The following is a 57,671-nucleotide window of genomic DNA, read 5'->3' on the forward strand; positions in this document are numbered from 1 at the left end:
TTATTAATATTAGGATATGGATTGATGGCGTTGATCACGTTGTTGTCATTAACCAATATTTTCCAAAGCATATCGACTTCTATGCGTATGCGAAGAAAAGAGTTCGCAGCTTATCAGTCGATAGGAATGTCTCGGAAAGATCTGAAAAGGATGTTATCCATAGAGGCAGGTTTTTATGGGATTATCGGGTGTGTGATTGGAATACCGATAAGTTTTCTTGGATTATTAGGCGTGTATGATACCTATCACGAAGTTTTTTATAATATTACATGGAAAATACCGTGGGATATGGTGCCGATACAGATTGTAGTTGCAGTGTTATTGCTGATCGTACCCGTGAGATATGCAATGTCACAATTGAAACATCTGAATATTATCGAATCTATTCGTAACGATAACCAGTAAGGGAGGCGCGAAGATGGAAGTATTGAGAACGGAAGATCTTACAAGAGAATATGGCTTTGGAGATAATAAGGTTGTTGCACTTAACCATGTTTCCTTTTCGGTGGAAGAAGGAGAGTTTGTCACGATTTTAGGTCCGTCGGGTTCAGGAAAGTCAACGCTTCTTCATCTCCTGGGAGGTGTTGACAAACCGACATCCGGCAAGGTATATATTGGCGGACAGTCCATTTATGAAATGAAAGAACGTGAGCTGACTGCTTTTCGAAGGAGAGAGATTGGTCAGATTTATCAATTTTATAATCTGATTCCGGTACTGAACGTGGAAGAGAATATATGTCTGCCGATGCTCCTGGATCACAGACAGGCAGAACGAAAAGATTTGGATGAATTACTGGATTTACTCGGCCTCACAGAGCGTGTGAATCATCTTCCGAGCGAATTGTCCGGCGGTCAACAGCAGCGAGTTGCAATTGGAAGAGCACTGATCAGTAAACCGAAATTGATTTTGGCAGATGAGCCTACAGGAAATCTGGACCAGAAGAACAGCCGCGAGATTATCAAGCTTTTTCGCGAACTGAATGAAAAATATGGACAGACGATTCTCTTGATTACCCATGATGAGAAGATCGCAGAACATGCAGAGAGGATTCTTGTGATTGAAGATGGACGAATAGTAAAGGATAGTCGGAGGTGAGAAACTTGCTTTTAGAAAAGAAAAAATGCCGTATTTATGCGGCGCACGGCGTTTCGCAAACGCCTATGAGGTAATTAAAGTGAGGAGTAATGGAAAATGAAAAAAGAGTGGAAAGTTACGATTCTTGTAATATTAGTGGAAGTGTTGTTTGTCTGGATTTGTTATACAGCACCAGGAACCGGAAGACGAAGTCCACTGCTTTTAGAAGAAAAAGGCAGAGTAACAGATATTGATTTAAGTAAGCAACAAATAACTGTTCAACTTGAAAGTCTAAATAGTTATTATGATGGGTTAAAAGTACAGCCATATGATAGTGATAAAGTTGTTTTAAATTGTAGATGGATGGAAAAAAGTGCTTCAACTTTAAAAGAAATAAAGCTAAATGATGAAGTGATATATATGCATTACGATAATAAGCCCAATAGAGTTGAAAAATTAGAACTTTTATATGAAGAGAAAGCAGTTGTAACAGGTGTATTTTTATATCGTAATGAAATTAAAGTAAAACTTAAACAGAATAATTCTATATGTAATTTCTATGAAAAAGAAGAAGTGTCATTGGATTGTAGTCATTTATATCAAGGAAATGATGTACTGGATTCGTTAGAAATATCTGATGAAATTATATTTTCTCATTTTTACGATGAGCCATATGAAATAAAAAGCATAAAACGGGAGGATTAAGTTCTATGAAAAAATCATCATTTTAATAGTAAGCATAATTATTATTTTTGGTGGATATCGATACTATAAGGCAAAGAATTCTAATGTATCATTTAATTATGGAATTCATCCGTTTGAGGAAAATGCAGTTGTTGAAGAGATTAATTCGGATAACCGGGAGATTACAGTATTTATAAAAGATAGCGATACTTACCTGGAATCTGAAAAAAATCCATATGAAGATAAAGAGATTAAATTAAATTGCAGTAAGATGGAGAAAGAGAAATTGGAACAACTGGAAATATTTGATGAAATAGTATTTACACATGTGCATGATGATCCATATACTGTGCTAGAGGTTAAAAAATTGTAAGAAATAGTGGATGCGCTTTTCAATAAATGGGGGAATCTAATAATGAAGAAAGCGGTATGTGTAATATTAGGATTAATTATTGTATTTGGTGCACGCCCATTATATGGGTTAGTAAATAATGAAGTAAGTTTTAATACAGGAATGTACTTATATGAAGAGACAGCAGTTGTTAAAGATATTGATTTGAATAACGAGAAAATTACCGTGTCTATAGAAAACAGTGATACTTACTGGAGAGCCGATTCAGATCCATATGAAGATAAAGATATTTGTTTGGATTGCAGTAAGGTGAAGGAAGCAGTATTGGAACAATTGGAAATATCCGATGAAATAGTATTTACACATATATATGTTGAACCATATATCGCAGCAGAAATAAAAAAATAAAGCAGACCTGCCGCACTCTTTACGAATGCGGCAGGTCTTTTGTCGTTCGGTTCATAATCGTAATAACGAATGCATATGTCCCTTACAGAAAGTATATTACATATCAATCAGAAACGAGCTCGGTCCTATTCAGAACTATTTAGCGATTATGGTCGACCTGATCCATGTACTGGATAAGACGCATTACCTGACTGGTATAGCCCCATTCATTGTCATAGAAACAGATCACCTTGAAAAAGTGGGAATTCACCTGAATGCCCTGTCGTGCGTCGAAGATGGAAGCATGAGAATCTCCGATGAAATCAGAAGATACTACTTCATCATCCACATAATCCAGAATACCGGACAAATATGTCATAGAGGCTTTCTGAACTTTTTTGCAGATTTCTTCGTAAGATGCCGATTTCTTCAAAGCTACGTTTAAGTCAACAACAGATACATCTGAAGTAGGTACGCGATAAGAGATGCCACTCATTTTGTCCTTCAATGAAGGAATTACGAGGGAGATTGCTTTAGCTGCTCCGGTGGTAGATGGGATTAGATTGCCAAATGCAGAACGGCCGGTTCTCCAGTCCTTCTGAGAACGGCTGTCAACAACCTTCTGCTTAGCAGTAGCTGCGTGGATCGTGGACATGAGTCCGTATTCAATACCGTAATTGTCTTCTAGAATCTTGCAGATCGGTGCCAGACAGTTCGTCGTGCAGGATGCATTGGAAACTACGGGCATATCACTGTTGTATTCGGTATGGTTTACACCCATGATAAAAGTAGGTGTCTCTTCATCTTTTGCAGGAGCAGATATAATAACCTTTTTAGCCCCGCCTTGCAGATGATCCATAGCTTTCTGCGTTGTGCAGTAGGCGCCGGTTGCATCAATGATATATTCAGCACCACAGCTGTCCCATGGGATCAGAGAAGCGTCCGATTCAGAAAATACAGGAATCTTCTGACCATTGATGATCAGACCCTGCTCATATGTGTCAAGCTCCCCCTGGAAACGTCCGAAGGTTGAATCATAGCGGACCATATATTTCATGTAGTCCAGATCAGCATTACGCACGTTGATCCCACAAAGTTTAAAAGTATCTGGTTGACTGATGGCAATACGGAGAGCGACGCGTCCGATGCGTCCAAATCCGTTGATGCCAATTGAAATTGCCATTTTACAATTACCTCCTATAAGTCATATTAAATGCATAGAGCACCCACAGATATCCTGGGTGCGGTTATTCTGACCGAGCAATGTAACTGGCTTTTTCTGATTTGATGTAATTTACTGTCAGTGTAACATGGAATAATGAAAAATACTATATATGGAAGAGTAATTAAAATATTAACGAAAATGCATACAAGATAACTGACTGATTGAAAACTTTGTGAAGAAATGTTATGATTTTAAGCGGAAATATCCATATAGGAGGCAATTATGAGAGAGGAACGTTTTAAGATGGAGCGCCCGGGGTTGGTAGAAGAAGGACAGGAAGTTGTGATCAGCGAACGAAGTCCGAGCACCGGGAGATATACTTATCTGGTAGAACCATCTATTGCCATGTCGGGAATATACCGCACAGCGGAGCGGATCCGGGACAGGAAAGGCGTCATCAGGAAGATTGAGGAGACTGACCGGGGATTTTATCTGATTGTTGAGATAGAGCAGTAATAAGAGAGCTTTTGCAGGGAGAATATACTTGCAAAAGTTCTCTTTTTTATAATTTGTGATTTGATAAAAAATGCACAAGTTAATTGATAATAATTCAAACAAACTATAAATAGCGACGAAAAAATAGAAAATTAATGAGAAAAATTATAGATATTAGACAATTTGTGTGCTAATATAATAAATAACTTGTGTGAAAATCGATAAATTCAAATGGAGGTAAAGCTATGCTTTCAAAAAAATCTGCAGTTCCGTTTAGAGGAACGAAGGAGCAGGAAGAAGAACTGCTTAAGGTGATCGAAGAATTGAAAGATGAAAAAGGCGCTTTGATGCCGATTATGCAGAGAGCGCAGGACATCTATGGATATCTGCCGATCGAGGTCCAGAAAATTATCTCAGACCAGACGGGAATCCCGTTGGAGAAGATTTATGGAGTGGCAACATTTTATGCACAGTTTAATCTGAGTCCGAAGGGACGATATCAGATATCTGTCTGTCTTGGCACGGCATGCTATGTAAAGGGATCCGGCGATATTTATAACAAGCTGATGGAAAAGCTTGGTATCGTGGGCGGAGAGTGTACGCCGGACGGAAGATTTTCGCTGGATGCGTGCCGTTGTATCGGGGCCTGTGGACTGGCACCGGTCATGACGATCAATGAAGAAGTATACGGACGCCTGAAGGTGGAGGATATAGATGATATCCTTGCGAAATACGAGTAGTGGTTAACTTGATTAGAAGTGGAGGGACAGAATGAAATCTCTGGAAGAATTACGGGTAATTAGAGAGCGTATGCAGGGAACAGTGGCATACCGCTCAGAACACGAATCTCTGGAAGAGGCTGTAGCTTCTGAGCACGGCAAGTACCGCACTCATGTGCTGGTATGCGGAGGAACAGGATGTACATCATCCGGCAGCCAGAAGATCAGAGAACGTCTGGATGAAGAGATCCGGAAGAACGGACTGGAAGAGGAAGTATGTGTGATCAAGACAGGTTGTTTTGGTCTGTGTGCGCTGGGACCGATCATGATTGTGTATCCGGAGGGCGCGTTTTATTCTATGGTCAAGGAAGAAGACATTCCTGAGATTGTAGAAGAGCATCTGGCAAAGGGCAATGTAGTGAAGAGACTGCTCTATGATGAGACGGTGAAGGGAGAAGATGTACTTCCGCTGCAGGAGACGAATTTCTATAAGAAGCAGCACCGTGTGGCACTGCGTAACTGTGGCGTGATCAGTCCGGAGAATATTGACGAATACATAGGTACAAGAGGATATGAGGCGTTAGGTAAGGTGCTGACCGAGATGACACCTGCAGAAGTTATTCAGGTGATGCTTGACAGCGGACTCAGAGGAAGAGGCGGTGCAGGTTTCCCAACCGGTATGAAATGGAAATTCGCGGCAGCGAATGAAGCAGATCAGAAATATGTCTGTTGTAACGCCGATGAGGGTGACCCGGGTGCATTTATGGACAGATCCGTACTGGAAGGTGATCCGCACGTTGTACTGGAAGCCATGGCGATCGCAGGCTATGCCATTGGGGCGTCACAGGGATATATCTACGTGCGTGCAGAGTATCCAATCGCAGTAGAACGTCTGAATATTGCGATTAAGCAGGCAAGAGAATACGGACTGCTTGGCGAAGATATATTTGGATCGGGATTTGATTTTGATATTGAGCTTCGTCTGGGAGCAGGAGCATTTGTCTGCGGAGAAGAGACCGCACTGATGACTTCGATCGAGGGTAACCGAGGAGAACCGAGACCGCGTCCGCCATTCCCGGCATTAAAGGGACTGTTCCAGAAGCCGACAATTCTGAATAACGTAGAGACACTGGCGAATATCCCACAGATTATCCTGAACGGTCCGGAATGGTTTGCATCGATGGGAACAGAAAAGTCCAAAGGAACCAAGGTATTTGCTCTGGGAGGCAAGGTCAATAATACCGGTCTGGTAGAGATTCCGATGGGAACGACTCTGCGGGAGATTGTAGAAGAGATCGGCGGAGGCATTCCGAAGGGCAAGAAGTTCAAGGCTGCGCAGACCGGAGGTCCGTCCGGCGGATGTATTCCGACAGAGAATTTTGATGTACCGATCGACTATGATAACCTGATCGCGATCGGTTCCATGATGGGTTCCGGTGGTCTGATTGTTATGGATGAAGATACCTGTATGGTAGATATTGCCAAATTCTTCCTCGAATTTACTGTGGATGAATCCTGTGGCAAATGTGCACCGTGCCGTATTGGTACCAGACGTATGCTGGAGATCTTAGAGAAGATTACCAAGGGACAGGGAACGATGGAAGATCTGGACCGTCTGGAAGAACTGGCAGCGCATCTGAAGTCGAATTCACTGTGTGCGCTTGGTCAGACAGCACCGAATCCGGTACTCTCTACCCTGCGTTACTTTAAAGATGAATACATTGCCCATATTGTGGATAAGAAATGTCCGGCAGGTGTTTGTAAGGATCTGCTGCAGTACAAGATCAATGCGGACAAATGTAAGGGTTGTACGCTTTGTGCACGTATCTGTCCGAATGGTGCGATCAGCGGTAAAGTAAAAGAACCACATGCGATCAATCCGGAGAAATGTTTGAAATGTGGTGCATGTATGGAAAAATGTCGCTTCGGTGCGATTTATAAGGAATAAGGGAGGATAGAGAATATGGAAACGGTTAATCTTACAATCAATGGACTGAAAGTATCTGCACCGGCCGGCTCTACGATCCTTGAGGCAGCACATGCAGCCGGAATCAGAATTCCTACTCTCTGCTATTTGAAGGAGATCAATGAGATCGGTGCATGTCGTATGTGTGTAGTAGAAGTAAAAGGAGCCCGTAATCTGGTAGCTGCCTGTGTACATCCGGTCAGTGAAGGGATGGAAGTGTATACGAATACACCGAAGCTGATTTCATCCAGAAAGAAGACACTGCAGCTCTTGTTGTCGAACCATGATAAGAAATGTCTGTCCTGTGTGCGCAGCGGTAACTGTGAATTACAGCAGCTCTGCAGGGAATATGGCGTGGATGATGAGAATTATTTTGCAGGTGAGAGTAATCACTATGAGTTGGATGATTCCGCAGCGCATATGATCCGTGACAATAACAAATGTATCTTGTGCCGCAGATGCGTGGCTGTCTGTGAGAAAGTTCAGGGAGTCGGCGTGATCGGAACCAATAACCGTGGATTTGCGACCTTTATCGGTTCTGCATTTGACATGGGACTTGGAGAGACCAGTTGTGTATCCTGTGGACAGTGTATCGCAGTCTGTCCGACCGGTGCATTATATGAAAAAGATTATACAGATAAGATTATAGAAGCAATCGCTGATCCGGAGAAATACGTGGTCGTTCAGACTGCACCATCTGTCAGAGCCGCGCTTGGCGAAGAATTCGGTTATCCGATGGGAACGGATGTGGAAGGCAAGATGGTAGCAGCGCTCAGAAGAATCGGATTTGACCGTGTATTTGATACGGACTGGGCAGCAGACCTGACGATTATGGAAGAGGCACATGAGCTTCTGGAACGTGTACAGAATGGTGGAAAGCTTCCGCTGATCACATCCTGCTCGCCTGGATGGATCAAATACTGCGAGCACTATTTCCCGGATATGACAGAGAATCTGTCCAGCTGCAAATCACCGCAGCAGATGTTTGGTGCGATGGTGAAGACTTACTTTGCCGAGAAGCAGGGTATCGATCCGAAGAATATCGTATCGGTCAGCGTGATGCCATGTACGGCCAAGAAGTTCGAGATCGGAAGAGATCATCAGAATGCAGCCGGAGTACCGGATGTGGATATTGCCATCACTACCAGGGAACTGGCACGATTGATCCGTCGTTGTGGTATTGAATTTACTGCACTTCCGGATGAAGGCTTTGATGATCCGATGGGTGAGTCTACGGGAGCGGCAGTAATCTTTGGAGCGACCGGCGGTGTTATGGAAGCAGCTCTTCGTACTGCGGTGGAGACATTGACGGGAGAAGAACTTGCTAATCTGGAATTTACAGATGTGCGTGGCACAAAGGGCATCAAAGAGGCTGAATATCAGGTGGCAGGCATGGATATTCGTGTGGCAGTTGCTTCGGGACTTGGCAATGCAAGAGAACTTCTGGAGCAGGTAAAATCTGGTGAGAAACAGTATCACTTTATCGAGATCATGGGATGTCCGGGCGGATGTGTCAACGGAGGCGGCCAGCCGCAGGTATCCGGTGATGTGCGTAATTTCACTGATGTACGTGGTATTCGTGCAAGCGTACTGTATCGCAATGATCAGGCGAAGGTAATCCGTAAATCGCATGAGAATCCGGCAATCAAGAAACTGTATGAAGAGTATCTGGGAGAACCGGGAAGCAAGAAAGCACATGAGACATTGCATACAACCTATGTAAAACGCACAGTTAATTAAGGATAGTCCATAATATTTTAGAAGGGTGGAAATGCATTGCATTTCTGCCCTTTCTTCTATACAATAAAAGCAGAATATCTTTGATGTCTGACATCAATGAGGGAGGCTGTAATGGGAAACTATCAATATTATTTATTCGATCTGGATGGTACGCTGACGGATTCAGGAGAAGGAATTATGAATTCAATCCGTCATGCTTTGCATAAATTTGGAATTACAGAGTATGAGGAAACGACACTGCGTAAGTTTATCGGACCACCGCTTGCAGAGTGCTTTCAGAAGTATTTTGATCTGTCACCGGAGGAAGCACGCAAGGGAATCGATTATTACCGGGAATATTATACTGATGGGGGAATGTTTGAAAATGAGGTCTATCATGGCGTAAAAGAGCTGTTAGAGGGTTTGAATGCGAAAGGAAAGACATTGATTGTTGCTACGTCAAAGCCTGAGTTATTTGCGGAGCAGATTCTGGAACATTTTGATCTGGCGAAGTATTTTGCCTGTATTGCCGGAGCGTCTATGGACGAGACCAGAGTGCATAAAGATGATGTGATTGCTTATGCATTGCAGAAGTATAAAGGAATTGATCATAAAAAAGCGGTGATGATCGGCGATCGTTCGCATGATATTATGGGCGGTAAAGCGAATGGCATGGATACGATCGGAGTGCTTTATGGATTTGGAAACCGGGAAGAATTAGAAGAAGCCGGAGCTGATATTATTGTGGAGACACCAGAAGAAATATTGAGATATTAAGGTATGTGAGGAGGGCTTTGCATGAAGGTCATTGATTTTAAGGATGCCAAATGCAGACATTGTTACAAATGTGTCCGTTATTGTGAGGTAAAGGCAATTTCAGTACAGAATGAACAGGCGCATATTATGGAGGATCACTGTATTCACTGTGGACAGTGCCTGGAAGTCTGTCCGCAGAATGCCAAGACATTTGCCAGCGATATGGAACGGGTGAAGGGATATCTTCAGAGAGGTGTGCGTACGGTGCTTTCACTTGCACCGTCATATCTCAGTGTACTTGACTTTGATCAGCCCGGACAGGTGGTAGATGCACTTATGAGGCTTGGGTTTGATGAAGTGCGGGAAACAGCAGAAGGTGCAGCATTAGTCACAGAAGAGTATCAAAAGCTACTTAAAAGTGGACAGATGACGAACATCATCTCTACTTGTTGTCCAAGTATTAATGATTTGATCGAGAAATATTATCCAACATTAGTCCCGATGATGGCTCCTGTTGTATCTCCGATGATTGCACATGGACGTCTGATTAAGCAGATGTATGGACCAGATGTGAAAGTCGTCTTTCTGGGACCTTGTATTGCTAAAAAAGCAGAAGCAGTTGGAGATGAGCGGGTAGAGGGAGCAATTAATGCCATTTTGACATTTGAAGAGATTATCCGTTGGTGGAGAGAAGAAGGTATCAGGGTAGAGGAATGCGAAGACAAGCCGATGGGTAATCCGGATCCGGGGGTGAACCGGTTGTATCCAATAGGCGGAGGTGTGATTACATCCGTACTGACAGGAGGACTGGAAGATCATTATGAGAAATTTCATGCAGAGGGAATTAAGACATGTATGGAATTACTGGATGAACTGATACGTGGAGAGGTAAAAGGCGGATTTTTTGAACTAAATGTATGTAAAGGTGGATGTGTAAAAGGACCGGCTGCTGAACGATGGAAACGTTCTATGCTAAAAGCAAGGCTGGATCTGGAACATCAGGTGAAATATACGGAAGAAGCTGTGCATATAGAACATGAGCCAATTCTTCTGGATAAGGTATTTGAAGATCGTTACATCCAGGATGATCAGCCAACAGAACGAGAGCTTACAGAAGTGCTTCGCGCTATGGGAAAATATGCAAGACAGGATGAACTGAATTGCGGAGCGTGTGGATATGCTACCTGCAGAGCCAAAGCAGAAGCTGTATATCAGGGAAAGGCAGAGATCAGCATGTGTCTGCCACACGCAGTGGCACAGGCTGAGTCTATGTCAAATCTGGTAATGGATGCAACACCGAACATGGTCTTGATTGTCGATCGGGATATGCATATAAGGGAATGCAATAAAAGAATGCTGGATAAGCTGGGAATTTCCCGAGAAGAGGCACTGGAGCGATATATTTTTGAATTTATTGAGGTTGAAGATATTGAACAGGTGCTGGAAGATAAAAAATCCATTTTAAGGAAACGAATTCAGTTAGAAACACTTGATGTTATTGCTAAAGAAACGATTGTGTATATAGAGTCGGTGGATTCGGCATTGGTTGTCTATCAGGATGTGAGCAAAGAGGAAAAGGCGAGAGAACAGCACATGAATCTGAAGATGGAGACGATTGATATCGCGCAGAAGGTCATTGATAAGCAGATGATGGTAGCACAGGAAATTGCCGGACTGCTGGGAGAGACTACAGCAGAGACCAAAGTGACGCTTTCTAAGTTGAGAGATTCGATTCTGGATGACGGAGAGGATTAAGATGAGTGTAAGTGTAGATATTTGCTGGAAAAGTTTTAACAAGAATCGTGAAGAATTGTGTGGAGATAAAGTCGAAGTACTGAAAACAGAAGATTCCAGTATTATTATTCTTGCAGATGGTATGGGAAGTGGAGTAAAAGCGAATATTCTTGCAACACTGACATCAAAGATTTTGGGCACGATGTTTCGGGAGGGCGCAGAGATTGATGCATGTGTTGAGACGATTGCCCGTACACTGCCTATCTGTAAAGAACGGGAAGTAGCATATGCGACATTCAGTATCTTGCAGATTTTTCGAGATGGAGAAGCCTATCTGGTAGAATATGATAATCCAAAATGCGTGTTTATACGCAACAAAGAAATAATAAACTATCCTTATCAGGAGCGAGTCATTGAAGGAAAGAAGATTCGTGAGTATCGATTTCATGTAGAACTCAATGATTGTTTTGTACTGATGAGTGATGGGGCAATCTGGGCCGGCGAAGAAGAAACTATGAACTATAACTGGGAGTGGGATGATATGGCAGCTTATACGCTAAAATGTACGAACGAGACATTGTCGGCAGCAAGACTGGCAGCTATGCTCAGCCAGGTGTGTTACGACCTGTATGGACAGAAGCCGGGAGATGATACAACCGTTGCAGTAACCAGAGTTATCCGCAGACAGGTGGTCAATATCTTCACAGGTCCACCGTCCAGAAAGGAAGATGATGAGCGGGTTGTACATGATTTTATGAAGCAGGAAGGCAAGAAAGTTATTTGTGGCGGTACCAGTGCCAATGTGGCATCTCGTGTATTAAAACGGGAGATCGTAACGCTGGTCAAGCATGCAGATCCAAAGATTCCGCCAATGGCAACAATGGAAGGTCTGGATCTGGTAACGGAAGGCGTATTGACCATCGGAAGTGCGCTGGATCTCCTGCACCGCTATGAAAATGATGATTTTGATGAAGCATTTTTTGATGCACTGGATGCAGAGAACGGTGCAGCCAAACTTGCAAGGCTGTTGATCGAAGAGTGTACGGATCTGAATCTTTTTGTAGGAAGAGCACTGAATCCTGCACACCAGAATTCTAATCTGCCATTCGATCTCAGCGTGCGTATGAATCTGGTAGAACAGCTGAAGGATTGTGCAGAGCGGATGGGTAAACATGTGACAGTGAAGTATTATTAGACTGTATTGAAAAAGAATTATTAAAAGTAGTAAAATGGCAGGTGATATTATGAAGGTCGAAGAAGTTATAAGTGAGGTTGCAAAACTTTGCAGAAACTTTCATGCTAAAGAAGTGATTTTATATGGATCAAGAGCAAAAGGGACTGCGAGAGAGCGAAGTGATATAGATATCGCGGTCACGGGAGTAAAGAATTTTGATATACTTGAGGAAAAGATAGAAGAATTGCCGACATTGTATAGTGTTGATTTGTTGAATATGGATACTTGTAGAAATGATTTGTTAAAGGAGGATATCAGACAGTATGGACGAGAAATTTAACAGACGTTTTGTGTCTTTTACTAAATCCCTGGATGCATTGGCAGAAGCCAGGGAAAGAGACCTTTCAGACTCTTTTGTGCTGAGCGGGACCAGTGCTAAATTCAGTATAACATTTGATCTGGCATGGAAAGTAATGAAAGATATATTAATACATTGATTTATTCTATGATTTCAAAAATGTGGTAAATGAATTAATGTTATAAAATAGAGGGAATGAGTATGATAGCTTTTGGTTATGAAAAAGATAATGATGAAGAAAAACTGATGAAATTGAGTGAAACTACGTTACAATGCAACAACGAAGAACTGGATAGAATTATAGATTTTCTAAATCGGATTAAGAATACAAATTATGAAGCAGGAGATCATTATCACTACAGAGATTTTAATAAGAAGTGGACTTCAGAAGAATCGGATTTTATTATTTTTTTGGAAGAAGATGTAGAAAGTTCGAGATAAACATATTTAATAGTAGATATGTTATATTTGACATTTTACTCTGACTTTGCTAAAATACTCACCTGTGAACAAAAATTCTAAGAACTTAATATGATAGAGCGTTGATTTTCAATGCTACGGTTGGACATCCATAATCCATAATTCGGGTTATGGATGTTTTGATGTATGGTGGAATAATATTGACAGTGGAAAATCGGAAAGGAGAAGTATGGAGAACGAATTATTTGAACAGACATCAGTGCCGAAAGCTTATATGAAGCTTGCGTTTCCCGTGGTAATGAGTATGATGGTTTCGCTGGTTTATAATATGGTGGATACATATTTTATCGCATTGACAGGAGTGCAGGAACTGGTGGCGGGAGTGTCGTTGGCGGCACCGATATTTACGATGATGATTGCGTTTGGAGATATCTTTGGACTTGGTGGAAGTTCGGTAATCTCCCGGCTGTTTGGACAGAAGAGAAATATGGATGCGAAGAGAGTCAGTGCATTCTGTGTCTGGGGATCGATTGTATTTGGCATCTGTGTGACGATCATACTGTTATTGTTCCGGCCGCAGATTCTTCGGGTATTGGGAGCAAATGATGTGACAATGCAGTATGCCAGTGGATATTATACATGGATTGCGATAGGAGCAGTGTTTATCATATTTGGACTTGTGCCGACCAATATTCTCCGCACGGAAGGACTGGCTGCACAGGCAATGCTTGGTTCTATTATCGGTTCTATCGTGAATATTATTCTTGATCCGGTATTTATCTTTGGATTGAAACAAGGGGCGGCAGGAGCTGCAATCGCAACGGTGCTTGGCAATATGGCAGCGGATCTTTATTATATGTATGCGATGATGAAAAAGGCAAACCGTTTGTCAGTGGCAATTACGGAGACCAGAATTTCCGGGCATATGATAGGTAACATTCTGTTAATTGGCATTCCGGCATCAATCACAAATCTCATGCAGAGCTTTATGGTCATGCTGACGAATCATTTCCTGCTGGAGTACGGAACGGACAAAGTCGCAGCCATGGGAATTGCATTAAAAGCCAATATGCTCACGGCTCTGATACTGGTCGGATTTGCATTTGGCGGTCAGCCGCTTGTAGGATATAATTATGGCGCAAAAAACGAAAAAAGATTAAAAGAAATATTAAAGTTTGCATATTTGTTTGAGATGGGAACCGGACTTGGATTTGCAGTACTTGTCAGTATCTTTGCACCTACAGTTATCCGAGTATTTATGAATGATCCGGGGATTGTAAATAATGGAGCTATGATGCTTCGGTATCAGCAGTTCGGTATGATGTTCATGGCAGTAACGCTGGTATCAACCTGTGTCTGCCAGTCTGTGGGAAATGCGTCGGGAGCACTTGTGCTGTCGATCAGCAGACAGGGCGTAGTTTATGCCATGACGATTGTTGTTCTGTCCAAAATATTTGGATATACAGGAGTGCTGGCGGCACAGGCATGTGCAGATGTGCTGACGGCGGTGATGGCCGGACTTATTATCAGGCATATCTTTTTCCGACATAAAGATCATAACGTATAATACAAAAATCATGCCTGTCACAGCAGAGAAGCTGGCAGGCATGATTGAAGATGCGATCGCAGGCAGGCTGGATTAATTAGCGTTCGACTTTTACTTTTTTTAATTCTACGCAGGATTTGTTATAGGTCAGTGCCAGGATTATCTGAGTGATTCCGACTACGAGGATTGCCAGGACACCTGTGTGGAAGAACAGATGTGACAGCATGGTGAGAAGAAGCAGGAAACTAAGACATTTACTTGTAAATGAAAATGCTTTATACGCGCTCTGGTAAATGACTTCTTTTTCAGCTTCGTCACAGCTTTCCAACCATTGCTGCTGGAATTTCATAGAAGATACATCCCCTTTCTTTTCTGGATGTGTCTTCTGCAGCAGCTTTATATAGCGCGCCTGCATAATACCGTCATAGAAGACGCAGATTAAAAATGTGAGGCAGGCACCGAGTGCGATGCTGTGGTGCAGATAATCCATAGAATAACCAAATGCTAATAGTACGATGCCGCCTATATATGACAGCAGGTTGCTGGTCATCAGCATGGCACCGGTCTTTTCTTCTTTATAATCTAATTCGTCAAATTCTTCGTCATCAGCATCCGCGAGACTGTTGCAGATGTTCTTTAATCTGGAATAATAGATCTCCTGCAATATAATTGAAAGTACAGTGATCAGAAGCAGTCCCGGAAAGATCATATTCTGAATACCCGAGATTAATTTCTGCGCAGCCTGATTGAACGAATTCCCATTGTTAATCGAGAGCAATACAGCTGCTGAAGCACCCAATATAGCACCGACGATGGCACCGGCAGCCATTTTTAATGTCAGTTTGCTAAGACTGGTTGTTTTTAGGTTATCTTTATTTTTCATGGTTTTCATCCTCCTCATATTCAAATATATCTTCAACTTTTACATTACAGATCATTGCAAGCTTTAATGCCAGTGTTACAGAGGGCGAGTAGTCTCCGCGTTCGATTAGACTGATGGTCTGTCTGGATACTCCGGCAAGTTTTCCAAGCTCTGTCTGGTTCATGCCTAATTTGGATCTGTGTTCTTTTAAGCGGTTCAGTAACGGCAATCTAAGATCCTCCTTTATGATAAAATGACAATTTTATTTGTCAAAAATAGGATAGCATTGACAACTATCTTTGTCAATATGTTTTGACAACTTTTCTTGTCATTATAAACTATGCATATTATTTGATATGTGTGAAAACTATGTTATACTTATCAAAACAATACTTTGAAATCAAGGAGGTGCAGCCATGAGGTTTGAGGATGAGAAGGATTATATCATGCGTATGATCAAAGAAATGGTCAGTGTGCTGTTTTCTATTTTGCTCGGCAAGCAATATGTATCCGTGGATGAAGAGAGGAAGAATGGATATGAAGTGTCGGGGACAGATTTGAATGATCTGCTGGATATGATCGACAATGGACAGATTAATGAGGCGGAGAATCTCATGCTGGATGACATTGATTACAGTGATAAAAAGGAACTGGCGGCAGCGTTGCTATTCTATCAATATCTCTCTGAAAAGAAGAAAGATTTTCTGTGGGATCATGATTATTCGGACGAAGAAATCCTGGATGGTGCGAAACAGATATTGCAAAAAGCGGGATATGGGAATATCGTAAAGATTATGGAATAGAATTATATATGATTGAGAGGCAGTATGATGAACGAAAGAAATTACAGTAAAGTACCAGTATTTGAGAATGGAATGGCGCAGCCGGTATTTCCATTTACGGATGGGAAGACAGGTGCAGATTATAATCCGGAGACTTCGAGTATTGTGAGATATGCGGTATATGTGGAGTCTGATTATGATATGGACGGAGATGGAAAGCGAGACCTGGTCAAAGCAGTTGTACAGGTTCCAAGAAGTGCGGTGGAGGGAAATTACAAAGCTGCAACATTATTTGAAGCCCGTCCGTACTGTGCAGGTGTGAATGAAGATGGATATCCTCATATGAAAGAAGTGGCAGAAAAGGAATACCGCTATTTTGATTTTGCAGACCTTGAGCGAGAGGTTCCGGCACGTGTTCCAACTGGAAGTATCAGTGCGATGGAGCTTGCCCTTCAAGCTGATCCGTCAGACTGGTATTATCCGGATAAAGGTAATAACGATAGCATGGTCTATAGCAATCTGGACACTTTTAATTATTACCTTGTTCGTGGCTTTGCAGTTGTGCTGTGTGGTGGATTTGGTACGCTTGGCTCAGATGGATTCAACTATGTGGGATCCGATTATGAGAGAGATGCATTCAAATTCGTAGTAGAATGGCTGCATGGAGACCGCGTGGCATATGCGGACCGTGAGGGAACGATCCAGACGAAAGCAGACTGGTCGAATGGCAATGTTGCAATGACCGGAAGATCTTATGCGGGAACTATGCCATTTGCGGTGGCAACAACAGGAGTAGAAGGCTTGAAGACGATCATTCCAATCGCAGGAATTGCAGACTGGTATTCCCAGCAGAATATGCAGGGAGCACAGCGTTACTGGCCGAAAGAAGTATTGAATAGTTTTCTCGCTTACTACTGTTCCAGCCGTTATCATGACGAATCATTATCTGAAAAACAGTTGGATGATATGGCAGCATTTCACCATGAACTTAGTCTTCGGCAGTTAAAGTGTGGATTTGACTACGATGAGGAATTCTGGGGAAGCGGTAATTACTGCCTGAATGCAGATAAGATCCGATGCACCGCATTGATCGTGCATGGACTGAATGATGAAAATGTGTCTACCAAGCAGTTTGAAATGATGTACAAGTCCTTTGAAAAGGCAGGTCGGAATGTGAAGCTGTTACTGCATCAGGGTGCGCATATTACACCGACCATGTCAAACAGGGAATATGGAATCCTGGTGGATGGACAATTTTATGATGACATTGTTAACAAATGGATTTCTTATTATCTGTATGATGTGGATAATCATGCAGAGGATATGCCGGCAGTATTGGTACAGACGAATTACGATCAGAAGAAATGGGAGACGGCAGAGTCCTGGGAGACGGCATATGCCATGAATCTTGCATGTGAAGAGACGGGAACGACTGTCATCGATACAGATTGGGAAGCAGCAGGTGTCAGTGCCGAGAACTTTGATGAGCGGATGGCACTGCAGTCTGGTAATATGAACAGACGATATATGACTTCTGCTTTTGAGGAGGCAGTAACCATACAGGGAACCGTGTGCGTGAAGCTTAAAGCGGCATTAAAAGACGGCGACGCAGAGCATGACTTCCATCCGGAGAATAGAAATGATGTGGATACATTGACCATGAAGCTTGGCGATTCCAGCATTTCCGGAAAGATGGACGATGTGGAGGTTGCATTGCTGCTCTGTGATGTATGTGATGAGAAGTTTGACAGCATCCAGAGTGTGGATCCGGAAAGAAATACAATTCCGGTAGAAAAAGTGAAAGCAGGTGGCGTGATTAACGGCGGAGATCTTCCGGCATTTGATGAAGTTGAATTTGCTACCGTACATAAGAACTACCGTGTGATTACCCGTGCATTTGCAGATCTCTGCAATCCGGAAGCCGGTTATGATCCGGTAACGGCAACGAACAGTATCGAGCTGAAAAAGGGCGAATATCATGACTATCACATTTATATGAATGCGACCAGATACACAGTCGAGCCAGGACACAGACTTGCGCTTGTAATTGCAACCGAAGATCCGGTGAATTGTCTGATCCATAAGACCTATGCGGTTGAGATAGAGAATGCTTCAGTAGAAGCGAAAGTACCGGTGACAAAGGATACAGATGATAGGCTGATCAAAGCAGACGAATAAAGAGAAAGATAAGGGCGTGTAAAAATGAAGAATCATTTTTACACGCCTTTTTATTACGGTTATCTCAACTGTGCAATTGTCTCGAAGAATGCCGGATAAGACACATCCACACACTGGCTGTCTCCGATCACGGTATCCCCTTCAGCAACCAGTCCTGCAATGGCAAATGCCATAGCGATTCGGTGGTCCAGATGACTGTTGATATGTGCACCCTTTAACGCACCGGTACCTTCGATGATCATGCCATCATCAGTCGGAGTGACGTTGCCACCCATTGCCCGGAGGTTTTGGGCTACGGTGTCGATACGGTTGGTCTCTTTGACTTTCAACTCAGCAGCATCCCGGATGATGGTAGTGCCTTCGGCAAAGGCAGCCATGATGGCGATCATTGGGATTTCATCGATCAGTGTCGGGATGATGCTTCCTTCTACGACGGTTGCCTTGAGCGGTGAATAACGCACGAGAAGGTCAGCGGTCGGTTCGCCGCCGGCAGAAGTCTCGTTTAGATAAGTAATATCAGCCCCCATAGCTTCGCAGACCTTTAAGATACCGGCGCGGGTAGGATTGATACCTACATTTTTGACCAGGATCTCGGAATCCGGTACCAGAAGTCCGGCTGCGATAAAGTATGCGGCGGATGAAATGTCACCCGGAACCTGGATCTTCTGCGCATAAAGCTCTTCGCATGGGGTGATGGATGCAGTGGCAGTTCCGTCTGCGTGTGTCTCGGATGCAATATTGGCACCGAAGCCTGTTAACATCAGCTCTGTGTGATTACGCGACAGTACCGGTTCTGTGACAGCGGTTATGCCATCTGTGTATAATCCAGCCAACAGGATCGCGGATTTGACCTGCGCAGAAGCAACTTTGGAATGATAATGGATACTGTGAAGAGTGCCCGGTTCGATGCGGAGCGGTGCACAGTTATTTCCATTGATACTTGTAATCTTTGCCCCCATGGAATTCAGCGGATCCATGATACGTGCCATCGGTCTGGAATTTAAGGAGTCATCACCAGAAAGGATGCTGGTGAAATCCTGTCCTGCCAGAATACCGGAGATCAGTCGGGTGGTCGTACCGCTGTTGCCGGTGTTCAGTGTGGAATCCGGTGCAGACAGACCGTGCAGACCTTTGCCGTGTACAAGGATCCGTTCCGGTGTATTCTCAATCTCGATGCCCATTTTGCGGAAACAGCTGATCGTTGACAGACAGTCTGCTCCCTGCAAGAAATTCGTAATCTCTGTGGTGCCTTTGGCAAGTGCTCCGAACATCACAGAACGGTGGGAGATGGATTTGTCTCCCGGTAGGATAACGCTCCCTTTTAATCCGGTTGAAGGAGCAGTAATCGTTGCTTCTTTCATAGTATGCTATCCTTTCTGCTGAGTATATATGATCTGTGCCTTAACGTACGTATACCACATAACGGTGCTTCTGAAGCAGTGCGGCTGCCCGTGAAGAGGAATCCTCATCGTAGAATTCGATGCGAAGTACGCCTTCTTCAAACTCCCTGTTATGGATGATTCCGATATTTTTAATACTGATATTGTTGGATGCAAGGATGGTTGCGATCGTAGCGATTCCACCGGCTTCATCAATAATATCACAGTATACGGCAAATACTTTTTTAATCGGACCGGATGAGCGGTTCGGAATCGAATTGCGGTAATTTCTGGAGCTGTCAAACCACTGGTAAATGCCCTGCTCGTCTTCGTCTTCTATTATAGAAGCAATCTGTTTCAGCTCATCCATATATGCGTCCAGGATATTGAGAATATTGTCTTTGTTCTTCAGGCAGATATGCTGCCACATAGTCGGTGAGGAAGAAGCGATGCGAGTGATGTCCTTGAATCCTCCAGCGGCCAGCAGCTTCATCAGTTCGTCTTTCGTGTCTGCCTGCTTCACGTAGTTGACCAGAGAGGATGCGATGATATGTGGAAGGTGACTGATCGTACCTGTTACATAGTCATGCGTCTCGCAGTCCAGCTCAATTGGCAGTGCTTTCAGACTTTCAATGAGAGTAGTGTATGCATCCACTTTTTCACGGCTGACTTCTTTTGTCGGAGTCAGCACAAAGTAAGCATTCTCCAGTAACATTGCCTTGGAATTTGGGTAGCCGCTTTTTTCGGAGCCAGCCATCGGGTGTCCACCGATAAAGTTCGCATCCATGCCAAGGCGGTGTACTTCTTTGTGAATGCCGGTTTTCACGCTTCCTACATCAGTAAGAATCGTATCTTTATCAAGAAATGGCTTCACCTGAGGCAGGTAAGCATTATTATAAGAGACAGGTGCACACAGGAAAATGTATCCGCAATTCCGAAAATTCTCATCAATGGTAGTCGCGGCTACATCAATCAGAGATTCCTGAGTAGCCAGTGCCAGAGTCTCCTTATTCTTGTCAAATGCAACAATCTGATAATCCGGATAGTACTGGCGTATTGCCTTTGCGAGTGAGCCTCCGATCAGGCCAAGTCCGATAAATCCAATCTTTTTCTTCATATGTCATACCTCCGAATTCGTCACGATAATGACATTTTACTACCGTAGAACTTTTTTTGTCAATGATTTTACGCTTTAAAGCGAAAAAGTATAATTGATTGTAAAAATTGTATATAAGTGTTGAAAATATCTGAAAATTTTAGTACAATATAACCATACTCAATCGAGTGTAAGATTTTACAAATTAAGGAGGCAGCGAAATATGAAGGTTTACAGAACAGACGAGATCAGGAACGTGGTCCTGTTGGGACACGGAGGCAGTGGAAAAACCAGTCTAGTTGAGGCCATGGCTTATGTATCAGGCGCTACGAATCGTATGGGTAAAGTTTCAGACAGCAATACGATCAGCGATTTTGATAAAGAGGAACAGAAACGCGGATTTTCAATTGGTACAACACTTGTTCCGATTGAATGGGAGAAAGCAAAGATTAACGTATTGGATACGCCGGGATATTTCGACTTCGTAGGTGAAGTAGAAGAAGCAGTCAGTGCAGCAGATGCAGCAGTTATCGTAGTATCTGGTAAAGCCGGTGTAGAAGTTGGAACAGAGAAGGCATGGGAACTCTGCGATAAGTATAATCTGCCTCGTATGATCTATGTAACTGAGATGGATGTGGATGACGCCAGCTTCCGTCAGATTGTAGAAGATCTTACCGAAAAGTATGGAAAAGTGATCGCACCGCATTTTTCACCGATTCGTGAGAATGAAAAGCTGGTGGGATATGTCAATATCATCAAGAATGCAGGAAGAAGATACACCGGTATCAGCCAGAGAGAAGAGTGTGAGATTCCGGATTACTGCATGGAATACGTAGAGAAGTATCGTGAGAAGCTACTTGAGTCTGTAGCAGAGACAAGTGATGAATTTATGGAGAGATATTTCGCAGGAGAAGAATTCTCTGTTGAAGAAATTCGTGCAGCCATGCGTACAGAAGTTATGGAAGGTACAATCGTACCGGTGGCTATGGGATCTAATATTCAGGCGCAGGGTGTTGCGAATCTCCTGTCTGATATCGTAAGATTCTTCCCGAGTCCGGATTACAGAGAGTGTATCGGTGTGAATCGCACGACCAACGAGATGTTTGAAGGTCATTATAACTTCGCTTCTCCAAAGACAGCGTATGTGTTTAAGACAATGGTAGATCCGTTTATCGGTAAATATTCTTTCATAAAAGTATGCTCTGGTGTGTTAAAGGGCGATGATGTCATGTACAATGCATCTTCAGAGACGGAAGAGAAGCTTGGTAAGATCTATACCATGTGTGGTAATAAGCCGATGGAAGTCAGCGAGATGTTTGCAGGAGATATTGGTGCCATTGCCAAGCTGTCTCCGAATACGAAGACCGGTGATACACTTTCGACCAAGAATAATCAGATACTCTATGGCAAGACGGATTACTCTAAGCCTTATACATATATGAAGTATGTATGCAAGAACAAAGGCGATGAGGATAAGGTATCTCAGGCTCTGCAGAAGATGATGGCAGAGGATGTAACTGTAAAGGTAGTGAACGACAGCGAGAATCGTCAGACACTACTGTATGGTATGGGAGACCAGCATCTGGAAGTACTTGCAAGCAAGCTGGCTGCCAGATACAAATGTGAGATCACACTGGAGACACCAAAGGTTGCATTCCGTGAGACTATTAAGAAGAAATCTGACGTAGATACCAAGTATAAGAAACAGTCCGGAGGACATGGACAGTATGGACATGTTAAGATGCGTTTTGAGCCATCCGGAGATCTGGAGACACCATATGTGTTCGAAGAAGAAGTAGTTGGCGGAGCAGTTCCGAAGAATTACTTCCCGGCAGTAGAGAAAGGACTTCAGGAATCTGTTCTGAAGGGACCTCTTGCAGGATATCCGGTAGTTGGAGTAAAGGCTGTTCTTTATGATGGATCTTATCATCCGGTAGACTCATCTGAGATGGCATTCAAGACTGCTACGATTCAGGCGTTCAAGAAAGGCGTGATGGAAGCAGGTCCGGTACTTCTGGAGCCAATCGCGTCTGTTAAGGTTACCGTACCGGATGATTATACCGGTGATGTTATGGGAGATCTGAATAAGCGCCGCGGTCGTGTACTTGGCATGAATCCGGTTGGAAGCGGCAAGACCGTGATTGAGGCAGATGTGCCGATGACAGGTCTGTTTGGATATTGTACCGTACTTCGTTCTATGACAGGCGGAAGAGGAACTTACGAATACGAATTTGCACGCTACGAACAGGCTCCGTCTGATGTGCAGGAAGCTGAGATCGCAAAACGCGCAGAGGAATAGTTGGAATAAATATGATAAGGGATATGCTCTTTTGAGGGCATATCCTTTTTAAATGCCGGTCTTCATGTTATAATGTGTTCATTGCAAAGAGAAAGGAAATTATCTATATGAAGAAATCAAGAAAAACAGCGATAGTAATTGGTGTGATCCTGCTGATCGGCATTTATTACTACGTGACCCTTCCGGCTATCAATATCCATTCCACGGACACATGGTTTTATATAGCAGGACTGATCGTATTTATTCTGGTGTTTTACATTATCAGAAAGCGGATGCGCCCGACAGAGATCCGGGAATCCAAACCGGCGAAGGCGATGCTTACGGTGCTTCTTGCAGTAGGCGTTGTGTATCTGATCGGCTCAATCCTGTCTTCTCCAATTGTAAACGCGAAGAAATATCAGAAGCTGCTGAAAGTAGAAAAGGGCAATTTTACAGAGGACGTAGAAGAGGTGTCATTTGACCGCGTACCACTTCTGGATAAGGATACTGCTGAGATCCTTGGAGACCGTAAGATGGGAAGCATGGTAGATATGGTATCGCAGTTTGAAGCGGATGACATTTATACACAGATCAACTACAAAGAGCGTCCGGTGCGTGTGACTCCGCTGAAATACGCAAGCTTTATCAAATGGATTACCAACCAGTCAGAAGGTATCCCGGCGTATATCCGGATTGACATGGCAAGCCAGAATACAGAGCTTGTAAAGTTAGATCAGGGCATTAAGTATTCTACAAGTGAATATCTGAACCGAAATATTTACCGTCATTTGCGTTTCCGCTATCCGACGGCGATCTTTGATGAACTGAGTTTTGAGATTGATGATAAGGGAGTCCCATACTGGGTAGCACCGGTAAAGAAGTTTAATATCGGACTCTTTGGCGGTGAAACGGTTGGAAGTGTCGTACTGTGTAATGCGGTGACCGGAGAGTGCAAGTCATACAAGATTGAGGATGTACCGCAGTGGGTAGACCGGGCATATTCCGCAGATCTGCTGGTAGAATTATTTGATTATTACGGCACATTGAAACATGGATTTCTAAACAGTGTGCTTGGACAGAAGGACTGCCTGAAGTCTACAGATGGATATAATTATCTGGCAATGGATGACGATGTATGGATGTACACGGGTGTGACTTCGGTAAATGGTGACCAGTCCAATGTGGGATTCGTACTGGCAAATCAGAGAACTATGGAGACCAGATATTATGAAGTGGAGGGCGCGACTGAGGCTGCTGCTATGGAATCGGCGGAAGGACAGGTGCAGAACCTGAAGTATACAGCGACATTTCCACTGCTTCTGAACCTGCAGGGTGAGCCGACGTATTTCATTGCCCTGAAGGATGATGCGGGGCTGGTGAAGAAGTATGCACTGGTTAATGTTCAGAAGTATCAGATCGTAGCCATCGGAGATACGGTCAGTCAGTGTGAGGATAACTATCTGGATCTGCTTTATACAAATGGTGTTAAAGAGACGGAAAAAGATACCAGAGAGGTGAAGACAATTGCAGGCAAGATTACAAAAATCGCCCAAGCAGTTGTGGATGGCAATTCGCATTATTATCTGATGCTTGAAGGTTCTGATGAGATCTTCGATGTATCGGTTGCAGATTATATCAATGTAATCCGGTATGATGTGGGGCAGGAAGTAAGTCTGGAATACAAAGAAGGGGATACAACGAATACAGTATTATCTGTAAAGTAAATATAGCAATCTTAGAGCCGCTCTGACAGAAGATCATTCTGTTGGAACGGCTTTATTGATAAAATATATCAACAGAATAAGTTAGGCTTGAGCAACAACCAGAACGTGGAGTAAGGTAAGTTGTAAGCAAAAGTCATTTATTTAAAATATATTTTACACAGGAGGTTTTTACTATGGCAGACATTAAGAAAATTGGTTTATTTGCAGGTGGAGTTTTATTTGGATCAGCTGGAATCAAAGCACTTTCAAGCAAGGATGCTAAAAAGGTATACACACAGGGAACAGCAGCTGTGCTCCGTGTTAAAGATTGCCTGATGAAGACTGCGACTAATGTACAGGAGAATGCAGAAGACATTCTTGCAGAGGCTAAGCAGATCAATAAAGACAGAGAAGAAAGCGAAGCAGAAGAAGTTCTCGAGGCAGAAGCATTCGAAGAGACTCTGGCAGAAGAATAGAATAGAGGCGTTTAAATATGAGGTTCATAATTAAGCATGAGATAAAGGGAAGAATTCGTGTCCATGCTGTGCAGCGGAAGATGACGATGCAGGAAGCTGACATTCTTTGTTATTATCTGGAACAGACGCCGGGTGTGACAAAGGTGAAGGTATATGAACAGACAGGAGACGCCACAGTTGAGTATCAGGGCGGTCGGGAAGAGATTCTTGACCGCTTTCGAGCATTCTCCTACGATGTATCGGTGCCGGACAGTGTACTGGAAAGTTCCGGACGTGCACTGAATGCAGAGTATAAGGAGAAACTGATTTACAGCGTGACAAGACGTGCTGTAATGAAATGGCTGGTTCCGTGTTCGATTACCAATGTTATTACTACTGTAAAGTCGGTCAAATACCTGGCAGCAGGTATCAGATGCCTGGCAAAAGGCAAGCTGGAAGTGCCGGTACTGGATGCAACAGCAATCGGGGTATCTGTATTACGTAGAGATTTCGGTACGGCCGGATCCGTTATGTTCCTGTTGGGAATCGGAGAGATTCTGGAAGAATGGACACATAAGAAATCAGTCGGAGACCTGGTGCGGAGCATGTCTCTGAATATTACCAAGGTATGGCTGAAGACGGAAGATGGAAAAGAAGTACTGGTGGATGCAGAGACCATCCGGCAGGGAGATCAGATTGTAGTACATATGGGTAACCAGATCCCGTTTGATGGAGTGGTAGTATCCGGAGAAGCGATGGTAAATCAGGCATCACTTACAGGAGAACCGCTTCCGGTCCAGAAAAATGCAGAGAAATATGTCTATGCAGGAACGGTACTGGAAGAGGGAGAACTGGTAATCCGCGTAGCTGCCCAAAGCGGTGCAACCCGTTATGAGAAGATTGTTACCATGATCGAAGAATCTGAGAAAATGAAGTCTGCGATCGAGAGCAAGGCCTCCCATCTGGCGGACAGACTGGTGCCGTATACATTCCTGGGAACAGGTCTGGTATGGCTGTTTACGCGGAATGTTACCAAGACATTATCGGTGCTGATGGTAGATTTTTCATGTGCGCTGAATCTTGCAATGCCAGTTACGGTATTATCCGCAATGCGAGAGTCCAGTGACCATCATATTACCGTCAAAGGCGGTAAGTATCTGGAAGCACTTTCAGAAGCTAAGACGATTGTGTTTGACAAGACCGGTACACTGACGAAGGCACAGCCGGTATTCCGAGAGGTAATTCCGTTTGGCGGAAAAGATGAAGAAGAGATGCTGCGTATCGCCGCCTGCCTGGAAGAGCATTTTCCACATTCTATGGCCAAGGCTGTAGTACAGGCTGCAAAAGACAGGAATCTGACGCATGAGGAAATGCATTCCAAGGTGGATTATATTGTGGCACATGGTATCGCATCACACATCGGTGAGAAGAAGGTCGTACTGGGAAGTTATCATTTTGTATTTGAGGATGAGCAGTGCGTTCTGCCTGAAAATGAACAGGAATGTTTCGACCAGATATCTGCAGAATGCTCCAGACTGTATCTGGCAATTGATCATCAGCTGGCGGCAGTGCTGTGTATTGAAGATCCGATCCGACCGGAAGCAGCAGAGGCAATTCAGAAGCTGCATGAGGCAGGATTTGAAAAGATCGTTATGATGACTGGAGACAGCGAACATACTGCAAAGGCGGTAGCAAAAGCAGTTGGTGTGGATGCTTATTATTCGGAAGTTCTTCCGGAAGATAAAGCAGCTTTTGTTCAGAAGGAAAAAGAAGCAGGTAATAAGGTTGTGATGATCGGTGACGGAATCAATGATTCACCGGCACTGTCAGCATCTGATGTGGGAATCGCAATTAGTGATGGGGCAGAGATCGCAAGAGAAATCGCAGACATTACGATAGCAGCGGATGATCTGATGGAATTGGTACAGCTGAAGAAACTGAGTAATTCCATGATGAAGCGTATCAATCGTAATTATCGTCTGATTGTGGGTATCAACGGAAGTTTGATCGGACTTGGCGTGGCAGGAGTGATCCAACCGGCAATATCAGCGCTTCTCCATAATACTTCAACACTTATGATTGGGGTGGAGAGTATGAGAAATCTGTTGCCAGAAGAGTAAAATAAAGAAGTCACTGTATCGGGAATCCGGTACAGTGACTTTTGTTATTCATATCAACATATTCAATTGGATTAATTCAGGAATGTGCATCCTTCATAAGCATCACCTGTCAGGCTGTCTTTTTCAGCACTGAGGCTTACATAGAAGTCGATTCCACATTCAGCAGAGAGCTGTTTCAGTCGTGTAATAAATCCAGGGACATCTTCCAGATTAATTCCGGTGTGCTTCATCAGTCCGTCGATGAATACGCATTCCAGATCAAGATTACTGCTGTACATACCATATAAGAAACCGATGTATTCGTCAGCATTATTGATAGCCGGATAATCATCCATACATACGACACGGATATCAAATCCAACACCTCTGGTGTCGCGGTGGCTGTTCTTTAAAAATACAAGATTACCCTTGCATGCTTTTACCTGCTCGTTAGCGAGCTCCATCATCTTCTGTGTTTTTCCGCTGCCTTTTGGGCCTGCTAATAAATTTACCATGGGAAACAACTCCTTTATGTAGATATTTTTGAGTCTCGATGTTCGCTCAAATCTTATAAGTTAATTATACACGAAATAGTACTGTCGGACAACCTAAAAAGACTAAAAAAAGAATTAATTATCAGTCAATTACAAGGGGTGAAAATTCTTGACTTATAGTCTGTTTCTTCTTATAATTATTTAGTATATGTGAGAAACTGAGTTGAGGTGCATAAACAGGCCTTTTCGTCTCTTTCGGGATGGAAGGGCTTTTATTAAAGAATATATCAGTATTAGCGAATTTGCGCCGATATCTGCGATATGAAAGGAAGGAAAGTTATGGCACAGAAGATTGTTTACAATCACAAGGCAATCGAGAAGAAATGGAGAGAAAACTGGGAAAAGAATCCGGTTAATGTTCAGTTTGATGAGAATGGAAATAAAAAACAGAAATATTACTGTCTGGACATGTTCCCGTATCCGTCAGGAAATGGACTTCATGTAGGACACTGGAGAGGATATGTTATTTCTGATGTATGGAGCCGTTACAAGCTGCAGCAGGGTTATTATATCATTCACCCGATGGGATGGGATGCATTTGGACTTCCGGCTGAGAACTATGCGATCAAGATGGGCGTTCATCCGGAGATTTCCACAGCACAGAATGTAAAGAATATTAAGCGTCAGATCAATGAGATCGCTGCATTATATGACTGGGACAGAGAGGTTAATACTACAGATCCTAACTTCTACAAATGGACACAGTGGATCTTCGTAAAGATGTTCAAAGAAGGTCTTGCATATGAGAAGGAATTCCCAATCAACTGGTGTCCTTCATGTAAGACAGGTCTGGCTAACGAAGAAGTAGTAGGTGGCAAATGTGAGCGTTGCGGCGCTGAGGTTACGAAGAAGAATCTGCGTCAGTGGATGCTCAGAATCACTAAGTACGCTGACAGACTTCTGAACGATCTGGATAAGCTTGACTGGCCGGAGAAGGTTAAGAAGATGCAGACTGACTGGATCGGTAAGTCATATGGTGCAGAGGTAGACTTCCCGGTAGAAGGAAGAGATGAGAAGATTACAGTATACACAACCCGTCCGGATACACTTTATGGTGCTACATTTATGGTACTTGCACCGGAGCATGAGCTTGCTAAGAGCCTGGCTACAGACGAGACAAGAGAAGCAGTAGAGCAGTATATCTACGATGCATCTATGAAGTCTAACGTAGACCGTATGCAGGATAAGGAAAAGACAGGTGTATTTACAGGAAGCTATGCAACCAATCCGCTGAATGGAGCAAAGGTACCGATCTGGCTGTCAGACTATGTACTGGCTGATTACGGTACAGGAGCTATCATGTGTGTACCGGCTCACGATGACCGTGACTTTGAATTTGCAACCAAGTTCAACATTCCGATCATTCAGGTTATCGCAAAAGACGGTAAAGAGATTGAAAATATGACAGAGGCATACACAGAAGCTGTCGGAACCATGATCAATTCCGGTGAGTGGAATGGTATGGAATCTTCTGTACTTAAGAAAGAAGCGCCACACATTATCGAAGAGAGAGGTATTGGACGTGCAACTGTGAATTACAAGCTGCGTGATTGGGTATTCTCTCGTCAGAGATACTGGGGCGAGCCAATTCCGATCGTACACTGTCCGAAATGTGGCAACGTACCGGTACCGGAAGAAGAGTTGCCGCTTCGCCTGCCAGAGGTAGAGTCTTACGAGCCGACAGGTACCGGAGAGTCACCGCTTGCAGCAATCGATGAGTGGGTGAACTGTAAGTGCCCACAGTGTGGAGCAGACGCTAAGCGTGAGACCAACACTATGCCACAGTGGGCAGGATCATCATGGTATTTCCTGCGCTATGTGGATAATCATAATGACAAAGAACTGGTATCCAGAGAGAAAGCAGATGAGATGCTTCCGGTAGATATGTATATCGGTGGTGTAGAGCATGCCGTACTTCACCTGCTGTATTCACGTTTCTATACCAAGTTCTTATATGATATCGGAGTAATTGACTTTGATGAGCCATTCCACAAGCTGTTCAACCAGGGAATGATCACAGGTAAGAACGGTATCAAGATGAGTAAGTCAAAAGGCAATGTTGTATCACCGGATGATCTGGTAAGAGATTACGGATGCGATTCCCTGAGAATGTACGAACTCTTCGTAGGACCGCCGGAGTTAGACGCAGAGTGGGATGACCGTGGAATCGACGGAGTTAACCGTTTCCTGAAGCGTGTATGGAATCTGGTGATGGACAGCAAAGATGCAGACGTGAAAGCAAGCAAAGAGATGATCAAAGAGCGTCACAGACTGATCTACGATGTAACCACACGTCTCGAAAGCTTCAGCCTGAACACAGTAATCTCAGCATTCATGGAGCATAACAACAAGCTCATCGAGATCGCTAAGAAAGAAGGCGGAATCGACAAAGAGACACTGTCCACCATGGCAGTACTGTTGTCACCGTTCGCACCACATATCGCAGAAGAGCTGTGGGAAGAACTGGGACATACAGAGAGCGTATTCAAAGCCGGATGGCCAGTATACGATAAAGAAGCCATGAAAGACGACGAGATCAAAGTACCGGTACAGATCAACGGAAAGACCAAAGCCGTAATCGAGATCTCAGCTGATGCAACCAAAGAAGAAGCATTAGAAGCCGGAAAAGCTGCAATCGCAGATAAACTCACCGGTAACGTAATCAAAGAAATCTACGTACCAAAGAAAATCATAAATATTGTAATGAAGTAAGCCGCGCAAAGCGGAAAAGAGGCATATCCCCTTGCTTGCAAGAGGGGATATGCCTCTTTTGCGATTTATGGGGCGACGCCCCACAACTGAGTGAGCTATGCTCACGAGGTTGTTTAGCGGCTTACGGAATAGGCGAGGGCGTATGCCCGCGGGCTGAGTGAACGAAGTTCACGAGGTTGCCCGGCGGCTTTTGTCTAATCGGTAATAACGATTTTAGTGACAAGTCCGTCATCATCGTATGTGAACAAGAAGGTATTGGTGTCTTCAACAGACCCTTTTTTTAAGGTTACTTTTACGGTTTCGGAATTATCCTTCTTTTCTACCAATTCTATATCCTGAACGGAGATTTCATAATTATTGATAAAAGCGTCGGAGAAATATTTATCGGCAATTCCCTGGCTATAAAATGCATCAAAAGCCGTATCAGTAAAATATTCTCCGAGTGTATCTTTTAAATTCTGGTAGGTATCTACAGGCTCGGGCTCGGTTTCTGAACTTTCTGAACTACTATCAGTACCTTCTCCGATAGCAGTTATATCGCTCGTAGAATAGTATTCTTCGTTCGGACAGTTAGCAATTGTCTGGATAATTTTTTCGGCGGCAGTACTGACAGAGTTATTATTTTCTGATGACTTGCATGCTGATAGAAAAATGGTTGCTGTTAGTGCGATAATTAGAAAACGGAACCTTTTTTGGGGCTTCATACGGATACCTCCTTTGAAATGGTTTTTAATTATTGGTACTATTTAGAAAATATCATAAAAAACAAGAAAAATCCATATGAATAACTCCAAAATACAGTCTTTATGCAACGGATATTGATCGCAATGGAGTAGTAGAATTGCCTGTTAAAAACGATGGCAATAAAGAGAATGAATACCAAGAATCTGATAAGTTTACTCTTGCCTGAATAGCTACAGACGAGTAAAATGTATGAGTATACAAAGGCAATTAAACATTCAGACAGGAGGAATACAGATATGGCGAAGAATTTGATCATCTATTATTCTCGAAAGGGTGAGAATTACGTGAATGGTAATATAGAGAAGCTTGCAAAGGGAAACACAGAAATCTGTGCAGAATACATCCAGAAAGCGGTGGGAGGAGATCTCTTTGAAATCGAAACCGTAACGGAGTATGGAGAGAGCTATCGTGCATGTGTGGAAGAAGCAAAGAAAGAATGGCAGGAGAATGCCAGACCGGAATTGAAAACATATTTAAAAGATATTGCTGCATATGACAATATTTATGTATGTGGTCCGTGCTGGTGTGGAACTTATCCGATGGCAGTGTTTACACAGCTTGAGAAGCTTGATTTCACAGGCAGGAAAGTAATGGGATTAATGACACATGAAGGCAGTGGGCTGGGAAGCAGCGAACAGGGACTTAAAAAGGCGTGCAATGGCGCAATCTTTGGGACAAGTCTTGCGATTCATGGAGCTGAGGCAAAAGCTTCTGAACAGAAAATTGCAGAATGGGCAGTTAGGAGCATTGGCTAAACTGACATGAAAAATAGTCATATAAAGCATAAAAAAGAAATGGACATGCTGAATGGAGGTCTTGCAGGAAAATTGATCCTATTTGCAATTCCACTGGCATTCAGCAGTATTTTACAACAGCTATTTAATTCAGCAGACGTGGCAGTGGTTGGAAGATTTGCAGGTGACAGGGCACTTGCAGCAGTAGGAAGCTGCGTGGCAATCGTAGGAATTTATGTGAATCTGTTGGCAGGACTTGCAGTCGGACCCAATGCAGTTCTTGCTACACTGATCGGACAAAAGAAAAGAGAACGAATTAACAGTACCTTACATACAGTGATCACGTTTGGAATATTGCTTGGTATTGGGTTGATGGCAGTGGGGATGCTGGTTGTCAGAATAGTACTGGAAGCATCTGGAACACCGACGGAAGTCATGGATGAAGCCATGATCTATATTCGGATCTATCTGTTGGGAGTGCCATTTATGCTGACATATAACTTTGGATCAGCAGTACTTAGAAGTTATGGTGATACGAGAAGACCTATGTATTATCTGCTTATATCAGGTAGCGTGAATGTGGCATTGAATCTGGTATTTGTGATCGGTTGTCATCTTGGAGTGGCAGGAGTAGCAATTGCAACTGCAATATCGAATGTACTCAGTACCGCTATGGTGCTCACTCATTTATATCGACGAGATGATGAATTCCAGTTCCGTTTTCATCGCATGAAAATAGAATGGAAAGTATTGAAAAGAGTATTGGCAATCGGTATTCCGGCTGGTGTACAGGGAGCAATCTTTTCTGTGTCTAACGTATTTATACAGACAGGAATTAATTCCTTTGGTGCGGATGCCATTGCCGGATCATCACTGGCATTGAACTTTGAGTATTTTACATACGATATATCGGCGGCATTTGGACAGGCAGCAGTGACATTTGTGAGTCAGAATTATGGCGCTGGCAATATAAAGCGATGCAAAAAGATATTTTGGCTCTGTATGTTGTTTGGTTTTGGATTCACGGAAATCCTGAGTGTTATATTTATGATTTGGGATAACTTTTTCGTCGGAATCTATACAACCAGTAGTGCGGTAGCATATTATGCGCTGATACGTATGCATAGAATCTGTTCACTGGAAGGATTGACGGCCACATATGAGGTGGAGAGTGCTACACTGCGTGGTATGGGTAAATCTGTAGAGCCGTCCATTATTATTATTCTGGGAACCGTCGTGTTCCGTATGATATGGCTGGTTGCAATATTCCGTCAGATTCATACATTTGCAATGCTGATGGATGTGTATGTAGTATCCTGGATCTTCACAGGCGGTGCGATATTCATTATCTATCTGCATCATATGAAGAAAATCAGCAAGAATGTTCAGGTATAATTAGTACAATTAAAGAAAAGTCATCAGGGAGCGGTTTAGACAAGCCGCTCCTTAATTTCTGCAAAATTGATGACCAGATTGTTGTCATAGATCCGTACAGGGATCTTATCATCGAAAGTATAAGAATGAGGCTCGTCACTTTCTTCAAAGAAATAACACAGGACAGATTCTGTTTTAGGATCTACGATCCAATATTCACGCACGCCAGCGTTTTGGTATTTCATGCGTTTCTTTTCATAATCCCGTTTGCGGCTTGATGGAGAGACAATCTCAATGCAGAGATCGGGTGCTCCGTATACACCTTTTTTCACGATGCGGTCACGATGACAGATGATGGAAATGTCAGGTTGAAGCATCGTGCGGTTATCACAGTCCAATTGCACATCTAACGGTGATGGAAGAATTTTACAAGGATCGTTATTGGTACGTATATACAGCTTGATTTCAAAAAATAATTCACCAATTAATTCCTGATGAATAGATGAGGGAGCCTCCAGAAAAATTAGTTCGCCGTCGATTAGTTCAGCACGAATATTGTCTGGAAGAGCATAGTAGTCTTCTAAGGTATAGTCACCCTGTCTTTTTCGTGGAACGGCATAAGCAGGCATAGCTTCATGAACTTCATTAACACGCTCCGTATTCTGTTCAGATTCGTAATTGATAGATTTGTGATTCATAGTCGCCCTCCTTTGCTTGTAGAGCAAAAGTTATTTAAAAGGTACGGTGAGTATACCATTTGGAATCAACTATGTCAAGATAATAAGCGAAAATATAAAAATATTATTTACTTAATTCGTTATTGATTCTGGATTGATTTTGTGATAGGATGTGAGAAAATAACTAAAAGACAACATAAAATTAATTCTATAAAATCTGTTTGACTAAAAACTATAGACTATATAAAATAGTTATATAGCGAAGGCTTTGACGGTCATTTCTGCTTTTATAGATATTCGTGAAAGGAGAGAGGATTGTATGAAGCCAAATGATAAATTAGTTTCAGATTTGCAGAAAATGCATGAAGCAGATTTGGAACGTATCAAAAAATTCCGCCTGTTAGATGATGACTTTATGAGTAAAGTATTTGAAGATTCGGAATGTGCAGAAATTCTTTTGAAGATTATTCTGAATCGGGACGATTTGAAAGTTCAGGATGTTCATGTGCAGCATGTCATTCATAATCTTCAGGGAAGATCAATTCGGCTGGATATATATGCAGTTGATTTAGAAGGGAAATTATATGATATAGAGATACAGCGGGATGATAAAGGAGCTGGCGTCAAACGGGCTAGATACAACAGCAGCTTGTTGAGTGCAAATGCTACAGATACGGGCGAAGAATATAATGAATTAAGAGAAACGTATGTAATATTTATCACAGAAAATGATGTTTTAAAAGGTAATTTGCCGATATATCATATTGAACGTGTTATTCTGGAAAATGGAGAGTTGTTTTATGATGAAGAGCATATCATATATGTGAATTCCAGGATTGCTGACGAAACGACGCTTGGCAGATTGATGCACGATTTCTGGTGTACAGATGCGGGGGATATGTATAATACAGTATTAGCAAATAGAGTTCGTTATTTCAAGGAAGACGTGAAAGGAGTGGAGATTATGTGTAAGGAAATGGAAAAGATGCGTGATGAAGTGCGAGAAGAAGCCAAGCTTGAAATAATATATAAAATGATCAAAAAGAATTATTCAAATGCCGAAATTAAAGAATTTTATGATGTTACAGATGAAGAGATTGAACAGATAAAGGAAAAGATGAATGATGATTAGAATACGTAAGGCGGAATGGAAGGATATAGATGTGATTGATCAGACACAGGTGGATGTATATGTACTTGGTGAATGAAAACTATTTATTGTAATGCAAGAGAATAACGTATATATGTTAAGTTAAAATCCAGCGGACCGGTCAGGTCTGCTGGATTTTCTTAAGTAACATTCTATGCTTTTAATATCTCTGACAGATTTGCCTGGATACCTGCAGCAATCTCCGGTTTATTCATAGAGTATACATGGATATGCTTTACTCCATTTGCTAGCAGATCGATGATCTGGTCTGTAGCGTAAGCAATGCCGGCCTGTTTCATGGCAGCTTCGTTGTCGCCAAAACGGTCTACGATGTTCTTGAAACGCTCCGGTACGTTGCAGCCAGAGAGTTTCACAGCATTCTTTACCTGAGCGCGTCTGGTGATCGGCATGATACCCGGGATGATCGGAACGGTGATTCCGGCTTCTCTTACGCGGTACATGAAGTTGAAGAAGATATTGTTATCGAAGAACATCTGGGTTGTGAGATATTCGCATCCGGCTTCAACTTTTCTTTTTAAACCTTCAAGGTCATCTGCTTTGGTCGGAGAATCCGGGTGTACTTCCGGGTAGCAGGCTCCGCCGACACAGAAGTCACCGTTTTCTTTGATAAATGCTACCAGTTCGGAAGCGTGGGCAAAGTCAGTAAATACTTCACCCTCGAAGTTATTTGGCAAGTCGCCTCTGAGTGCAAGGATATTCTCGATGCCTGCGGATTTCATTTCGTTCAGTGCAGCTTTGATGTTTTCTTTGCTTGCACATACGCAGGTCAGATGTGAGATAGCAGGTACGTTGTATTTCTGCTGAATCTCGCTTGCAAGCTGGATCGTATTGCCCTTTGTGCTTCCACCGGCACCGTAAGTAACGCTCATGTAGCTTGGCTGCAGTTTGGCGATGCCGAGAGTGGCAGTTTCTACATTGGCAAAATCAGTATCTTTTTTTGGAGGAAAGACCTCGAAGGATAAGGAGGTCTGTTCTTGTCTGAGTAATTCTCTTATTTTCATCGTATGTATACCTCGTTGTCTGAAAAACAGCAGACCATTATGATCTGCTGTCTTTCTATGCTTTTAGGTTAGGGTTTATTTGCGTAACTGTTCAGAACCCACTCATGCATTCGCAAAACCGCACGATAACACGTGCTTTCTCACTGCTGCGTAGTTACTTATTTTCAAGCAACTTGTCAATGCTTACCAGTTTCACGCTGAGTACGAAGATTTTAGCAGCTTCCCGGATCTCTTGCAGTGTCGGATAAGAAGGTGCAATACGGATGTTGGAATCTTTTGGATCCTTGCCGTATGGGAATGTAGCACCTGCACCGGTCATTACAAGACCTGCTTCTTTTGCCTTGGCTACGATTGCCTTAGCGCATCCGTCCATGGAATCGAAGGAAATGAAATATCCTCCGCGCGGTGCGATCCAGGAACCAATCTCCAGTCCGCCAAGCTCTGTTTCCAGAGTATCAAGTACAGCGTCGAACTTCGGACGCATGATGTCTGCGTGTTTCTTCATATGCTGAACCATGCCGTGGATATCTCCAAAGAATCTTGCGTGGCGCAGCTGATTTAATTTGTCATGACCGATGGTCTGGATTTTCATCTGCTTGCGGATGTCAGCAAGGTTGGCATCTGATGCAGCGATAGCACCGATACCGGAACCTGGGAAGCTGATCTTGGAAGTAGAAGCGAATTTGTATACCATGTCAGGGTGTCCTTCTTTCTTACATTCCATCAGGATCTCGATCAGGTAATCCTGCTTGTCCTCATACAGGTGATGAATACCGTATGCATTGTCCCAGAAGATACGGAAGTCTTCGGCAGCCGGATTCAGTTTGGCGAAACGGTGAACTGTCTCGTCTGAGTATGTGATTCCCTGCGGGTTGGAGTATTTCGGTACACACCAGATACCCTTTACAGCAGGATCATTATTAACGTATTCTTCGACCATATCCATGTCAGGACCGGTTGGAGTCATCGGGATATTGATCATTTCTATTCCAAAGTATTCGGTAATGGCAAAGTGACGGTCGTATCCAGGTACCGGACATAAGAACTTAACCTTGTCCAGTTTGCACCATGGAGTGCTTCCCATAACACCGTGTGTCATAGAACGTGCAATGGTGTCGTACATAACATTCAGACTGGAATTGCCGAAGATGATAATATTGTCTTTTGGGACTTCCATCATATCTGCAAGAAGCTGTTTGGCTTCTTTGATTCCGTCCAAAACACCATAGTTACGGCAGTCAACACCTTCTTCACACACAAGGTCTGAGTCACTTGTGAGTACATCCATCATACCCATAGACAGATTCAGCTGTTCGGTAGATGGCTTACCACGTGACATATCCAACTTGATGCCTTTGGCTTTTACTTTCTTGAATTCTTTCTCCAGATTACTTTTTAAGCTTAACAATTCTTCTTTTGATAAATCCTTATACGCAGTCACTTCAACACATCCTCCAATTACTTATATACTTATGTGATAACATCAACGTGTATAATTTTACCATAAATTGAAAAATCGTCAATTATTTCTTGCAAAATAAATTATAAAAACTTCAATTTTGGCGATAAAAATGAATATATGTGAAATGTAAATTCAAATTTTATTCATTTTTGCAAGAAATTGTTATGAAAAGATCAAATAAAGCACACATATCGGGATTGGTATCGTACATGCATTCCGGATGCCACTGGACACCCAGGGCAAATGTGTGGGCATCAGACTCCAGCGCTTCGATCACACCGTCATCGGTAAAGGCAGATGGGATCAGATGCGGTGCAGGGGCTTGGATAATCTGATGGTGATAAGAATTAGTGAAGGTATAAGAGCCAAAGAGCCTGTGGAGTATACTGTTTTTCGTAAATGTTACTTTGTGGGAAGGGTCACTTCGATGGAATGTCTGCTGAAAATGACTGATGCAAGGCTCTTGGGTAAGTGAGATGTCCTGGTAAATACTTCCGCCAAGTGCAGCGTTTAAGACTTGCATACCACGGCAGATTGCAAGAAGAGGTCTGTTATAGGAAAGAACTGACCGGATCAGGGCTAGATGAAATATATCAGTGGCTAGGTCTGTTGTGCCAATACCCGGCAAAGGATCTTCGCCAAGAAGAGCGGGAGTGATATCGTTACCGCCGCAGAACAGGAAACCGTCACAGAAAGACAGCTCATCCATAGAAGGGCAGATATCGGTGATCGGAAGCAGTACAGGGATACCGCCGGAAGCCTCAATGGCATGAATATAAGGTGTGGATACAAACTGACGCTGCGCGCCTGGGGATTCTGAGAATCCGCAGACTGCGATACCGATGACTGGTTTCATGAAGGCTCCTTTAATGATGTGATTACGGCTAAGATGCCACGGATTGCATGCAATGTGATTACAGCTAAGATGCCACGGATTGCATGCGATGTGATTACGGCTAAGATGCCACGGATTGCTTCGTGCTATGCATCTTAATATATGCAAAAGGAGCACTGCTTATGCAGTGCTCCTGATAAAATCATAGTCAGCTTATCAAGCTGCTTCATAGATATGAAGATTAGTTGGTGTGATTTTTTGCTTCCTGCATCTTCATAGCACGAACCTTTAACGGCAGACCGAACAGATTGATGAATCCGTCTGCATCGTGGTGGTCATACAGATCACCGGTTGTGAAGCTTGCAAGAGACTCGCTGTACAGTGAGTATGGAGAAGTAGTACCGGCTTTTGTGATATTACCTTTGTACAGTTTGAATTTTACTTCACCTGTCACATATTCCTGTGTGCTTTCGATGAATGCCTGGATTGCTTCGCGCAGTGGTGTGAACCATTTTCCTTCATATACTACCTGAGACAGCTTATTGCCCATCTCTTCTTTTACTTCATAAGTAGCACGGTCTAATACCAGTTCTTCCAGCTGCTGATGTGCTTCGTACAGGATGGTTCCGCCAGGTGTCTCGTATACACCACGAGATTTCATACCTACAACACGGTTCTCAACGATATCGATGATACCGATACCATGCTTGCCGCCAAGTTCGTTCAGCTTGCGGATGATGTCAGATACCTTCATTTCTACGCCGTTAACGCTCTTTGGTACACCTTTTTCAAATGTCATTGTAACGTATTCCGGCTCATCTGGTGCCTTTTCTGGTGTAACACCAAGTACCAGCAGGTGATCGTAATTAGGTTCGTTAGCCGGATCTTCCAGTTCCAGACCTTCGTGGCTGATATGCCAGATGTTACGGTCGCGGCTGTAGCTGTGGCTTGCGTCAAATGGAAGGTCGATGCCATGTGCTTTACAGTATTCGATTTCATCTTCGCGTGACTGCATGGTCCATACATCTGTCATTCTCCAAGGAGCAATGATCTTGATGTCCGGAGCCAGAGCTTTGATACCAAGTTCGAAACGGATCTGGTCATTTCCTTTACCGGTAGCACCGTGGCAGATTGCAACAGCGCCTTCTTTTCTGGCAATCTCTACCAGTTTCTTAGCGATAGCAGGACGAGCCATAGATGTACCTAACAGATATTTGTCCTCGTATACAGCGTGTGCCTGTACACATGGTACAATGTAATTGTCGCAGAAATCGTCTACGATATCTTCAATATATAATTTGGAAGCGCCGGACATTTTAGCACGCTCTTCCAGTCCGTCAAGCTCTTCTGCCTGTCCACAGTCGATACAGCAGCAGACAACGTCGTAATCAAATGTTTCTTTCAGCCACGGAATGATCGCTGTTGTATCAAGTCCGCCAGAATATGCAAGAACAACTTTTTCTTTCATAATTAAATACCCTCCGATTTGTAAATGTGTGTTAATGTTTAATAAATATAACTGTTCAAAAACCTGGTCAGACAGACCGGATATTTCGAACGGTTATGCTTGCTTTATCAAATGACAACACCAACTATACACTAAAATTTATAAATATGCAAGGTAAATACTGTAAATAGAGATGAATAATATGCATGAAAAATGAATTAATATGCACAAAAAATATAAAAATCAAAGGCAGAGTATTTACAATGGACAAATAGTGGTCTAAACTATGTATTAAAACATCGATATTGCGAAAGAGAGGGTAACAATATGATTAAAGTTGGAATTATAGGTTCTACTGGTTATGCTGGAGCAGAGCTTGTAAGAATACTTACAGGACATAAAGAAGCAGAGATTGTGTGGTATGGTTCGAGAAGTTATGTGGACAAACAGTATGCGGATGTATACCGCAATATGTTCCAGATCGTGGATGCCGCTTGTATGGATGATAATATGGATGAACTTGCCAGACAGGTGGATGTGATCTTTACAGCTACACCACAGGGACTGTGCGCCTCTCTGGTGAATGAAGATATATTATCGAAGACAAAGATCATCGATCTGAGTGCGGACTTTCGTATTAAAGATGTATCGGTCTATGAGAAATGGTACGGCATTGAGCATAAGAGTCCGGAGTTTATCAACGAGGCGGTATATGGATTGTGCGAGATCAACAGAGATAAGGTAAAGGGAGCAAGACTGGTAGCTAATCCGGGATGCTATACCACATGCTCTATTTTGACTGCATATCCATTGGCAAAAGAAGGCATCATTGATATGAGCACATTGATCGTAGATGCCAAGTCCGGTACTTCCGGAGCAGGAAGAGGAGCAAAGCTTCCGAATCTGTTCTGTGAAGTTAATGAGAATATGAAGCCTTACGGTGTGGCTACGCATAGACATACACCGGAGATCGAGGAGCAGCTTGGATATGCATCCGGTGAAAAAGTAGTGATCAATTTCACACCGCATCTTGTGCCGATGAACCGTGGTATTCTGGCTACGGAATATGCATCTCTGAAAAAAGATGTTACTTATGAAGATGTAAAAGCAATTTATGATAAATACTATGCAGATGAGAAGTTTGTCCGTGTGCTGAAGGAGAACGAACTGCCGGAGACCAAATGGGTAGAGGGCAGTAATTATGTGGATATTAATTTCAAGATTGATTCGCGTACGAATCGGATTATCATGATGGGAGCCATCGATAATCTGGTAAAAGGAGCAGCAGGACAGGCTGTTCAGAATATGAACCTGATGTTTGGACTGGATGAAGCAGAAGGACTGAACCTTGTGCCGATGTTCCCATAGTATCGTGTGATACAGGGCACAGATCCGATTACGGGACAGAATGGAGAAGAATAATGATAAGGGTAATGACTATCGAAGATTATGATGAAGTATATGCGTTGTGGAAGAAAATCCGCGGATTTGGCATTCGCAGTATCGACGATTCCAGGAAAGGCGTGGACCGGTTTCTGAAGCGGAATCCTACGACCAGTGTGGTTGCTGAGAAGGATGGCAGGATTGTCGGAAGCATCCTTTGCGGACATGACGGAAGACGGGGCTGTTTCTATCATGTATGCGTGGATGAGAATTATCGTAGACATGGAATTGGCAAGGCAATGGTAGTAGCGTCTATGGAAGCACTGAAAGCAGAGCATATCAATAAAGTATGCCTGATCGCATTTACCAGTAACGATGGTGGTAATGCATTTTGGAATACGATTGGCTGGACCAGAAGACTGGATCTGAATTACTATGATTTTACACTGAATGCAGAGAATATTACCGCATTTAATCAGGGTGTATAAACGAACAGATAATAAGAAAGGGAAAGAACATGGAGAAAATCAAAGGTGGAGTTACCGCAGCAAAAGGATTTGAAGCAGCAAGTACAGCAGCAGGTATTAAATATAAAGACAGAACAGATATGGCACTGATCTACAGTCAGGTACCATGCGAGGCGGCAGGAACATTTACTACTAATGTGGTAAAAGCAGCGCCTGTGAAATGGGATCGCCAGGTCGTAGACAGCGGCAAGAAAGCGCAGGCAGTGATCGTGAACTCAGGCATAGCTAATGCATGTACCGGAGCAGAGGGTTTTGGATATTGCAAGGATACAGCAGAAGCAGCAGCTAAATATCTGTCCGTAGATGCAGAAGGAGTTCTGATCGGTTCTACCGGCGTCATCGGTAAGCAGATGCCAATCGATAGGCTGACAGCAGGCATCGAAGTACTGGCTGGTAAGAAGAATGACAGTATTGAGAATGGTACAGAGGCTGCCAAAGCTATTATGACTACAGACACTCATGAGAAAGAACTGGCAGTGACTATTCAGGTGGGTGGTAAGACCGTAACTATCGGAGGTATGGCGAAAGGTTCCGGTATGATCCATCCAAATATGTGCACTATGCTTGCATTTGTTACAACAGATGCTGTTATTACAAAGGAAGCACTGCAGAAAGCACTGAGTGAAGATGTTGTAGATACTTATAATATGATCTCTGTAGATGGAGATACCTCAACCAATGATACGGCACTTGTGCTGGCAAATGGTATGGCCGAGAACCCTGTGATCGAGTATGGTACAGAAGATTATCAGACATTCAAGGCTGCGCTTCACGAGATCAATGAATATCTTGCAAAGCAGATTGCAGGAGATGGTGAAGGTGCAACAGCACTTTTTGAAGTCAAAGTAAAGGGTGCTGAGAGTGTGGAAGCAGCTAAAGTGCTTGCCAAGTCAATCGCATGTTCTAACCTTACCAAGACAGCTATTGCAGGTCACGATGCCAACTGGGGAAGAATCGTATGTGCGATGGGTTATTCCGGAGCACAGTTTGATCCTGAGAAAGTAGATCTGTTCTTCGAGAGCAAAGCAGGCAAGATCCAGATTGCAGAAGATGGCGTAGCACTTGATTTCAGCGAAGAGAAAGCAACTGAGATTCTTTCACAGCCGGAAGTAACAGCAATTGCTGATGTGAAAATGGGTGATGCAGAGGCAACGGCATGGGGATGTGATCTGACACATGGCTATATTGAGATCAATGCAGATTACAGAAGTTAGGAGACAGGAAAATGGATAAAAATATGAAGCAGTATCTGGATAAGGCAGAGGTGTTGATCGAGGCGTTGCCATATATCCAGAAGTTTAACCGTAAGGTTATCGTTGTAAAATACGGCGGAAGTGCGATGGTAGATGAGAATCTGAAAAAGCGTGTCATCGAAGATGTGACACTGCTGAAGCTGGTTGGATTTAAACCGATCATTGTACATGGCGGTGGTAAGGAGGTCAGCCGCTGGGTAAGCAAGGTTGGCATGGAACCGAAATTCATCAACGGTCTTCGCGTTACAGATGAACCTACCATGGAACTGGCTGAGATGGTACTGGGAAAGGTCAACAAAGAGCTGGTACAGATGGTAGAGAGTCTGGGCGTACGCGCCATCGGTCTCAGTGGCAAGGATGGTGGACTTTTGAATGTTACGAAGAAATATTCCAATGGCGAAGATATCGGATACGTAGGGGAGGTACAGAAGGTAAATGCAGATATTCTGTGGGATCTTCTGGACAAAGATTTTCTTCCGATCGTATGTCCGATCGGTCTGGATGACAGCTTCCATACCTATAATATCAATGCAGATGATGCGGCATGTGCCATTGCCCGTGCAATGAATGCAGAGAAGCTTGCATTTCTGACAGATATCGAAGGCGTGTACAAAGATCCAAACGATCCGTCTACGCTGATCTCAGAACTTCAGATTTCTGAGGCAAAGGAATTTATCGAAAAAGGTTATATCGGAGGCGGTATGCTGCCGAAGCTGAATAACTGCATTGACGCCATTGAGAATGGCGTATCCAGAGTACATATCCTGGATGGAAGAATTCCGCACTGTCTGCTGCTGGAGATCTTTACGAACAAAGGAATCGGAACCGCTATCCTGAAAGATGGCGATGAAATGTATTCTAACAAATAGAGTCGTCTAAAAAACCAATCAGTGGATATACTAACTGTAGGATAACAGGAGGTAGATCTATGATTGGTTTTTTGATTGCGCTTCTTTCGGGTGCTCTGATGAGCGTTCAAGGGGTATTTAACACACAGGTGACGAAGACGACAGGTATGTGGGTAAGCAACGGCTGGGTACAGTTCAGTGCTTTTCTCGTGTGTGCAGTAGCATGGCTAATCGCAGGACGGGATGAGATCCGTACGATCGCAGAAGTCGAACCCAAATATATGCTGCTAGGAGGTGCCATCGGTGCGGGGATTACTTGGACAGTTATTAAGAGCATGGATCAGCTGGGACCTGCAAAAGCAGCACTTCTGATCGTTATTTCACAGCTCATTGTGGCTTACGTAATTGAACTTCTGGGACTCTTTGGCATAGAGAAAGAACCATTGGAATGGAGGAAGGTAGGCGGTATGGTGCTGGCGCTGATTGGAGTTGCAATTTTCCAGTGGAAATAGTAGAATATTCTTACCTGAGCATAGAAAGAGGGTATTTACAGTGTCGACAGCTGTAAAGGAGCAAATATGCGGGACAGGAAAAAGAGAATAACAGTAGTCATAATGATTTGCATTCTGCTTGTGGTGGTGTCGGGATGCAGTAAAGAGAAGAGTTCAGATACGCTGGAAGAAGTGCAGCAGAGAGAGAAAACCGAGTCTGTAGAAGTGTCAGATGAGACGGAAAACAAGGCAGATGAGACGGAGCAGACGGTAGATACAGAACCTGTGAAGAAAGCAGGGAGCGAAGGTGTGATCTATGTATTTGTATGCGGGCAGGTGGCAAGTCCCGGGGTCTATGAGCTCCCGGAAGGAAGCAGAATCTGTCAGGCAATCGATGCAGCAGGCGGGATGCTTGACACAGCATCAACGGACTGGGTGAATCAGGCTGAGACTGCAGAGGATGGGCAGAAGATTTATGTACCATCGACAGAAGAAGCGGAGACAATGCCAGAAGGTCAGCAGACAGGTCAGATGCAGGAAAGATCATCGGCAGAGGGAACCGATGAAAAAGTGCATCTGAATGTGGCATCCAGGGAAGAACTTATGACTCTGACCGGAATCGGAGAGAAGAAAGCAGACGCCATTATCCGATACCGGGAATCTAATGGCGGTTTCCATTCTGTAGATGAACTGATGCAGGTGGAAGGAATTAAAGAAGGAACTTATAATAAGATCAAAGATAGTATTGTGATATAGAGGGTGAGAGTAACATGATGAATAAAAGAGTGCTGGTTGTAGACGATGAGAAGCTGATCGTAAAGGGAATCCGCTTCAGTCTGGAACAGGATGATATGAAGGTAGATTGTGCGTATGACGGCGAGGAGGCGCTGAAGCTTGCCAGAGAGAATACGTATGATATGATCCTGCTGGATATTATGCTTCCGAAACTTGACGGATTCGAAGTGTGCAGACAGATCCGGGAGTTTTCGGATGTGCCGATTATCATGCTGACAGCAAAAGGGGATGACATGGATAAGATCCTGGGACTGGATTACGGTGCAGATGATTACATTACCAAGCCGTTTAATATTCTGGAAGTGAAAGCAAGGATCAAGGCGATTTTCAGGAGAATCGGACGAAAAGATGCATCAGAAGATGAGAAGCTGCTGGTTCACAGGGATATGAAGATTGATTGTGAGAGCCGGAGAGTGTTTATCGCTGACAGGGAAGTGAATCTGACGGCCAAGGAATTCGATCTTTTGGAGCTTCTGGCAAAGAATCCGAATAAAGTATACAGCAGAGAGAATCTGTTGAATATGGTCTGGGGCTACGAATATCCGGGGGACGCAAGAACAGTGGATGTACATATCCGGAGACTGAGAGAGAAGATTGAGACACATCCAAGCGATCCAAAGTATGTGTATACAAAGTGGGGAGTTGGTTATTATTTCAAGGCTTAAACGTTATATCAGAATCAGAGTATTCAAGAGCCTGCGCCTGTATATTACGGTGCTTTTGATGCTTGTCGGCATCATTCCGTGCCTGGTGCTTAAGGGGCTGGTTCTTAAAAGCTATGAGACCAGAGCAGTCGAAGTGCGTACTGCCGAAATCCAGAATCAGTGCACGATTCTGTGCAGTCAGCTCAGCAATTCTAATTATCAGGACAATGGCATTTCAGACATTATTCAATCAGAGCTTACACAGCTTGCAAATGTATATCATGGGCGGATTATGGTCATTGACAATGATTTCTGCATCATGAGTGACACGGATGATAAGGACGTGGGACGGAAGATGGTGGCAGAATCTGTAGTGAAATGTTTCCGCGGGGACAAGGCTTTTTGCTATGACAGGGATAACCGTTTTATCGAAGTGACTGCGCCCATCCGAGTGTCAGAAGACAGTGAGATCACAGGAGTGGTGCTTGTCAGTGTATCAACCGATACGATTGCAGCGACCAAAGCACTGCTGGCAAAGAAAGCGAATATTGCAGAGCTTGCGATTATTCTGATCGTAGTGATCGCAGCAATTTTCCTGGGAACGATCATGGTGCGTCCGTTTGCAAGGATTACCAGATCCATTGGAGATCTTCAGGATGGATATGATGCGGATTATCTGCACGTGTATACCTATAAAGAGACTACTCTGATCTCAGATGCATTTAACCAGATGCTTGGAAGATTGAAGAAGCTGGATGATTCCCGTCAGGAATTTGTGTCCAACGTGTCTCATGAGCTGAAGACACCATTGACATCTATGAAGGTGCTGTCGGATTCTCTGCTGTCGCAGGAGGAAGTTCCGGTGGAACTGTACCGCGAATTTATGGGGGATCTGTCAGAAGAGATCGAGCGTGAGAATAAGATTATTAACGATCTGCTGTCTTTGGTGAAAATGGATAAGACGGCAGCAACCATGAATATCCGGTCAGAGAATATCAATGAACTGATTGAAAAGATTCTGAAGCGTCTGCAACCGCTCGCATCGGAGGCAAATGTGGAAGTTGTATACGAAAGCTTTCGTCCGGTAACGGCAGAGGTGGATGAAGTAAAGCTGTCGCTTGCAATTTCCAATCTGGTAGAGAATGCGATCAAGTATAACTGGGAGAATGGCTGGGTACATGTCTCTTTAAATGCAGATCATAAGTATGTCTATATAGAAGTGGCAGATTCTGGCATCGGTATTCCGGAGACAGAGACGGAGCATATATTTGAACGATTCTATCGGGTGGATAAGTCGCATTCCAGAGAAATCGGCGGTAGCGGACTTGGACTTTCCATTGCGCGCAATGCAGTAGTTATGCACCGTGGCGCAATCAAGGTGTTCAGCCAGCCGGGGGAAGGTACGACATTTTCCGTAAGAATCCCGATCAATTATGCAGGTTAGGAGGCAGGTATGAAAAAGAGTGGATGGATGATCACATTGCTTATGTTCGGTTGTCTTCTGACAGTGGGATGCCATAAGGAAGAATCTTATGATATGCAGATCTATTATCTCAATTCAGAAGAAACAGCATTGAATACCGAGGGATATAATCTGAACTCTGATAAAGCAGAAGATCAGGTAGAGGAAGTACTGAAGAAGATGCAGAATCCAAAGGATTCGGTAGAATGCGTGCCTGCAATTCCGACAGACCTGATGATCACAGACATTCGTCTGGAAGACGGAAGGCTTGATCTGTATTTCAGCGAGGAGTATGAGATTCTGGATGCAGCATCAGAGGCACTGCTGCAGGCAGCGGTAGTACGGACTGTGACACAGCTTGACGGAGTGGAGCGAGTACAGTTCCATGTAGCCGACGAGGTGCTGAAAGATCATCATGGCAATGAGGTAGGTTATCTGCGCAGTGAGGACTTTGTGCAGAAATAAGAGAACTGATAGAAAAGATTATACGAAAAATCATTAATAAGATAAAAGATAAAATAAATAAAAGAAAACTATTTGCTCTATGTGTGCTGTATCTGGTCATTATGCTGGTTATGGTAAGTCGTGAAATGATGACTGGTGCAGGAATATTTGTTACATTTCCGGTGGATACAGTGGAAAACGGAAGATTGGTGACGGTAACGGGTGAGGTGTTTCGGATAGACGAAACGGAAGAGTATCAGACATTGTATCTGAAAAGGGTTGGAATCAGTGATGGCAGACAGAACATACAGGAGCGATATTTTCTTGCATATGTCAAAGAAAATCATTCCTTTGCACTTGGCAATAAGATAAAGGCGTCCGGATCTCTGGAATTCTTTGAGAATGAAAGAAATCCCGGCGCTTTTTCCAGAAAGAAGTATTATCGGACACAAGGAATCCCTGCCTGTATCTGGGCAGAAGAAGCAGAACTTGTGAATAGGAATACTAATCTGTTTAGGGAAAGACTGAGGCTCTTAAGAAAGAGATGGTCGGAAGCCGTCCTGCAGATCCTGGGAGCGAAAAAAGGCGGGATACTGAATGCTATGCTTCTGGGAGATAAACAGCAGATGGATGATGAGATAAAAGAGCAGTATCAGGTAAATGGGATTGCCCATATTCTGGCAATATCCGGACTTCATCTTTCTTTTGTCGGACTTGGCTTTTATCGTTTTGTGCGCAGAACAAGTGGCTCGTATCTGGCGGGAGGCTTGGCAGGGATTACATTTCTGTTAATGTATATCGTGATGATCGGTTGTACGGTATCAGCAGTCCGGGCGGTAATTATGTTCTGTATGCAGGTGGGAGCTGATATGACGGGCAGAGTGAATGACAGACTGACTGCGTATACACTTGCTATGGCAACTGTGATCTGGTGGAGACCGCTGGCATTTTTTGATGCAGGCTTTCAGTTGTCCTTCGGTGCAGTAGGAGCAGTGCTGTTTCTTTATCCGCTGATCACGTCAGGGAAGAATACGTTTGGGAAACTGGCAGAGAGTCTGTTGGTCAGTCTTAGTATTGAACTGATTACAGTTCCGGTGATCCTGTATCATTATTACGAACTGCCGACCTGGTCGGTGTTATTGAATTTGATCGTGATTCCACTTATGAGTCTGGTGCTGTTACTTGGGTTTCTGGGCAGTATGGGACTTATGCTGATACGTCCGGCAGGAATCAGTATGCTGTATGGATGTGGATATATCCTGGATTTTTTTGAGTTATTGTGCAAAGGGACGGAACAGCTTCCCGGAAGAAGATTCACAACCGGAAGACCGGGAGTAGTCGGAATCATTTTGTATTATGTGATATTAGCAATCGTTGTGTTCTGGTATCGCAAGCAGAAAGAAGTGTGTGAAGAAGTGAAGGACGTGCACCTCATGCCGGGGACAGGCTTGCGGCTCATTTTACTGGCAGCAGGCATTTTTGCATTGGTGATGAATTGTCCTGCGTTCCGTCACACGGGGCTGGAAATCACATTTCTGGACGTAGGACAGGGAGACTGTGCCTTTGTGCGGACGGAAGATGGGAGAACCTGTCTGATCGATGGAGGCAGTAGTGATACCAAGAAGGTGGGGCGATATCAGATTGAGCCATTTCTCAAATGCAGAGGAGTGGGAAGGCTTGACTATGTATTTGTCAGTCACGGAGATATGGATCATATCAATGGTCTGGAAGAGCTGCTTGAGCGGCAGCAGGAAGGTATAGCCATTGGTTGTATGGTACTGCCGGAGCAGAAGTTATGGGATGACAAGCTGAAACAGCTTTACGAGCTGGCGACATCCAATGGAATCCGTGTTGTAACAATACAGAAAGGTCAGGAGATTTCATGGGAAGATGTGACGCTTACCTGTCTGGAACCGTGTGCAGAGAGGTTTAAAGAAGTAAGTGGTGAGATATCGGGTAATGCAGCTTCTATGGTGCTGGAATTACAGTATGGAGAGTTGAAGGTGCTGTTTACCGGAGATGTAGAAGGTGAGGGAGAGGACATACTGACAGAAGATATGAAGGAAGACTGTACGGTATTAAAAGTGGCTCATCATGGATCAAGAAATTCTACTTCAGAAGCATTTCTTAAGAAATCGGAACCGAGGCTTGCCATTATTTCAGCAGGACGGGAGAATCGGTATGGGCATCCACATGTGGAGACGATGGAACGGTTAACGGCAGAAGGATGCAGTATTTTGAATACGGCAGAATGCGGTGCGATTACTCTCAGACAGACTGGAAAAGAGGTGGCAAATTTGCGGATTATCCAGTATAATAGGTTCTATGAAAAGTTTGAATGAAGATATTAAGCAGGGACAATTTAAGAATATATATCTGCTGTACGGGGAAGAGGATTATCTGAAAAAGCAGTACAGGGACCGTCTGGTAAAAGCGATGCTGCCGGAGGGCGATACTGTGAATTATGCCCATTATGAAGGTAAGGGGCTTCCTGTCGGAGAGATCATTGATCTGGCTGAGACGATGCCGTTTTTTGCAGAACGCAGACTGATCGTGATCGAGGATTCCGGGCTGTTTAAGAGCAGTGCGGCGGAGTTTGCGGATTATATAAAGAATCTGCCGGAGACTACCTGTTTTCTGTTTGTGGAGAATGAAATCGACAAGCGGAACAAGTTATACAAAACAGTGAAGGACAAAGGGCGCGTGGTAGAGATGGCGCGTCAGGATGAGAAGACGTTGACAATCTGGCTGATGGGACTGATCCGTAAGGAAGGCAAGCAGATCCGAGAGTCCACGATCCGGCACATCCTGGATCGGACAGGCACGGATATGAAGAATCTTGAGACAGAGATGGAGAAGCTTTTCACTTATACGATCGATCAGGATGAGATTACAGACGAGGATGTGGATGCGGTGTGTACCGCACAGATTGAAGGACACATTTTTGAGATGGTAGATGCAGTAGCGGTTGGGGATAAGAAGAAAGCCCTGGATTATTATTATGATCTGCTGGCACTTAAGGAGCCACCGATGCGTATCTTATACATGCTGACCAAGCAGTTCCGGTCACTTCTGGTGGTACAGTCACTGATGCGGCGGGGCATGGCACAGAAGCAGGTTGCTTCTGAAGCGGGGCTTCATCCATTTGTAGCAGGCAAATGCATGCGACAATGCCGAAGTTTCAGCCAGGATCAGCTAAGGGATATTCTGGAACTTGGAGTAGAATTGGAAACAGACGTTAAGACAGGGCGTATGAAGGATACGACCTGTGTGGAATTATTTATACTGTCTCCGCAGATCGGTGGACAGCAGAGAGCTTAGAACAGTCTGGCGAAGATAGAGCAGAAGAATTTAGAAGAAGATGGAAGGAAGATAAGAAAAACATGGCAGGAACAGACCAGAGCAAAATTCGTAACTTTTGTATTATAGCGCATATTGACCACGGGAAATCTACCCTGGCAGACCGTATTATTGAGATGACAGGACTTCTGACCAGCCGGGAGATGCAGGCGCAGGTACTGGATAATATGGATCTTGAGCGAGAACGTGGTATCACAATCAAGTCTCAGGCAGTGCGTACAGTGTATAAGGCGAAAGATGGAGAAGAGTATATCTTTAACCTGATCGACACTCCGGGACATGTAGACTTTAATTACGAGGTATCCAGAAGTCTGGCAGCCTGTGATGGCGCAATCCTCGTCGTAGATGCGGCGCAGGGCGTGGAAGCACAGACCCTCGCCAATGTATATCTGGCACTGGATCACGATCTGGATGTGATGCCTGTGATCAATAAGATTGATCTTCCGAGTGCAGAGCCGGAGCGTGTAATTGAAGAAATTGAAGATGTGATCGGTATTGAAGCAGAGGATGCACCACGTATTTCTGCCAAGACCGGACTGAATATAGAGGAAGTACTGGAGCAGATCGTAGAGAAGATCCCGGCTCCGGGCGGAGATCCGAAGGCACCGCTGCAGGCACTGATCTTTGACTCTTTATATGATGCATATAAGGGAGTTATCGTATTCTGCCGTTTGATGGAAGGTACGATAAAGAAGGGGACGCCGATCCGCATGATGGCGACCGGAGCAGAGGCAGAGGTTGTTGAAGTGGGATATTTCGGAGCAGGACAATTTATTCCATGTGACGAACTGAGTGCAGGTATGGTAGGCTATGTGACCGCCAGTCTGAAGAATGTAAAGGACACCCGTGTGGGTGATACGATCACGAATGCGCAGGATCCTTGCGTAGAGCCATTGCCGGGATATAAGAAGGTGAATCCGATGGTATATTGCGGACTCTATCCGGCGGACGGAGCCAAGTATCCGGACCTTCGTGACGCACTGGAAAAGTTACAGTTAAATGATGCATCGCTGCAGTTTGAGCCGGAGACATCAATTGCATTGGGATTTGGATTCCGCTGCGGCTTCCTGGGACTTTTGCATTTAGAGATCATTCAGGAGCGTCTGGAGAGAGAATATAATCTGGATCTGGTAACAACAGCACCGGGCGTTATTTACAAGGTGCATAAGACCAATGGAGAGGTCATGGATCTGACGAATCCGTCGAACCTGCCAGACCCATCTGAGATTGAATACATGGAAGAGCCAATGGTAAAAGCAGAGATCATGGTGACTTCAGAATATATCGGAACGATCATGGATCTGTGTCAGGAGCGCAGAGGTATCTATCAGGGCATGGAATATATCGAAGAGACCAGAGCAGTACTACACTATCATCTGCCGCTGAATGAGATCATTTACGATTTCTTTGATGCGCTGAAATCCCGTTCCAGAGGTTATGCATCGTTCGATTATGAGATGCTTGGCTATCAGCAGTCGAACCTTGTGAAACTGGATATTCTGATTAATAAAGAAACAGTGGATGCATTATCATTTATTGTATTCGAAGGCAGTGCCTATGAGCGCGGAAGAAAGATGTGTGAGAAGCTGAAAGAAGAGATTCCGAGACATCTCTTTGAGATTCCGATCCAGGCAGCAGTGGGAAGCAAGATCATTGCCAGAGAGACGGTAAAAGCGATGCGTAAGGACGTACTTGCCAAGTGCTATGGCGGTGATATTTCGCGTAAGCGTAAGCTGCTGGAGAAACAGAAGGAAGGTAAGAAGCGTATGCGTCAGGTGGGCAATGTAGAGATCCCGCAGGAAGCATTTATGAGTGTATTGAAGCTGGATGAGAATTAATGAAAAAAGAATTAGAATTATATCTGCATATTCCCTTTTGTGTAAGCAAATGTAAGTACTGTGACTTTCTGTCGGCACCATCTGGTGAAGAGCAACGGCAGATCTATGTCGAACGGTTATGCCGCAGGATCCGTTACTGGTCGGATGTGATACACAATTATGGATATGAGATCGTCAGTATATTTGTGGGCGGGGGAACTCCGTCCATTCTGACAGAAGCGCAGATCACGCAAGTTTTTGAAGCAGTTCATGAGAGCTTCCCAATCAGGGAAGACGCAGAGATCACGCTGGAAATGAATCCGGGAACCGATGTGAAAGATAAGCTCCCGGTGTATCGTGAGCTTGGAATCAATCGGCTGAGCATGGGGCTTCAGTCAGCAGATAATGAAGAATTGAAGTGTCTGGGACGAATCCACACCTACGAGGATTTCAGGCAGGTATATCAGTGGGCGAGAGAGGCTGGATTTACCAATATCAATGTGGATCTCATGTCGGCAATTCCGGGACAGACGCTAGAGAGTTATGAAGATACACTTCGAAAGGTAGCAGATCTCGAACCAGAACACATTTCTGCATACAGTCTGATCATTGAGGAAGGTACGCCGTTTTATGAGCGGTATGGGGAAGGCAGACACGCAGAAGAACTGCCGAATGAGGATATAGAACGGCAGATGTATGTGCGCACCGGAGAGATTCTGGAAGACTATGGTTATCATCGCTATGAGATCTCTAATTATGCGAAAGATGGTTATGAATGCAGGCACAATCTGGGTTATTGGGACAGGAAAGAATATCTGGGGCTTGGAGCAGGAGCTTCGTCACTGATGGATCATATCCGATGGAAGGAACCGGATCATATCGGACCGAGTACGGGACTGGTGTTGGAAGAGCGGGAAGACTTTACCAGACTCAGAAGGAAGGATGAGATGGAAGAATTCATGTTTCTGGGACTGCGTAAGATCAATGGAGTGTCGGAATATGATTTTTATAAGTCATTCAGAGTGTCGATGGACGAGATTTATAAAGAAAGTATAGAAAATTTGATAAAAGAGGGACTGCTAGTAAGAGAAGAGGATCGGATCCGACTGACAGACCGGGGAATTGATCTCAGTAATTATGCACTGAGTCAGTTCCTGTTAGGGGAATAAAAAACACAGCCACTGGAACTTCCATGGCTGTGTTTTTTACTTTACAGGAAATTGCTTTCCTGTAAAGTAAAAACCGCTCCGCGAGGATGCGCACTGCGGCGGATAAGGTAGATGTCGCAAGCGACCGCCGCAGGCGCGAGAATGTGCCAAGGCACATTCTTTGTTCTTGTATATTATCGTTCGTCTTTGTGAGCCAGAGCTGCCTCTACGAATCCGCGGAATAACGGATGCGGGCGGTTTGGTCTGGACTTCAGTTCCGGATGTGCCTGAGTGGCGATAAACCACGGATGTTCCGGAATCTCTACCATCTCTACGATACGTCCGTCCGGTGACAGCCCGGAGAGCATCATGCCTGCTTTTTCCAGCTGGTCACGGTAGTCATTATTAACTTCGTAACGATGACGATGACGTTCCTCGATATTTTCTGAACCATAGAGCTGATATGCCTTTGACTCTTTGTTCAGTACACATGGATAAGAACCAAGTCTCAATGTACCACCGATGTCTTCGATGCCGATCTGATCCGGCATGATGTGAATGACAGGGTTCGTTGTCTGAGGATCAAGTTCTACGCTGTGTGCGTCTTTCAGTCCGACTACATCTCTTGCAAATTCTACGATGGAAAGCTGCATACCAAGACACAGTCCCAGGAATGGGAGACCGTGGGTTCTTGCATAGCGGATTGCTTCGATCTTACCGTCGATACCGCGGTCGCCGAAGCCTCCCGGTACCAGAATACCATCTACATCACTGAACAGCTCGTCCGCATTCTCAGGAGTCACTGTTTCAGAGTCAATCCATTTGATGTGTACCGTAGCACGGCTAAAGATACCACCGTGTTTCAATGCCTCTACAACACTGATATAAGCATCGTGAAGCTGGATATATTTGCCGACCAGGGCAACAGTTACATCAGTATTCGGATGCTTCAGGTAGTCCACCATCTCTGTCCAGTCTTTCAGATCCGGTTCCGGGCATTCCAGGTGCAGACATTCGCAGACAGCACCGGCCAGATTCTCCTTTTCCATGGCGAGTGGTGCTTCATACAGATATTCTACGTCCAGATTCTGTAGTACGTGATTAGACGGTACATTACAGAACAGTGCGATTTTATCCTTGATGCCGTCAGTCAGCGGGTGTTCAGAACGGCAGACAAGGATGTCTGGCTGGATACCCATTCCCTGGAGATCTTTTACGCTGGCCTGGGTAGGCTTGGTTTTCATTTCCTGAGATGCACGCAGATAAGGAATCAATGTAACATGGATCAGGATGACATTCTCATGTCCTTTATCGTGTTGGAACTGACGGATTGCCTCCAGGAAAGGCTGGCTTTCGATATCGCCTACCGTGCCGCCGACTTCGATGATGGCAATCTCTGTATCCTTAGCAGCAGGATTCCGATGGAATCTGCTCTTGATTTCATTTGTAATATGAGGAATTACCTGTACGGTACCTCCGCCGTAATCACCGCGGCGTTCTTTGTGAAGTACAGACCAGTAGATCTTTCCAGTGGTAACATTGGAATTCTTGGTCAGGCTTTCATCGATAAAACGTTCATAATGTCCCAGGTCCAGGTCAGTCTCAGCTCCGTCATCGGTAACAAATACCTCGCCGTGCTGTACCGGGTTCATTGTGCCTGGGTCAATGTTAATATAAGGATCGAATTTCTGCATGGTTACTTTGTAACCGCGTGCTTTTAAAAGACGTCCCAGAGAAGCAGCTGTGATTCCTTTACCGAGTCCGGATACCACTCCGCCTGTAACAAATACGTATTTTACTGCCATGTGTTCCTCCTTCATATATATGCAGGGGATACCTGCATGTTATCTGATACTATAATACACCGGATTATTTGGCAAATACAGGATTTTTTTCAAATTTGGCTTCATAAGTTGCCTGGATAGACAACTTTTTAAACATTCTGCTGTCTACGTTGCTGACCATGACAGAAGTGTGCGCCTGACATCCTTTCAGCTTCGGAAGCTGTTTCAGAACTTCCTGGGCAGTAGGGTCTGTGGCAGCACTTACGGACAGTGCGATCAATATTTCGTCGGTGTGAAGCCTTGGATTCTTGCTTCCAAGATAATTAACTTTTAATCTCTGGATAGGCTCAATCGCCTCCGGTGAAATAACTTTCCTCTCGTGATCAATACCGGCAAGTTCTTTTAATGCATTCAGAAGAAGTGCAGCTGATGCTCCCAGCAGATCGGATGTCTTACCTGTGACGATACGTCCGTCTGGCAGTTCCAGTGCTGAGGCTGGTGCGCCGGTCTCTTCTGCGCGTTTCAATGCGGCATCCACAACATGGCGGTCGTGAACGGTGATTCCGGTCTGATTCATCAGCATCTCGATCTTGTATACTTCATTCTCCGTACATGCGCCTAACAGAAATCTGCGGCGGGAATCGTAGTAGCGGCGGATGATCTCCTGACGGGATGCTTCTCTGCAGGCTTCGTCATCACTGATGCAGAAACCTGCCATATTAACGCCCATGTCAGTCGGTGACTTGTATGGGCTTTCACCATAAATGCGTTCAAATGTGGCACACAGTACTGGGAAGATCTCTACGTCACGATTGTAGTTAACGGTAGTCTCTCCATAAGCCTCCAGATGGAACGGATCGATCATGTTGATATCGTTCAGGTCTGCGGTAGCTGCTTCATATGCCAGGTTGACCGGATGATTCAATGGGATATTCCAAATCGGGAATGTCTCGAATTTGGCGTAGCCGGCTCTTACCCCACGTTTGTGTTCATGATAGAGCTGTGAAAGGCAGGTCGCCATCTTTCCGCTTCCAGGTCCCGGTGCTGTGACAATGACTAAAGGATGCGTGGTCTCGATGTAATCATTCTTACCATATCCCTCGTCGCTGACGATCAGTGGGACATTAGCCGGATATCCCGGTATTAAATAATGAATATACACTTTGATGCCAAGACGCTCCAGACGCTGCTTGAAGAGATCAGCGGCAGTCTGTCCGGCATATTGGGTAATGACAACACTTCCCACATAAAGACCTGAATTCATATAAGCTTCACGAAGGCGGATTACATCGGTATCGTAGGTTATCCCCAGATCTCCACGTACCTTATTCTTTTCAATGTCTCCGGCACTGATGACGATGACGATCTCAGCCTGGTCGGCCAGTTCTTTTAACATGCGCAGTTTGCTGTCCGGCTGAAAGCCTGGCAGTACTCTGGATGCATGGTAGTCATCAAAAAGCTTGCCTCCGAATTCCAGATACAGTTTGTTGTCAAAGTGGCTGATACGCTCACGGATGTGAGCAGACTGCATTTCCAGATACTTGTCGTTGTCAAATCCTAATTTCATTTGTATATTCCTCTTCCCCAATGTTATTGCTTTATCCTGCTGATAAAAACTCCAA

General features: G+C 44.0%; 52 protein-coding genes. 38 read left to right on the forward strand and 14 right to left on the reverse strand.

Annotated features, from left to right (window positions below; translation table 11 throughout):
- The 4 genes from DWZ93_RS00005 to DWZ93_RS00020 all read left to right on the forward strand — a co-directional run.
- Positions 1 to 405 (forward strand): ABC transporter permease (locus DWZ93_RS00005; RefSeq protein ID WP_147364644.1); only part of this gene is annotated, 405 nt, incomplete at its 5' end.
- 13 nt (positions 406 to 418) lie between these two features.
- A complete protein-coding gene (locus DWZ93_RS00010; RefSeq protein WP_118451613.1) occupies positions 419 to 1,096 on the forward strand; it encodes an ABC transporter ATP-binding protein in 678 nt (225 codons plus the stop codon).
- A gap of 96 nt (positions 1,097 to 1,192) precedes the next feature.
- The gene (locus DWZ93_RS00015) at positions 1,193 to 1,780 is read left to right on the forward strand and encodes a hypothetical protein (protein WP_118451614.1); all 588 of its coding nucleotides are present in this window, start codon (positions 1,193 to 1,195) and stop codon (positions 1,778 to 1,780) included.
- Between the two features lie 394 nt (positions 1,781 to 2,174).
- A complete protein-coding gene (locus DWZ93_RS00020; RefSeq protein ID WP_118451615.1) occupies positions 2,175 to 2,519 on the forward strand; it encodes a hypothetical protein in 345 nt (114 codons plus the stop codon).
- 139 nt (positions 2,520 to 2,658) lie between these two features.
- On the opposite strand, the gene gap is transcribed toward DWZ93_RS00020, so the two are convergent.
- Positions 2,659 to 3,681: a type I glyceraldehyde-3-phosphate dehydrogenase gene (gap, locus tag DWZ93_RS00025; protein ID WP_118451616.1), complete on the reverse strand. Its 1,023-nt coding sequence runs from the start codon at positions 3,679 to 3,681 to the stop codon at positions 2,659 to 2,661.
- A gap of 264 nt (positions 3,682 to 3,945) precedes the next feature.
- Between gap and DWZ93_RS00030 the strand changes: the two genes are divergently transcribed.
- The 11 genes from DWZ93_RS00030 (at position 3,946) to DWZ93_RS00080 (ending at position 14,571) form a co-directional block, all read left to right on the forward strand.
- A complete protein-coding gene (locus DWZ93_RS00030; RefSeq protein WP_118384039.1) occupies positions 3,946 to 4,179 on the forward strand; it encodes a hypothetical protein in 234 nt (77 codons plus the stop codon).
- Between the two features lie 224 nt (positions 4,180 to 4,403).
- Positions 4,404 to 4,898, forward strand: coding sequence for an NADH-quinone oxidoreductase subunit NuoE family protein (locus DWZ93_RS00035; protein ID WP_118384040.1), 495 nt, complete (start codon positions 4,404 to 4,406; stop codon positions 4,896 to 4,898).
- A 31-nt stretch (positions 4,899 to 4,929) separates the two neighbouring features.
- Positions 4,930 to 6,825, forward strand: coding sequence for an NADH-quinone oxidoreductase subunit NuoF (gene nuoF / locus DWZ93_RS00040; RefSeq protein ID WP_118451617.1), 1,896 nt, complete (start codon positions 4,930 to 4,932; stop codon positions 6,823 to 6,825).
- A 15-nt stretch (positions 6,826 to 6,840) separates the two neighbouring features.
- Positions 6,841 to 8,583 carry an NADH-dependent [FeFe] hydrogenase, group A6 gene (locus tag DWZ93_RS00045; RefSeq protein WP_118451618.1) on the forward strand — a complete coding sequence of 581 codons (1,743 nt, stop codon included), beginning with the start codon at positions 6,841 to 6,843 and terminating at the stop codon, positions 8,581 to 8,583.
- 111 nt (positions 8,584 to 8,694) lie between these two features.
- The gene (locus DWZ93_RS00050; RefSeq protein WP_118384043.1) at positions 8,695 to 9,339 is read left to right on the forward strand and encodes an HAD family hydrolase; all 645 of its coding nucleotides are present in this window, start codon (positions 8,695 to 8,697) and stop codon (positions 9,337 to 9,339) included.
- A 21-nt stretch (positions 9,340 to 9,360) separates the two neighbouring features.
- Positions 9,361 to 11,073 (forward strand): [Fe-Fe] hydrogenase large subunit C-terminal domain-containing protein, encoded by a 1,713-nt coding sequence (locus DWZ93_RS00055; protein ID WP_118451619.1) that lies wholly within the window; start codon positions 9,361 to 9,363, stop codon positions 11,071 to 11,073.
- Position 11,074: 1 nt separating this feature from the next.
- Entirely contained in the window at positions 11,075 to 12,247 is a 1,173-nt protein-coding gene (locus DWZ93_RS00060; protein WP_118384045.1) for a SpoIIE family protein phosphatase, read from the forward strand.
- A 49-nt stretch (positions 12,248 to 12,296) separates the two neighbouring features.
- Positions 12,297 to 12,566 (forward strand): nucleotidyltransferase family protein, encoded by a 270-nt coding sequence (locus DWZ93_RS00065; protein ID WP_118384056.1) that lies wholly within the window; start codon positions 12,297 to 12,299, stop codon positions 12,564 to 12,566.
- Entirely contained in the window at positions 12,550 to 12,723 is a 174-nt protein-coding gene (locus DWZ93_RS00070) for a nucleotidyltransferase substrate binding protein (protein ID WP_243007115.1), read from the forward strand. Before DWZ93_RS00065 ends, DWZ93_RS00070 begins: the two co-directional genes overlap by 17 nt.
- Positions 12,724 to 12,785: 62 nt before the next feature.
- Positions 12,786 to 13,025, forward strand: a complete 240-nt coding sequence (locus DWZ93_RS00075; protein WP_118384046.1) for an Imm32 family immunity protein — start codon at positions 12,786 to 12,788, stop codon at positions 13,023 to 13,025.
- 208 nt (positions 13,026 to 13,233) lie between these two features.
- Entirely contained in the window at positions 13,234 to 14,571 is a 1,338-nt protein-coding gene (locus tag DWZ93_RS00080; protein ID WP_118384047.1) for an MATE family efflux transporter, read from the forward strand.
- A 76-nt stretch (positions 14,572 to 14,647) separates the two neighbouring features.
- Here DWZ93_RS00080 and DWZ93_RS00085 read toward each other — a convergent pair whose 3' ends face one another.
- Positions 14,648 to 15,433, reverse strand: a complete 786-nt coding sequence (locus DWZ93_RS00085) for a DUF3169 family protein (RefSeq protein WP_158574263.1) — start codon at positions 15,431 to 15,433, stop codon at positions 14,648 to 14,650.
- Entirely contained in the window at positions 15,423 to 15,641 is a 219-nt protein-coding gene (locus tag DWZ93_RS00090) for a helix-turn-helix transcriptional regulator (RefSeq protein WP_118451621.1), read from the reverse strand. Before DWZ93_RS00090 ends, DWZ93_RS00085 begins: the two co-directional genes overlap by 11 nt.
- Positions 15,642 to 15,828: 187 nt before the next feature.
- On the opposite strand from DWZ93_RS00090, the gene DWZ93_RS00095 reads away from it, so the two are divergent.
- Both DWZ93_RS00095 and DWZ93_RS00100 read left to right on the forward strand, forming a co-directional pair.
- Positions 15,829 to 16,215: a DUF6483 family protein gene (locus DWZ93_RS00095; RefSeq protein ID WP_118384050.1), complete on the forward strand. Its 387-nt coding sequence runs from the start codon at positions 15,829 to 15,831 to the stop codon at positions 16,213 to 16,215.
- 27 nt (positions 16,216 to 16,242) lie between these two features.
- Positions 16,243 to 18,372, forward strand: a complete 2,130-nt coding sequence (locus DWZ93_RS00100) for a CocE/NonD family hydrolase (RefSeq protein WP_118384051.1) — start codon at positions 16,243 to 16,245, stop codon at positions 18,370 to 18,372.
- 59 nt (positions 18,373 to 18,431) lie between these two features.
- Here DWZ93_RS00100 and aroA read toward each other — a convergent pair whose 3' ends face one another.
- Both aroA and DWZ93_RS00110 read right to left on the reverse strand, forming a co-directional pair.
- Positions 18,432 to 19,733: a 3-phosphoshikimate 1-carboxyvinyltransferase gene (gene aroA / locus DWZ93_RS00105; protein WP_118451622.1), complete on the reverse strand. Its 1,302-nt coding sequence runs from the start codon at positions 19,731 to 19,733 to the stop codon at positions 18,432 to 18,434.
- 40 nt (positions 19,734 to 19,773) lie between these two features.
- Entirely contained in the window at positions 19,774 to 20,868 is a 1,095-nt protein-coding gene (locus tag DWZ93_RS00110; protein WP_118384053.1) for a prephenate dehydrogenase, read from the reverse strand.
- 202 nt (positions 20,869 to 21,070) lie between these two features.
- On the opposite strand from DWZ93_RS00110, the gene DWZ93_RS00115 reads away from it, so the two are divergent.
- The 4 genes from DWZ93_RS00115 (at position 21,071) to DWZ93_RS00130 (ending at position 27,403) form a co-directional block, all read left to right on the forward strand.
- Positions 21,071 to 23,146, forward strand: coding sequence for an elongation factor G (locus DWZ93_RS00115; RefSeq protein ID WP_118451623.1), 2,076 nt, complete (start codon positions 21,071 to 21,073; stop codon positions 23,144 to 23,146).
- A 107-nt stretch (positions 23,147 to 23,253) separates the two neighbouring features.
- The gene (locus DWZ93_RS00120) at positions 23,254 to 24,849 is read left to right on the forward strand and encodes a CvpA family protein (protein WP_118451624.1); all 1,596 of its coding nucleotides are present in this window, start codon (positions 23,254 to 23,256) and stop codon (positions 24,847 to 24,849) included.
- Positions 24,850 to 25,022: 173 nt separating this feature from the next.
- Positions 25,023 to 25,304, forward strand: a complete 282-nt coding sequence (locus tag DWZ93_RS00125; protein ID WP_118383804.1) for a DUF6110 family protein — start codon at positions 25,023 to 25,025, stop codon at positions 25,302 to 25,304.
- 17 nt (positions 25,305 to 25,321) lie between these two features.
- The gene (locus tag DWZ93_RS00130; protein WP_118451625.1) at positions 25,322 to 27,403 is read left to right on the forward strand and encodes a heavy metal translocating P-type ATPase; all 2,082 of its coding nucleotides are present in this window, start codon (positions 25,322 to 25,324) and stop codon (positions 27,401 to 27,403) included.
- Positions 27,404 to 27,474: 71 nt separating this feature from the next.
- On the opposite strand, the gene DWZ93_RS00135 is transcribed toward DWZ93_RS00130, so the two are convergent.
- The gene (locus DWZ93_RS00135; protein ID WP_118383795.1) at positions 27,475 to 27,897 is read right to left on the reverse strand and encodes a hypothetical protein; all 423 of its coding nucleotides are present in this window, start codon (positions 27,895 to 27,897) and stop codon (positions 27,475 to 27,477) included.
- Positions 27,898 to 28,215: 318 nt separating this feature from the next.
- On the opposite strand from DWZ93_RS00135, the gene leuS reads away from it, so the two are divergent.
- Positions 28,216 to 30,648, forward strand: coding sequence for a leucine--tRNA ligase (gene leuS, locus DWZ93_RS00140; protein ID WP_118383794.1), 2,433 nt, complete (start codon positions 28,216 to 28,218; stop codon positions 30,646 to 30,648).
- Positions 30,649 to 30,842: 194 nt separating this feature from the next.
- Here leuS and DWZ93_RS00145 read toward each other — a convergent pair whose 3' ends face one another.
- Positions 30,843 to 31,352: a hypothetical protein gene (locus DWZ93_RS00145; protein ID WP_118451626.1), complete on the reverse strand. Its 510-nt coding sequence runs from the start codon at positions 31,350 to 31,352 to the stop codon at positions 30,843 to 30,845.
- A 276-nt stretch (positions 31,353 to 31,628) separates the two neighbouring features.
- On the opposite strand from DWZ93_RS00145, the gene DWZ93_RS00150 reads away from it, so the two are divergent.
- Positions 31,629 to 32,147 (forward strand): flavodoxin, encoded by a 519-nt coding sequence (locus DWZ93_RS00150; RefSeq protein ID WP_118451627.1) that lies wholly within the window; start codon positions 31,629 to 31,631, stop codon positions 32,145 to 32,147.
- A 39-nt stretch (positions 32,148 to 32,186) separates the two neighbouring features.
- Positions 32,187 to 33,521, forward strand: coding sequence for an MATE family efflux transporter (locus DWZ93_RS00155; RefSeq protein WP_243061036.1), 1,335 nt, complete (start codon positions 32,187 to 32,189; stop codon positions 33,519 to 33,521).
- Between the two features lie 35 nt (positions 33,522 to 33,556).
- On the opposite strand, the gene DWZ93_RS00160 is transcribed toward DWZ93_RS00155, so the two are convergent.
- Positions 33,557 to 34,198, reverse strand: a complete 642-nt coding sequence (locus DWZ93_RS00160) for a Uma2 family endonuclease (protein ID WP_118451628.1) — start codon at positions 34,196 to 34,198, stop codon at positions 33,557 to 33,559.
- A gap of 298 nt (positions 34,199 to 34,496) precedes the next feature.
- Here DWZ93_RS00160 and DWZ93_RS00165 point away from each other — a divergent pair, with 298 nt between their 5' ends.
- Complete coding sequence (locus DWZ93_RS00165; RefSeq protein WP_199665861.1) at positions 34,497 to 35,309, forward strand: Rpn family recombination-promoting nuclease/putative transposase; 813 nt, start codon at positions 34,497 to 34,499, stop codon at positions 35,307 to 35,309.
- Between the two features lie 170 nt (positions 35,310 to 35,479).
- Here DWZ93_RS00165 and metF read toward each other — a convergent pair whose 3' ends face one another.
- The 4 genes from metF to DWZ93_RS00185 form a co-directional block, all read right to left on the reverse strand.
- The gene (gene metF / locus DWZ93_RS00170) at positions 35,480 to 36,349 is read right to left on the reverse strand and encodes a methylenetetrahydrofolate reductase [NAD(P)H] (RefSeq protein ID WP_118451629.1); all 870 of its coding nucleotides are present in this window, start codon (positions 36,347 to 36,349) and stop codon (positions 35,480 to 35,482) included.
- A 154-nt stretch (positions 36,350 to 36,503) separates the two neighbouring features.
- Complete coding sequence (locus DWZ93_RS00175; RefSeq protein ID WP_118384111.1) at positions 36,504 to 37,790, reverse strand: aminotransferase class I/II-fold pyridoxal phosphate-dependent enzyme; 1,287 nt, start codon at positions 37,788 to 37,790, stop codon at positions 36,504 to 36,506.
- 160 nt (positions 37,791 to 37,950) lie between these two features.
- Positions 37,951 to 38,667 carry a gamma-glutamyl-gamma-aminobutyrate hydrolase family protein gene (locus tag DWZ93_RS00180; protein WP_118451630.1) on the reverse strand — a complete coding sequence of 239 codons (717 nt, stop codon included), beginning with the start codon at positions 38,665 to 38,667 and terminating at the stop codon, positions 37,951 to 37,953.
- A gap of 220 nt (positions 38,668 to 38,887) precedes the next feature.
- Positions 38,888 to 40,114 (reverse strand): argininosuccinate synthase, encoded by a 1,227-nt coding sequence (locus DWZ93_RS00185; protein WP_118384113.1) that lies wholly within the window; start codon positions 40,112 to 40,114, stop codon positions 38,888 to 38,890.
- A gap of 306 nt (positions 40,115 to 40,420) precedes the next feature.
- Between DWZ93_RS00185 and argC the strand changes: the two genes are divergently transcribed.
- The 13 genes from argC to hemW all read left to right on the forward strand — a co-directional run bounded on the left by argC (position 40,421) and on the right by hemW (position 54,286).
- Complete coding sequence (gene argC / locus DWZ93_RS00190; protein WP_118451631.1) at positions 40,421 to 41,461, forward strand: N-acetyl-gamma-glutamyl-phosphate reductase; 1,041 nt, start codon at positions 40,421 to 40,423, stop codon at positions 41,459 to 41,461.
- 53 nt (positions 41,462 to 41,514) lie between these two features.
- Positions 41,515 to 41,964, forward strand: a complete 450-nt coding sequence (locus tag DWZ93_RS00195) for a GNAT family N-acetyltransferase (RefSeq protein ID WP_118384115.1) — start codon at positions 41,515 to 41,517, stop codon at positions 41,962 to 41,964.
- A gap of 29 nt (positions 41,965 to 41,993) precedes the next feature.
- A complete protein-coding gene (argJ, locus tag DWZ93_RS00200; RefSeq protein WP_118384116.1) occupies positions 41,994 to 43,217 on the forward strand; it encodes a bifunctional glutamate N-acetyltransferase/amino-acid acetyltransferase ArgJ in 1,224 nt (407 codons plus the stop codon).
- Between the two features lie 11 nt (positions 43,218 to 43,228).
- Positions 43,229 to 44,125 (forward strand): acetylglutamate kinase, encoded by an 897-nt coding sequence (argB, locus tag DWZ93_RS00205; protein WP_118451632.1) that lies wholly within the window; start codon positions 43,229 to 43,231, stop codon positions 44,123 to 44,125.
- Positions 44,126 to 44,184: 59 nt separating this feature from the next.
- The gene (locus DWZ93_RS00210) at positions 44,185 to 44,616 is read left to right on the forward strand and encodes a DMT family transporter (protein ID WP_118384118.1); all 432 of its coding nucleotides are present in this window, start codon (positions 44,185 to 44,187) and stop codon (positions 44,614 to 44,616) included.
- Between the two features lie 66 nt (positions 44,617 to 44,682).
- Positions 44,683 to 45,351, forward strand: coding sequence for a helix-hairpin-helix domain-containing protein (locus tag DWZ93_RS00215; protein ID WP_118451633.1), 669 nt, complete (start codon positions 44,683 to 44,685; stop codon positions 45,349 to 45,351).
- A gap of 17 nt (positions 45,352 to 45,368) precedes the next feature.
- A complete protein-coding gene (locus tag DWZ93_RS00220; protein WP_118452049.1) occupies positions 45,369 to 46,055 on the forward strand; it encodes a response regulator transcription factor in 687 nt (228 codons plus the stop codon).
- Positions 46,012 to 47,478: a sensor histidine kinase gene (locus DWZ93_RS00225; protein ID WP_118451634.1), complete on the forward strand. Its 1,467-nt coding sequence runs from the start codon at positions 46,012 to 46,014 to the stop codon at positions 47,476 to 47,478. The genes DWZ93_RS00220 and DWZ93_RS00225 overlap by 44 nt, the downstream gene beginning before the upstream one ends.
- A 9-nt stretch (positions 47,479 to 47,487) precedes the next feature.
- Complete coding sequence (locus tag DWZ93_RS00230) at positions 47,488 to 47,961, forward strand: GerMN domain-containing protein (RefSeq protein WP_118451635.1); 474 nt, start codon at positions 47,488 to 47,490, stop codon at positions 47,959 to 47,961.
- Between the two features lie 53 nt (positions 47,962 to 48,014).
- On the forward strand, positions 48,015 to 50,282 hold the full coding sequence (locus tag DWZ93_RS00235) for a DNA internalization-related competence protein ComEC/Rec2 (RefSeq protein ID WP_279220004.1): 2,268 nt from the start codon (positions 48,015 to 48,017) through the stop codon (positions 50,280 to 50,282).
- On the forward strand, positions 50,266 to 51,261 hold the full coding sequence (holA, locus tag DWZ93_RS00240; RefSeq protein ID WP_118384122.1) for a DNA polymerase III subunit delta: 996 nt from the start codon (positions 50,266 to 50,268) through the stop codon (positions 51,259 to 51,261). Before DWZ93_RS00235 ends, holA begins: the two co-directional genes overlap by 17 nt.
- 62 nt (positions 51,262 to 51,323) lie before the next feature.
- On the forward strand, positions 51,324 to 53,138 hold the full coding sequence (gene lepA / locus DWZ93_RS00245; protein ID WP_118451637.1) for a translation elongation factor 4: 1,815 nt from the start codon (positions 51,324 to 51,326) through the stop codon (positions 53,136 to 53,138).
- The gene (hemW, locus tag DWZ93_RS00250; protein WP_118451638.1) at positions 53,138 to 54,286 is read left to right on the forward strand and encodes a radical SAM family heme chaperone HemW; all 1,149 of its coding nucleotides are present in this window, start codon (positions 53,138 to 53,140) and stop codon (positions 54,284 to 54,286) included. Before lepA ends, hemW begins: the two co-directional genes overlap by 1 nt.
- Before the next feature lie 173 nt (positions 54,287 to 54,459).
- On the opposite strand, the gene DWZ93_RS00255 is transcribed toward hemW, so the two are convergent.
- Both DWZ93_RS00255 and DWZ93_RS00260 read right to left on the reverse strand, forming a co-directional pair.
- Complete coding sequence (locus DWZ93_RS00255) at positions 54,460 to 56,070, reverse strand: CTP synthase (RefSeq protein WP_118384124.1); 1,611 nt, start codon at positions 56,068 to 56,070, stop codon at positions 54,460 to 54,462.
- A gap of 64 nt (positions 56,071 to 56,134) precedes the next feature.
- A complete protein-coding gene (locus DWZ93_RS00260; RefSeq protein WP_118451639.1) occupies positions 56,135 to 57,616 on the reverse strand; it encodes a DUF1846 domain-containing protein in 1,482 nt (493 codons plus the stop codon).
- Positions 57,617 to 57,671: the final 55 nt, after the last annotated feature.

The sequence above is a fragment of the Dorea sp. AF36-15AT genome, assembly GCF_003477705.1.
Lineage (GTDB): Bacteria > Bacillota > Clostridia > Lachnospirales > Lachnospiraceae > Claveliimonas > Claveliimonas ammoniilytica.

What these genes read in the sequence shown, in the direction of transcription:
- DWZ93_RS00075 (WP_118384046.1), top strand. Translation starts at nt 12,786, where the DNA reads ATGATAGCTTTTGGTTATGAAAAAGATAATGATGAAGAAAAACTGATG.
- DWZ93_RS00145 (WP_118451626.1), bottom strand. Translation starts at nt 31,352, where the DNA reads ATGAAGCCCCAAAAAAGGTTCCGTTTTCTAATTATCGCACTAACAGCA.
- DWZ93_RS00220 (WP_118452049.1), top strand. Translation starts at nt 45,369, where the DNA reads ATGAATAAAAGAGTGCTGGTTGTAGACGATGAGAAGCTGATCGTAAAG.
- DWZ93_RS00065 (WP_118384056.1), top strand. Translation starts at nt 12,297, where the DNA reads ATGAAGGTCGAAGAAGTTATAAGTGAGGTTGCAAAACTTTGCAGAAAC.
- metF (WP_118451629.1), bottom strand. Translation starts at nt 36,349, where the DNA reads ATGAAAATAAGAGAATTACTCAGACAAGAACAGACCTCCTTATCCTTC.
- DWZ93_RS00185 (WP_118384113.1), bottom strand. Translation starts at nt 40,114, where the DNA reads ATGAAAGAAAAAGTTGTTCTTGCATATTCTGGCGGACTTGATACAACA.
- DWZ93_RS00035 (WP_118384040.1), top strand. Translation starts at nt 4,404, where the DNA reads ATGCTTTCAAAAAAATCTGCAGTTCCGTTTAGAGGAACGAAGGAGCAG.
- DWZ93_RS00110 (WP_118384053.1), bottom strand. Translation starts at nt 20,868, where the DNA reads ATGAAGAAAAAGATTGGATTTATCGGACTTGGCCTGATCGGAGGCTCA.
- aroA (WP_118451622.1), bottom strand. Translation starts at nt 19,733, where the DNA reads ATGAAAGAAGCAACGATTACTGCTCCTTCAACCGGATTAAAAGGGAGC.
- DWZ93_RS00160 (WP_118451628.1), bottom strand. Translation starts at nt 34,198, where the DNA reads ATGAATCACAAATCTATCAATTACGAATCTGAACAGAATACGGAGCGT.
- DWZ93_RS00045 (WP_118451618.1), top strand. Translation starts at nt 6,841, where the DNA reads ATGGAAACGGTTAATCTTACAATCAATGGACTGAAAGTATCTGCACCG.
- DWZ93_RS00115 (WP_118451623.1), top strand. Translation starts at nt 21,071, where the DNA reads ATGAAGGTTTACAGAACAGACGAGATCAGGAACGTGGTCCTGTTGGGA.
- DWZ93_RS00100 (WP_118384051.1), top strand. Translation starts at nt 16,243, where the DNA reads ATGAACGAAAGAAATTACAGTAAAGTACCAGTATTTGAGAATGGAATG.
- holA (WP_118384122.1), top strand. Translation starts at nt 50,266, where the DNA reads ATGAAAAGTTTGAATGAAGATATTAAGCAGGGACAATTTAAGAATATA.
- DWZ93_RS00120 (WP_118451624.1), top strand. Translation starts at nt 23,254, where the DNA reads ATGAAGAAATCAAGAAAAACAGCGATAGTAATTGGTGTGATCCTGCTG.
- DWZ93_RS00020 (WP_118451615.1), top strand. Translation starts at nt 2,175, where the DNA reads ATGAAGAAAGCGGTATGTGTAATATTAGGATTAATTATTGTATTTGGT.
- DWZ93_RS00095 (WP_118384050.1), top strand. Translation starts at nt 15,829, where the DNA reads ATGAGGTTTGAGGATGAGAAGGATTATATCATGCGTATGATCAAAGAA.
- nuoF (WP_118451617.1), top strand. Translation starts at nt 4,930, where the DNA reads ATGAAATCTCTGGAAGAATTACGGGTAATTAGAGAGCGTATGCAGGGA.
- DWZ93_RS00085 (WP_158574263.1), bottom strand. Translation starts at nt 15,433, where the DNA reads ATGAAAAATAAAGATAACCTAAAAACAACCAGTCTTAGCAAACTGACA.
- gap (WP_118451616.1), bottom strand. Translation starts at nt 3,681, where the DNA reads ATGGCAATTTCAATTGGCATCAACGGATTTGGACGCATCGGACGCGTC.
- argC (WP_118451631.1), top strand. Translation starts at nt 40,421, where the DNA reads ATGATTAAAGTTGGAATTATAGGTTCTACTGGTTATGCTGGAGCAGAG.
- DWZ93_RS00230 (WP_118451635.1), top strand. Translation starts at nt 47,488, where the DNA reads ATGAAAAAGAGTGGATGGATGATCACATTGCTTATGTTCGGTTGTCTT.
- DWZ93_RS00070 (WP_243007115.1), top strand. Translation starts at nt 12,550, where the DNA reads ATGGACGAGAAATTTAACAGACGTTTTGTGTCTTTTACTAAATCCCTG.
- DWZ93_RS00125 (WP_118383804.1), top strand. Translation starts at nt 25,023, where the DNA reads ATGGCAGACATTAAGAAAATTGGTTTATTTGCAGGTGGAGTTTTATTT.
- DWZ93_RS00010 (WP_118451613.1), top strand. Translation starts at nt 419, where the DNA reads ATGGAAGTATTGAGAACGGAAGATCTTACAAGAGAATATGGCTTTGGA.
- DWZ93_RS00060 (WP_118384045.1), top strand. Translation starts at nt 11,075, where the DNA reads ATGAGTGTAAGTGTAGATATTTGCTGGAAAAGTTTTAACAAGAATCGT.
- DWZ93_RS00260 (WP_118451639.1), bottom strand. Translation starts at nt 57,616, where the DNA reads ATGAAATTAGGATTTGACAACGACAAGTATCTGGAAATGCAGTCTGCT.
- DWZ93_RS00050 (WP_118384043.1), top strand. Translation starts at nt 8,695, where the DNA reads ATGGGAAACTATCAATATTATTTATTCGATCTGGATGGTACGCTGACG.
- argB (WP_118451632.1), top strand. Translation starts at nt 43,229, where the DNA reads ATGGATAAAAATATGAAGCAGTATCTGGATAAGGCAGAGGTGTTGATC.
- DWZ93_RS00225 (WP_118451634.1), top strand. Translation starts at nt 46,012, where the DNA reads ATGTGTATACAAAGTGGGGAGTTGGTTATTATTTCAAGGCTTAAACGT.
- leuS (WP_118383794.1), top strand. Translation starts at nt 28,216, where the DNA reads ATGGCACAGAAGATTGTTTACAATCACAAGGCAATCGAGAAGAAATGG.
- DWZ93_RS00210 (WP_118384118.1), top strand. Translation starts at nt 44,185, where the DNA reads ATGATTGGTTTTTTGATTGCGCTTCTTTCGGGTGCTCTGATGAGCGTT.
- DWZ93_RS00080 (WP_118384047.1), top strand. Translation starts at nt 13,234, where the DNA reads ATGGAGAACGAATTATTTGAACAGACATCAGTGCCGAAAGCTTATATG.
- DWZ93_RS00195 (WP_118384115.1), top strand. Translation starts at nt 41,515, where the DNA reads ATGATAAGGGTAATGACTATCGAAGATTATGATGAAGTATATGCGTTG.
- DWZ93_RS00180 (WP_118451630.1), bottom strand. Translation starts at nt 38,667, where the DNA reads ATGAAACCAGTCATCGGTATCGCAGTCTGCGGATTCTCAGAATCCCCA.
- DWZ93_RS00055 (WP_118451619.1), top strand. Translation starts at nt 9,361, where the DNA reads ATGAAGGTCATTGATTTTAAGGATGCCAAATGCAGACATTGTTACAAA.
- DWZ93_RS00130 (WP_118451625.1), top strand. Translation starts at nt 25,322, where the DNA reads ATGAGGTTCATAATTAAGCATGAGATAAAGGGAAGAATTCGTGTCCAT.
- DWZ93_RS00255 (WP_118384124.1), bottom strand. Translation starts at nt 56,070, where the DNA reads ATGGCAGTAAAATACGTATTTGTTACAGGCGGAGTGGTATCCGGACTC.
- argJ (WP_118384116.1), top strand. Translation starts at nt 41,994, where the DNA reads ATGGAGAAAATCAAAGGTGGAGTTACCGCAGCAAAAGGATTTGAAGCA.
- DWZ93_RS00155 (WP_243061036.1), top strand. Translation starts at nt 32,187, where the DNA reads ATGGACATGCTGAATGGAGGTCTTGCAGGAAAATTGATCCTATTTGCA.
- DWZ93_RS00015 (WP_118451614.1), top strand. Translation starts at nt 1,193, where the DNA reads ATGAAAAAAGAGTGGAAAGTTACGATTCTTGTAATATTAGTGGAAGTG.
- lepA (WP_118451637.1), top strand. Translation starts at nt 51,324, where the DNA reads ATGGCAGGAACAGACCAGAGCAAAATTCGTAACTTTTGTATTATAGCG.
- DWZ93_RS00150 (WP_118451627.1), top strand. Translation starts at nt 31,629, where the DNA reads ATGGCGAAGAATTTGATCATCTATTATTCTCGAAAGGGTGAGAATTAC.
- hemW (WP_118451638.1), top strand. Translation starts at nt 53,138, where the DNA reads ATGAAAAAAGAATTAGAATTATATCTGCATATTCCCTTTTGTGTAAGC.
- DWZ93_RS00135 (WP_118383795.1), bottom strand. Translation starts at nt 27,897, where the DNA reads ATGGTAAATTTATTAGCAGGCCCAAAAGGCAGCGGAAAAACACAGAAG.
- DWZ93_RS00165 (WP_199665861.1), top strand. Translation starts at nt 34,497, where the DNA reads ATGAAGCCAAATGATAAATTAGTTTCAGATTTGCAGAAAATGCATGAA.
- DWZ93_RS00215 (WP_118451633.1), top strand. Translation starts at nt 44,683, where the DNA reads ATGCGGGACAGGAAAAAGAGAATAACAGTAGTCATAATGATTTGCATT.
- DWZ93_RS00030 (WP_118384039.1), top strand. Translation starts at nt 3,946, where the DNA reads ATGAGAGAGGAACGTTTTAAGATGGAGCGCCCGGGGTTGGTAGAAGAA.